Below are 57671 nucleotides of genomic sequence, written 5' to 3'. Positions count from 1 at the left end.
CGGTTTACTTTGTGCTGAATAATTACCAAGTGATTGGTAAAAGGCTTTGCTCTGCTCTGGGTTATCACTCCATACTTCTTGCCAAATCCAGCCGTTATCAGTTTGCTGAGTTTCAGGGTCACCATTTACGGTATTGATCAGTGAAAAAACAGCCCCTTGGGGGTCTTCTAATACAGCAATAGTGCCACGGCCTTTAATTTCGGTACTGCTTACTAAGACTTTACCTCCGGCTTTGATAGTTTTTTCACTAACGGCAGCGATGTCTTTACTACTGATAAGGCTCAGCCAATGGCTGGCATTTTGTTTATTATCAAGCTCTGCCATACCAGCAATTAATTTTCCATCTAATGATGCCAGCGTATAGCTGTCGTTAATGGCTTCGAATTGCCAACCAAACACGCTGCTATAAAATGCTTGAGATTGTTCCAAATTGGGTGTGATCAAATCATGCCACACAACGTGACCTGAGTTTTTTGTTCCTGAATCACTGATTGCAGGTAATTCACTTGAGGTAAGCTGGCAACCAGTCAACGAGACCGCTGTGACTGCCATTAAAATTGCAGCACGTAAGAGGGTGAGTAATTTCAAAGTTTGCTCCTTGCAAAATGGGGTCAAATAAAAGCATAGACCATTATTTGTTTGTTATTCAATCAAAAAGAGTTTGTTTAATGATCTAAAACCATTATTGAACCAGTTTTAGTTCAATAGTGTTTAATTAGGTTTAACAACTACTTTTGAATTAATTAGCGAAAAACCATCAAGTAAATCTGCACATCATTAAATCCAAGTTATTTTTGATATTAAAAGCAATGAGTTAATTATTTTCGCTTTAGTGGGAGTATCTCGGCGTTTAATTTTCATTCACTTAATCAAACTGCGAAGTCAACGGCTTAAACGCATCTAAGCAAAATTCAACAATTTTAAAATCCTAATTCACATAATCTAAAACTGTTAACGAGATAATTCATATGGAAGTGAAGTGGCTAAACGATGAAGCTATTACCGATCTTACTAGTAGTTTGTGTGGTTAATCCCTGTTTTGCATTTGATGATGTGAGTTTGACGCTAACTGGAGAGGTTAGTGCAAAGTGTGGGTTTGAAGCACAATCGACGGAACTGCAGTTTTCAGAGAGTGGCTTAGTTAACACGGTATTGGTAATCAACTGCAATACACCTATGAAGGTGTCTATACACTCTCAAAATGGTGGATTACGTCATCAGCAAAGCAATGTGATTAACAACTACAGAATGAGCTTGTCAATTGTGAATACAGCGCTAAAAAAGTCATATATGGCGGAGCAACTTCACAACAAACAAGTATTCTCAGTGAGTGATATTTTGTTTAAGCGGGTGATGGATGTTCAGTTTCAGCTTGCCGAACCACTTATATATGCGGGTGAATACAAGGATATCTTGCGCATAGAAATGACCCCAACCATTGCCTCTGGTGGTGTTTGGTAGTCGCTAATAATTTTATAAGGAATAGTGGAATGAAAAAGCTAATCGCACTATCTGCAATTGCAATGCTCTCGTCAGGCGCTGCACTTGCTGAAAACATTAATATCAGCGGTTCTGTCGCTTCGGTTTGTGAGGTAAGTAATTTAGATACATCGACTTACTTTCCAAGTATTGCTAAAGATCAAACGACGACACTGGATTTTGAATTGCAATGCAATGACTCAGATGGTGCCACACTGAAATTAACAACGTCTGAAGGGCACTTACAAAACGCTGATGACGAGGATGATGGTGTCGGTTATACCGCCGCGTTAACTGCAGCGCCATTTGCTTTTACGCTTATTGCTGATGATGGTGATAACGATGAAAGCGCTGAACAAAGTCAACCTGGTTCTGCTGCTTTGGCAGTAGGGGGTATTCCTGGCACGATTGTACTGACTATTACAGAAGACCCAATATTTTCTGGAACGTACTCAGACACTTTAATGCTAACTGTTACAGCTAACTAAGTTATTTTAGGCAGCCTATGGCTGCCTTATCATCAAAGGAGGGATGATGCACAGACTTATCTATTTATTCTCACTTCTTCTTTCATTTCACAGTGTCGCATTTCAAGTTCAGCCTATGGTTGCTGAATTAGCGCCAAGTGGCTCTAATGCACAACAAACAATTCGTGTAATGAACAATTCATCAGCTTCGCTCGCCATTGAGTTAACAGCATTTGACTTAAAAATTACACCCTCGGGTGAGGAGCAGCTGACCACAAACGATGCAGATTTTTTCATACTTCCAATGACAACCATTATTGCACCTGGAAAGTCTCAATCAATTTTAATTCGCTATGTTGGCGATCCTATTTTAGCAGCCTCTAAATCATACCGGATTGGCGTTGACCAAGTAATGATTGATACAGGTGAATCGAACCAATCGGGTGTTGGCATTGCGACTAGCTTTCGTACCTTATTTACTGTGGTACCCGAAGGGGCTACAGCAAAACTTGTAATTGAACAAAAGCAGCAACAGCAAGAAGGGCTTTGGAAAGTACGGTTAAAAAATGAAGGTAATAAATTACTGCGTTTATCTAAATCAACTTGGTTTATTGAACAGCATGATGACACTATGAACTTAGCTGGCGAAGAGTTAAGTCGTGCATTATCAGGCAAGCTTTTATTGCCACACTCTTCTCGTGAGGTCTTACTAAAAGTACCTAAGCAGTTTAAAGCCGAGCAAAGTAAGTTAAAGGTACAATTTTAATGCGTATCTTTGCTGTTTTAATTTTATTTAATTCGCTGTTCTGCACTGCTGTGGAAGTAAGCCCAATGGTACTAAGCTTGGATCCAACCAAGCCACAGCAAGTAACCTACAGTACGATACATAATGTATTTAACCGTGAAGTCGCTTTTGATATAGAAATATTTGAGGTTGATTTTTCTGGTCCAGAGCCAATGTTTCGTTATCTCGAAAATAGTCCTGTTTGGGTGTTTCCTCCAACATTGTTATTGCACCGTGGTGAAAGTCAACGAATCCAATTGCGCTGGGTAAGTGAAGCCCCGAGCCTAGATAAAACCTATCAAATAAGTTTAGTTGAGCAACCACTGTCAAACTCTGCAAATGCGTCTGAGCCACAACTGACGATGTTGCTTAATGTGAATTTAATTGTTCATGTACATCAAGAGAGCTTTTTACCTGATCTTGTTGTCGAAAAGAGCTTATGCAGTAATTACAGCTGTGAAATAACGGTAGCAAATAATGGTAAGGGCGCCGCCCGCCTGAGCGAATATGATCTTACGATATATTTGCCTCATCAAAAAACCGCTTCATTTAAAAAACAACAACTAAAAGCATCGGGTTATGACGTGTTCTTTGCGCCAGAAAGCAAACAGCAGATGCTCATCCCGTTAAAGGATAGCGTTAATGCAGAAGTTATCTCGCCAGACGTTGCGCTATCTCAGTAGTTTGCTTTTTTGCTCTGTGTGTATGTTTTTGTTTAATGCTGGTTTAGCCTATGCAAAAATAAATACCACCTCAAAAGAGCTTGAGCTCACGGTGAGCTGCTACTTAAATAAGCAACCTCAAGCAAACATTTCCTTACTGGTGACTCCAGATGACACCTTGCTATTAAAGCATTCAGAATTGATGGTGTTTTTAAGACCAATTGTAAATACCCAAACCCTTGAACACATAGAAATGCTTGTTGATGAAAAAGGCTTGGTAAACATTGAAGAGCTTCAAACATTGGGCATTGGTACTGTGTTCGAAATGCTTGATTTTAGCTTAAACATAACCTTGCCACTGAGCATGATCAAAGAAAAAAGTATTGCTGCAGTGTCAAAACGAAAGCAGCAGCAAGCAATTAAAAGCGCAAACTACAGTGGCTACATTAATGTGTATTCCAGCTATGTGTATCAATCGAATCAAGCCCAAGATATAAAGCAAAAGCAGTTAACGATTAGGCCTGAAGCGGTATTAAACTTAAAAAGTTGGGTTATAGAAAACGAAGCCCAGTTCGTAGATACACAAAGTGACAACAACTTTAAACGATTAGGTACTCGAGTAATACATGATTTACCCATTCATGGCATGCGTTTTTCATTGGGTGATAATTACAGTGCGGGTAGTTATTTTCAATCTACAATTCGCATCCTTGGGCTGTCGCTTGCCCATGATTTTACTCTTGTTTCTGACAGAACAATTCGGCCAAGTGCATCGCAGCGCTTTACGCTAGATAGCCCATCTTCTGTTGAAGTATATATTGATGATCGCTTATTTAGACGCTTGAACTTGCCTGCCGGTATTTATTCTCTGGACGATATTCCGTTAATAGAGGGTAATAACCATATTGTTTTGAAGATCACGGATAATGCGGGTGTTACAAAAGAGGTCAACTTTACACTTACCACAGGCCTCGATTTGTTCTCTGAAGGGCAGCTTGAATACGAACTTCACTTTGGTTACCCAGCAAAATTAACAGATAAATTAGCCTACGATTATGATCAGCCTTTATTTTCTGGCTTTATTAACTACGGTATCTCAACAAGTTGGACCGCTGGGTTTTCAGCTCAAGGAAATGAAGAGAGTCTGCAACTAGGGCTTAAGCAAATATTTGCGACCCCAATAGGGCAGTTAGCATTTGAAAATGCAATTAATCTCGATGATGCTAAAGGCTATGCATATCGGCTTATCTATAGCTCATTTAGGCAGCTATCTCAGTCGGGGGCTGATTTCAGTATTGGCTACGAATACAGTAACCCTGAATTTTATCAGATAGCTTTCAATAATGAATTGAGCTCGCTTGCTAGTTCTAGGCAGCACTTTATCCAAGCAAATATCAACTTTATGAGCGAAACATCAATACAAACGTCGATTTTTGCCAATGTTTCTAGGCGTCATGAGCAAACACAGTTTGAAAAATCAACGGGGGTAAATGTTTCAGGCAAAATTAACACGAATCAGTGGTATTTTTCACTCGGTGGACAATGGCAAGAGACAGAGCAACATCAGCAGTGGAGTTTTAACTTATCGTTGAGTTATCAGTTTTCGCAAAGGCAAAGATTAAAGTTATCGCACCAATCTAAATACGATAAATCCAGATTGGAGTTTACTCAAAATGAAAATCAGCGCTTTGTTGGTGCACTAAATTTACATGCAGGCTTAGAGAAAAATAACAATAACGAAGCCGTGTTTGATCTTAACAGCCAATACAATACAAATAGATTATCATTAGGTTTTGACCATGGCACTTACTACCAGCATTTAAATGGCAATCTGTTGTCTCATCAAAGTCGTGCCAGTGCTGCAGCAAGTATTGCATTTGCTGATTCTCAATGGGGGGTGGGTAAGCCTATTCAAAATAGTTTTGCTTTGATTAGTGCACACCCAAGTTTAGCGGATAAAACCATTAAGTTAGGTTTACAAGAAGAAGATTATTTAGCCACTAACTCTGATCTGCAGACCGTGTTACTCACCGATATGAATGCCTATGACAGAGCCACTATTGGGGTTGATGTTGAAGACTTAGCACCTGGTTATGACCTAGGCGCTGGTAATATCACTTTTTATCCTTCCTATAAAAGCGGCCATGATGTTGTAGTAGGTTCGCAGAACAATATCTCCATGCTGGGAACTTTAAAAAATAGTGAAAACGAACCGCTTGCATTGCAAGTCGGTGAGGCGCGTTGCATTGACGAGCAAGTAGCAGAGCCTTACTTATTTTTTACCAGTAAAACAGGGCGTTTTGCACTGACTGGGCTAAAACCTTGCCAATATCAAATTGTGCTAAAAAATGTCATCCATGAGCCCTTAATTATCGATATAGATACACAGCAACAGCTGCATAATAAAGGAGTGATTTATGTACATTAAGCGATTTCTATTTATAGTACTTTTAATTAATGCGCTATTTTATACGTCGGCGAGTTTTGGTCAGTGTTCTGCAAAGATACAAAGAATTGAGCATCTATTCGATAACTTACAGGATTACCGAACACTACAAAATCAAGATGCTGAAAAGCAGATTAAAGTAATCATAGAGGGCGACACAAGTTGTTCATACTATTTGCAAGTCTCGAGTGAAAATAACCAACAATTGCGTGGTCAGTATCAACACATCCCTTATTTCATTGGAAACTCAAGTTCGATTTTTAATAACTCATCTGTCAATAACCTTGTTATTTCTGACAATACAACAGATTTACGGTTTGTGATTGCAAAAGGTAGCATCGCACGTGCTGGTCAGTATCAAGATACAGTTAAACTAATACTTAAAAATCAATTTAATGAAGCTCTTGATGAACGAGATTACGACTTCGACGTAACAATTCCGACGCATTTAGCACTGTCTTTTTTAGGTTATAACAGTGCTAGTACAAGTATCGACTTAGGAGAGCTTATACCTCAAAAGGAATATAGCCTATTACCTAGTTTATTGGTTGTCGCAAATACAGATGTCGCAATGACTATTTGGTCAGAGAATAAAGGTAAATTGGTACATGAGCTTTACCAAAACAACTATACGATTAACTACTCACTGGCCCTTGCTGGGGATTATATTGAGCTACATCACGCAATGAAAAAAAGTTTCTTGTTTACAAAGCAGACAGATTTTTTAATCCCTTTAAAAATAAAATTAGCCGCATTTAGTAATCAAGCTGCAGGACAGTACCAAGATACAATTCGCTTCCAAATTAGCCCGCAAGTTTATTGATTTTATTCATGTTCCTTTCGCACCACTGTAAGGCTTTTTGTTTGTTTTTAACATTAATCTTCTGGTAAATCTTGTGCAAATGAACTCGCACCGTTGCTTCGCTAATAAACAAAGTATCGGCGATTTGAGGGCAAGTCGCGCCAGAAGAAAGCAAGTGCAGTACTTTAGATTCTTTAAACGTTAAGTTGTTTGATTGAATTTGATTTTTTTGCTCAGTTTCGAGCATCACTCTCATCCATTTATCGCTCACCGTTCTTGGAAACCACAAGGATCCCTTTTTAATTTCTTGCAGTCCCTGTTCAAAAATATCTGTTTTGGTGTTTTTAAAAAATAACCCTTTTAGCTTTGGCCAGTCTTTTAATGGCAACACATCCGCTCTATCAGGCATATTAAAAATCACCAGATGATGATATCCATGCGTCTTCATAAACTCACTTATTAATTCACGGTTGGTCAAAGTGTCTAAAGAGTCGTAATTAAGCAGCAGAGTTTTATCATCATTCGCAATACAGTAGGGAAGAATTGAAGCTGATGACACAGAATCAGCCGCGTTTTTATTAAAAAGAAAATCCATATTCACGCCAAAAACTATCGGTAAATGATAACAAGTAAATTGTGTTGCTGATTATTACGTGTAAAAAATGAAATTCCAACAGAGGAAAATCTTGCGCACATTTTTGTTTAGTTAGCTTTTGCTAACTTGGCTGCACTTTATTAAACATTACCTGAGCTAGGTACTCTTTTGAAGGTGAGAAATTTCTGAAATTTATTTCTACTTGATTGAAAAGTAATAAAAATAACGTTCATTTTTTGTTCATTTTAATTGTGTTATTCAGAAAGTTTACTGCGATAATACAAAACTAAACATTTATTTTTATTTACTTTTATGTAAAGAATCTAGTGGCTTATAATTCGAAAATATGGAGATAATGTGGTTTATTTATACAGTTTTTGATAAAAATCAAAATAATTATACATATTTTCACAAAACTGACATATAATACCCCTCCAGAGGAAAGATGCTTATAGCTAAGCGTCTTTTTTTATGCCTGAAATTTACGGGTAAAAATACACACACACGGTATCCTTTGGAGTTTTAATTGAAATTACGTCACCTCTCACAGTTAACTGTAGCTATTGTTGCTGCATTATCTACTTCAGCCTTTGCTGAGCAAGAAAAAACCACTGCTAAACAAGATGCTTTTGAAAAAATCGAAGTAACAGCGCGTAAGCGTACAGAAAGCATTTTTGAGTCGCCAACCGCAGTGACATCAATCGGTGAAAACCTGATTGATAAAGCGAACATGAGCAACCTAGAAGACATTGGTAAATACGTACCTAACCTAAATATCACGCGTTATGGTGTAGGTAATGCGGCCCATGCATCTGTATTTATTCGTGGTATTGGTTTACAAGACCACGTGATCACAACTGATCCGGGTGTAGGTGTTTACTTAGACGGTGTTTACCTTGGTCGCCAAATGGGCTCTAACTTATCATTACCAAATGTTGAGCGTGTAGAGGTATTACGTGGTCCACAAGGTACTTTGTACGGTCGTAACACATTAGGTGGTGCAGTAAATATTATTACTAAGCAACCTGGTGATGAAGGCATTGTGACTACAAATGCAAAAGTAGGTAGCCGTGGTCGTTTAGCCGGTGACGTTTACTTTAATAACAGCCTTACCGACACTGTAAGCATGTCTGCAAGCGTGTCTTATAAGCAACGCGATGGTGTAGGTGAAGCAATTAACCTTGCTAACCCAGAAAAAGAAATTGGTGAAGAGCAAGAGTTAAGTGGTCGTATGGCGCTTAAGTGGCAAGCAAACAGCGACTTATCTTTTGTGTTCTCTATTGATGGTGTTGATAACGAATCAGGCCAATCACCATACACAATTGAACTAACGGCACCACTTGATCCGAATGACCCATTCAATGGTGATTTCCCATTACTTACTGAAGACATGTTACCAAGCGATCCTGATGACTTAGCAACGACGGTAGCGGGTATTGAGTCGACGGCTTATTCAGGCTGGGGTACTTCATTAACAGCTGACTGGGATATCAATAATACGTATACAGCAAAGTTCATCACTAGCTACCGTAGCTCAGAATACGAAGGGGGTCTTGATGATGATGCTGTTGCCCTTAACTTATCTGAATTCCCAGAAGAAGGCGGCGCAGATCAATATTCATTCGAAATCCAGTTAAATGGTAGCTTCGATAATATGGACTTTGTGTCTGGCTTATACTTCTTTAATGAAGATGGCTTCACAAGCTCTGGCCCGTTTGTATTTAGCCCATTCAACACACCTGATGGTCTTCTGAATGATGGTACTACAGCGTCTTTTGGTGATTATGGTTACTTTGATATCAACCAAGAGACTAACTCATACGCAGCTTATATCAATGCAAGCTATGACCTAAGCGATGATTTAACTGTGGGCGGTGGTCTACGTTATTCGAAAGATAAAAAAGAAGCCGATGCCTTATTCCCAACGTTTGCAACTCGCAAATACGTAAGTGCTGATTTTGATGCGGTAACATGGGATTTAAATGCGTCGTACCAGCTTAGCAATAACATGAACGTGTATGGCCAAATCCAAAAAGGTTATCAAACAGGTGGTTTCCCACCGCGTCCATTTGGTGGTCCTGATCAATTTGTTTCTTTCGATGAAACAAAAGCAATTAACTATGAGCTTGGCCTAAAAGGTCAGGTACATGAAGATGTATCTATGATGCTTGCTGTGTTTGTTACTGATTACACAGACCTAGCATTACCATTCTCAGATCCAACTGCAGGTGGCGGTTTCGTTACTATCGTAGAAAATGCGGGTGAGTCTAAAGCACAAGGTATCGAGCTTGAGACAACAATTGCATTTACTGATGACTTTACGCTACGTAGCGCAATTGGTTACCTAGATTCAGAAATCACAGAAGTAGATGACGGTGTATTAGGTATTGGTAAAGGTGACTCACCAGCACTAACACCACGTTGGACTGTGATGGTCGCACCTTCTTATTTCATTGATTTAAGTAACGGTGGCACAGTGGCAGTTAACGCTAACTATTCATACCGTAGCGATATGCAAGGTCAATCAGTTTACAACCAAAGTGAACACATTGATTCTCGTGAATTAGTGGGTTTCAACATTTCTTACTTAAACCCGAACGGTGACTTTGAAGTGACTCTTTACGGTGAGAACGTGTTAAACGAAGTATACGATGTGGGTCGTTTACAACAATCTGGTTTTGTTGGCGTAATGCGCAGCAATGACCGTAGTGAATTTGGCTTAAAATTCAAAAAAGAATTTGAGCTTTAATCACTAACAAAAAAGGGCAAGTAAATACTTGCCCTTTCTTTTTAATTATTTTTCTCTTGCTCGCGTTTTTCGCGCGCTTCTCTTAATTCTTCAGCCAGTTCTTTTGCTTTTTGCTTGGTTTTTTCAGACAGCTCACCAGCCGCTTCTTTACTCTCAATCCATGCATCTAAGGCAATTTCTTTACCGTCGTCATACATGCTCAAGCCCATTTTCTTACTCTCTTCGAGTAACTCTTGCAGTGAGTCGTCGTTAAACTCATTGGTGGCGTCTTTTACGTCGCTCCAAGCATCATTTAGGGCTTGCTTTACTTCTTCTTTTGCTTCGCTGGCATCTTTCTTGGCTTGCTCTGCGTCATCACAACCTGTTAAGGCAATACAGCCTAATAAAACTAAGCTTGCTAATTTGTTCATATTTTTCTCTAATGGTTAATCAACTATAAAGCAGTATAAGCAATAAAAAATGAATATAGCTAGAACAGCACGATTAAGTTTTCGGTTAATGGATGAAAATGATGCCGAGCTACTTTATGAGCTAGATAACGACCCTGAGGTAATGAAACATCTCACTCGCGGCAAAGTATCCACTATGCAGGGCATTAAAGAGGTGTTTATTCCACGCTTGAATGCCTATAGAAATGAGCAAAAAGGGTGGGGGCTTTGGCAAGTAAATATCATCGAGAGCAATGAATTTATCGGTTGGGTATTAGTCAGGCCTATGGGCTTTTTTGAACAGCCTGATTTTAGTGATTTAGAAATTGGCTGGCGCTTTAAAAAAATGAGCTGGGGCAAAGGCTATGCGTCAGAGGCCGCACTTGCCATTGCCAAAGCAGTTAGCGAGCCAGAGGAAGTAAAGTCGCTCAGTGCCACAGCACTTAAAGATAACCTGGGCTCAATAAAGGTGATGGAAAAACTAGGCCTCAAGTTTGTAAAAAACTACAACCATAAAGATGAGCAAGGTGAATTACCTGCAGTACTTTATTCATGCCCTAAAGAGCAGCTTAGCTAAGTTAATCGTAACTAATTGACCTTAAGGGTTACACATGTCTAAATGGTTAAAATAACATCAAGAAAAAGGAAGTACCATGGCAAATTTAGTCAAATACGCGGCACATCTGTTGATCGTTACCGCGATATTCTTTCATCCGTCAAGTTTTGCAAAACAAGCAGCTGTCGCAATGCCTGATAGCTACAGCAGTGATACGGCACGGGCTATTTTAGAGCAAGGCGGTAACGCCGTTGATGCGGCAATTGCGGCACAGTTTGTATTAGCAGTGACTTTACCAGAAGCCGGAAATATAGGTGGTGGCGGGTTTATGCTGATCCAAAAAGATGGCAAAGGTGATTTTATTGATTACCGTGAAACAGCCCCTGCTGCAGCTCATCGCGATATGTACCTTGATGATAAAGGTGATGTTATTGATAACATGTCAGTGTACGGTATTCACGCAAGTGGAGTTCCGGGCAGTGTTGCTGGAATGTGGCTTGCCCATCAAAAGCACGGCAGCTTAGAGTGGAAGACTCTGCTAGAGCCTGCGGTTAAATTAGCCGAGCAGGGCTTTATTGTGCATCCTAAGCTAGCCGCAAGTATCGAACGTTACATTGCGCGAATGGCCAAAAAATCGGTAAACATTAACTTTGCCGATTACTTTGCTGATGCCAAAGCAAATAAGGTATTTAAACAGCCGGAACTTGCCGCCACACTAAAACGTATTCGTGATCAAGGTAAAGCTGGTTTCTACGAAGGTGAGACAGCAAAGATCATTGCGACGTTTATGAAGCAACACGGCGGTATTATCACTGAGCAAGACTTAAAAGCTTATGAAGCTAAATCGCGTACACCGATTAAAGGTAATTGGCGCGGTTACGAAGTGCTCACATCGCCACCGCCAAGTTCAGGTGGTATTGCTATTTTACAATGGTTAAAAATGTACGACTTGGCAAAGCCAAAAGGAACGCTTGAGCACAACTCGACCACCTATGTTCATATTTTGGCTGAAGTAGGTAAACGCGTATTTGCCGACAGAGCTGAATATTTAGGTGACCCAGATTTTTATGAGGTGCCAAAAACAGCTCTACTTGCAGATGATTATCTTAGCAATCGTGCAAGTACAATTCGCCCAGATGCCATTTCAACTACCGAGAACATCAAACCAGGTTTACACGAAAGTGAGCAAACAACGCATTTTTCTATTCTAGATAAGTGGGGCAATGCTGTTGCGAATACCACGACCATCAACTTAAGTTTTGGTAGCGGCGTGGTTGTATCGGGCGCAGGATTTATTTTGAATGATGAAATGGATGACTTTAGTGCCAAGCCAGGTGTGATGAATGTATTTGGTGCAATTGGTGGTAAAGCTAACGAAATTCAACCCCATAAACGCATGTTGAGCTCAATGACACCGACCATTCTACTTCAGGATAACAAAGTTAAAATGGTAACTGGCTCTCCGGGTGGTACCACGATTATTAGCTCTGTGTATGAGTCAATTTTAAATGCGGTTGAATTTGATATGACAGCAGAGCAAGTGGTAGACAGCCCACGCTTTCATCACCAGTTATGGCCTAAAAATGTGATTAGATACCACACAGGTCTTGAACCAAAGGTTGTTAAAGCGCTTGAGAAGATGGGTTATACACTTGATGAACGCCATTTTGGTGATATGCATGTGATCATCAATAAAGACGGTAAATTAGATGCAGCCTCTGAAGCATCTGGCCGTGGTAAGGCGATGGTGTTTTAATTAAATCTTAAATCAGACACAAAAAAAGCACCTTCGGGTGCTTTTTTTGATGAGCTGTTTAACCAATCGCTGGAATAAGCCCCGCCATTTGTAAACCTTGAGCACTAATAATAAGCACACCAAACAGGGCGGCCAGTGCTAAGCCAATATTACCGCCTTTAACTTGGTAACCCGCATCAGGTTTGCTGCTTCGTTGCTTATAGACCATAGCTACAGGTAAAAACACCGCTAAAATAACCAGCGCAATGGCGGCGTAGCCAAGTGCCATAATAAACCCTTGTGGATAGAATAGCGCAAAGCCTAGCGGTGGAATAAAGGTGATCAAGGCTGTTTTGATACGATCTTTACTACCATCACCTTTTTTAAATGCATCAGCAAAAAAGTCGAACAAACCTAAACTCACCCCTAAGAAAGACGTGGCCAGCGCTAAATCAGCAAAAATGTTCACAGCGGTGGCAACGTGTGGGCTGTGAGCAATGCTAGCAACACTGCTTACAAAACCGGGTAACCCTTGGCTTTGTAGCAAGTCGCTTTGACTCATCATGCCTTGGCTAAGTAATTGCCAAAAAATGTAAATTACTAAAGGCAATGCGGCACCTGCCACCATTACTTTACGAAGTGTTTTGATATCTAAACCCACGTATTTCACAATCGATGGAATAGAGCCATGAAAACCAAATGAGGTAAACACCACTGGAATTGCAGATAAAATCAGACCTTGTTCAATAGGCATTTCAAGTAAGTGTTGGCCATGAACATAAGGTGTCAGCATATAAAATAAGCTGGCTAGTACGCATACTTTAATAGTGAAAAGTACGCGGTTAAGTTTATCGACTTTGCTGGTACCGAGTGTCACCACAGTACCAATCACAACAGCCAGAATAACTGAGCCAACTTGCGGCGCTAAAGAAAGCGATAAACCATTGTTGAGCTTTTCTTGTAATTGCGCACCACCACCTGCGATATACGCAGCGCATAATGCGTAAAACAAAAACATCACAGAAAAGTTAGCGACCCATTGCCCACGTTTACCTAACCATGACTTAGCTAACGTATTGAGGGTTGCATCTCTGTCGGCATATTGATGCAGCTCTAGCATTAGTAATGCTGTGTAGGTCATTAAAACCCATGTAAGTAAGATAAGTGATAACGCTGTTGTGAAACCAAGCCCTGCGGAGGCGATAGGCAATGCCAGCATCCCTGCACCTATGGTGGTGCCAGCAACAATTAACATGCTACCTATTGTTTTATTTTTAAGCACTTTTTGCCCCTTAAACTTCGTGAGAGGCAAGAAAGATATAACTTGTTTAACAAAACTTAAATAGTTTTGTTATAAATCAAAGAAATTAAATGTAACCTATGATTTACATGTGCAAACAGGCTGTTGAAATCAGCAAAAAACTTTTTGCCAAATAGCATGAGTATTCATGTTGACAAAATAATCATTTAGGCGGATTCTTAAGCTTCTTCAACTTACTTTATTAAATACCATGATGCAGCTAAACCAACGACCAACAAACAATTGTATGCGCCTGACCTCATTAGTCGTATGGTCTGTTATTTGCTGCGGTTAATTAAGTAAGTTTTACTAACCGCGTTCTAAGCGGTTGGTTATTTCCCTTTTAAATTTTCTTCCGCTTTTTTCGCCTTTTTAAAGGAATAAGCTAGTGCCTGTTAAAGCCTCATATTTTTTAATGGTGGTGATTTGGTCAACAACACCACTGGGTATTGTTTGGAGTAGTGAAACGGTAGCACCAACCCTGGCTGTGTTTTTACGCATGCTGGTGGGGCTGGTGTTGGCTTCGTTTGTCGTTGTTGTTGCCAATATCCGAGTGCCCTGGCATCGCCGTGCTTTATTCCTTTATGGCTATTCAAGCATAGGTATTTTTGGGGGCATGTTATTAAGTTACATGGCCGCTAAAACAGTGCCTTCTGGGTTAATATCATTAATGTTTGGCCTTGCACCAATTTTATCGGGCTTACTTGCGCAAAAAATCTTGAACGAGCCTAAGTTTAGCGCCATTAAGCTTGGCGCACTTGGCTGTGCCTTAATTGGTTTATTTTTAGTAAGCCAACGCCATATTCAAGGGGGAGTAGAGCAGCTTAGTGGCCTGTTATATGTATTTATGGCAGTGTGCTTTTTTAGTTTGAGCGGTGTGATGATCAAACGGGTAAGAATTGCTATTCATCCAATGGCTACCACATTTGGCGCGTTGGTTTTTGTAACACCTCTGTTTTTTATTACTTGGTTGCTGGTAGATGGCCAACTTAATAGCCAGATGTGGAGTGCAAAATCACTGTACTCAATTGTTTACTTAGGCGTGTTTGGCTCACTAATTGGTGCGCTGGCGTATTTTCATGTATTGCAGAAGTTGAACGCAAGCACGGTCGCATTAACAACCTTGATCACACCAAGTTTTGCAATCGCGATTGGTGGTTTACTTAATAATGAGCCTATTGACCAAGCACTGATTGTTGGTGCGACCATCATTATGATTAGCCTCGCATTTTTTCAATTTGGCGATAAGTGGTTAAAGCGCTTTAAGCGCGTGAAGTCGGTAGAAATGAGTTAAAGCTAGTAGCCGCTTCAGCGGCTACATTTTTGCAATTTGAATGACTAAACGACGGTTTTTATTTCTGTCTAAAATGTTGTCGTTGCTAGCAACATGGCGCTTTTCACCGTAACCATCGGTATCTACTTTGCTTTCATCGACCCCTAAGCTAACAATGTAATCCTTAATCGCTTTAGCGCGTTTTTTTGATAATTCGAGGTTGTTCCAGCGACCACCGTAGCTGTCGGTGTAAGAAGATATTGAAATAGATTCGATGTTGGTGTCGTACTTTAAGTATTCGCCAATTTTATCTAAGCGTTTTTGTGATGATTTAGTCAGCTTGCTGGTATTAGGCTCATAGTTCATCACTGTGAACGAAATATCTTCAAAGCTGTAAGGCAGCATTGCATCTCGGCACTGTAAAAACGCCCAATAAGCTTGCTTAAAGTTGACACTCGATAAACCAACGGCAATTTTATCGGCACTGTTTTGCCAGTCTTGGTAATAAAATGTCGGTTGGTAACCTTTTTCAAGTTCGGTGAGCATTTCCCAAGCAGTTTTGTTGCCAAGCTCGCCGTCAAACTTACGTAATAGCTTCATATTTGCTAAGTCGCGAGCAGGCATACCTGCACGCCAGCTAGGTGGTACGGCTTTTAGGCCAGCAATACTGTAATTGTCTGGGCGTACGACCATATCAAGGTTAAAGTTTACGTCTTTATTTTTACTGGCAGTGGTGCTGAAAATTGCTTCACCATAGTAAGGAACTTCATGATTTAATTGGCATTCTAAGCGAGAAGTTTTAACCATTTGCCAGTTCGACATATCAGCATTAGCGGTATACTCACGCATGGCTGCATGCGCATTTATACTTGCAACTGAGGTTAATAGGCCTAGGCTTAAAGGAAGTAATGAAAGCTTCATCACGGTAATTCTCCAACAAATCATCAATGCCAAATAATTGGCAATTTTTGTGTTTAATTGCTTCAGCATACTAAACACAGGGCTAGCTGATTAATATAAAGCAAGTAATGTGCCTAAAAACTCAGTAAGAATCTGCGATTTCACACTATTTACTCTAGCAGAGTAGCCGTGGTTTTTGACATAATAGCCAGCTTACACTGGCAAACCAAGAAGACTATGGAAAATACTGAACAAACTCTTTTCGCAAAACGCTTTCGTGGCTTTTTTCCTGTTGTGATTGATGTTGAAACCGCAGGTTTTAATAAAGAAACCGATGCGTTATTAGAAATTGCTGCATCTGTACTGAAAATGGATGACGACGGCGTGTTAAGTATTGATCATACTGTGCATTTTCATGTTGAGCCATTTGAAGGCGCGAATATTGAACAAGCGGCCATTGAGTTTAATGGTATTGATCCTTTTTCTGCGCTGCGTGGAGCGGTGCCTGAAGAAGAAGCGATTAAAGAAATCTGTAAAGTTGTGCGCAAGGCACAAAAAGCAGCGGGTTGTCAGCGTTCAGTGGTAGTAGCACATAATGCAGCGTTTGATCACGGCTTTTTAAATGCCGCCATTGAGCGTTGTAAAATTAAGCGCACGCCATTTCATCCATTTGTTAGTTTTGATACCACATCATTGGCAGGTCTTGCACTGGGGCAAACAGTATTAGCTAAAGCGTGTAGGGCGGCAGGTATTGAGTTTGATAATAAACAAGCTCACTCAGCACTTTATGATACCGAACGCACAGCAGAACTGTTTTGTTTAATCGTTAATCGCTGGCAACAACTCGGCGGTTGGCCATTGCCTGAAATCGAAGCAAATGAAGAAGAGCAAGACTCAGCCGTTAAAACGACTGAGTGATCTTACCTTCAAAAAAACGCACCATGTTAGGAGGGTAAATACGTGAAAACTGTTTACTCTCTTGCGCTATCTTAAGCTCCACCCCTGGATGCATTAATTCATTCACTTTTAAGCGACTTGTTGCTAATAAGCGCGCGATCTTAATTTTCACTAAGTGTTTCTTTTTCTTGGTGTTGGCTGTTTTAATTTTAATCTGCTGCTCGCTGGCAGTGATCTTTTTAATATAATGCGCCCGTTGAGCTGGGTCGGGTATTTTATTGGCCTTTTTGCGTGCTTGCTGTAAGGCAGCTGCTTTTGTCGCTAATAACTTTTCAAAGTCATTAATTTGCTGCTGCTTTTGGCGTAAATCATGCCAATACTGAGCAATGAAAACCCGTGTTTTAGTGCCTGATGGCGCACCAAGCTCGCCGGTTTCTATTCGCATCGCATCTAAAATATTGCCACCAATAATTTTGCCTCGCGGGTTATTGGCTTTGCCAACTCGAATAAGGCGGCGAGCACTTAAATCACAATGCAAAGCCTGGCGTTCAATGAATAAATCTTGCTCTGTTTTTATATGACAGTACTGAGCATAACCCACTGAGATAGTGCGCGAAGCCGTGATGTTGCAGGTAAAGTTTTCAACGTTTTCACGCTTTCTGCCAACAGCCCCAAGCATCACGGTGACTTCACTTTTACTTTCAATTGTGGCTGATTCAACAAAGCCTAATACCGTCACATCACCCGTGGCTTTGACGCGCATACCATCTTTTACATCACCGCTGATAATGACACTACCATCAAATTCGACATGGCCCGTACTTACATCAACATGATGAAAGCACAATACGTCGTCCACGCGCATACCGCGGGGTAGGGCAACAGGCACGCCCTTAGCATCGGCAATCAACATATCGCTATTGTTTGGATCGATGCGCGTTCCTTCGAATGGCTCAAGAGGTAAGTCTTTACCAGGTTTTGCAGGCATTACATCACCAAACACAGTAAAGCCATCTTCACCGGGTGTTGCAGGAACTCGCTGCATTAATGGTGTACCCGGCTTAACGGTAATAATGGCACCTAAATTACGCATGTCGACTTTACCGCCAGAGGTCGCTTGCGGGCTAAGAACGCGGTCTTGTGCTGTAGAGCATAAGCGTACGAATTTAGCATCGGTGCCTTCTTTAGGCATTCTGCCATGGGCAACAATTGCGGTGTAATGGGCGCCGGGTGGTTGCTTAAATTGTTGGCCTAAAAAGGTATCAAGGGCACGTAAACTAATGCCTTTAATCACTCCCGCCTCTGCAAGCACCTCTTGCGCCATATCCATGCTAACAATTTTACCGCCACGGGCTGTTGTTAAGCTTGCTTCAACCACCATGTTTTTAGCATCGACTTTTACTTCAAGGTGAGCATCAACGGCTTTAGCAACCACTAAAGATTGGTTTTGATATTGGCTGCTAGGTATAAACAACTTGCCTATATTGGCATCAATATATTCGTAGCTGGCATAAGGAGACTGCTCAAGTAATTCAATTAATTGAGAACTCGTAGTAGGAAAACCCGCATCTCGAGGATGCTCACACAAAGTGACATAGCCGCTTTGTTCATCGAATGAAAACATCGACATCTGAAAAGCCCTGTAAAAAACTGCCTGTTATTATAGTTATGTGTTGTTACAGGTTATTTTGAAGAAGGGTAACAACGTTTCCTATTTCAGCACAACTTTTGTACTATGTTAAGAATTTGTATGATTAAAATGTGAAAATATGTATAAAAACTGATTTTTCCTGCCTGAAAATTCAGCATTCAAAGGCACTTAGCAAAAATTTCCCGATTAATGCCTTGAGTCTGAATAGGCTACTCAGTTATACTGCACGAACACTCTGAATGAGATACCAAATTCAGGGGCTGATTAGGATTCGACGGAATTCAAGACGCCCGAGGTGCATGTCGAGGTGCGGTTGGCCTCGTAAAAAAGCCGCAATTTAAAGTAATCGCAAACGACGATAACTACGCTCTAGCGGCATAATAGCCCGCTAGCACTTCTCCGGTGTATGTCTGTGGACCCGGTTCTGAAGTGTCACCCTACACGGACTCGCTACGGAAACCCTGGCCGGGGTTGAAGGGCTAAAACTAAGCGGCCTCGCCTTTGCAGATCGTGTTCGTCCGAGCTGTATAAGGTTAACTAAAAGACGATACTAAACATGTAGTACCAAAGGTCGAGGCTTTTCGGACGGGGGTTCAAATCCCCCCAGCTCCACCAATACAGTGTTCGGTTACCACCGAAGACGACCTGAAACCCCTTAAATCTTCTAGGTTTGAGGGGTTTTTTGTATCTATACTGTTCGACGTTGTTTTGCACTTTTCGGGTAACGATGTACCATAGAGTGGCCCACCAAATTGATAGGCCAAAAGCCATGGGCCATAAATTCAAAGTGACCACATTCAGCAGGTGCAGACAATGCCTAAAGTAGCGACTCGATTAAATGATACTCAAATAAAAAGAGCTAAAGCATCAGATAAAAATTATGAGTTATCAGATGGCGAAGGTTTAATTTTAAGAGTTCTTACATCAGGAACTAAATCTTGGATCTTTCGATATAGTCCTCCCTATACCAAAAAAAGAACAAATATTAGCTTTGGTACTTACCCACTAATTACTTTAAAAGAAGCTAGGCAATTAAGAGAAGAAGCTCGCACATTACTCGCAAAAAACATTGATCCAAAAGAGCATAAAAAACAGGCTGAGGCATTTGAAATAAGCGAAGCTCAAAACACTTTTAGGCTGGTGGCTCAAAAGTGGTTCGAAATAAAAAAGACTACTGTGACAGAAGGCTATGCTGAGGATTTATGGAGCTCGTTAGAAAACCACTTATTTCCTAGGCTAGGAGATAGAGCAATAAGAGACTTAACAGCGCCTTTGGTTATTGAAGTGATGCAACCCTTAGCAGCGCGAGGAGTGTATGAGCAAATAAGACGTCTTTGCCAGCGTGTAAATGAGATCATGACGTATGCCGTTAATACGGGAATTATCCATGCTAATCCATTAGCTGGAATTAAGAGTGCCTTTCAGTCTCCTAAACGTAATCACATGAATACCATTGAGCCAGAAAGGTTACCTGAATTATTAGAGAGATTAAATCGTGCAAGTATAAAATATACAACGCGTTGCCTCATTGAGTGGCAACTACACACATTATGCAGGCCATCAGAAGCAGCTTGTGCTAAATGGTCTGAAATAGATTTTGAAAATGAAATTTGGACTATTCCTGCCGAAAGAATGAAAGCAAGGAAAGAGCATAAAATTCCTTTAACTAAGCAGTCGCTACACTTACTTGAGCTTATGAAACCGATAAGTGCACATTTAGAATATATCTTTCCTGCGGACCGAAATCCTAGAACTCATACCAATCCACAAACGGCAAATGCAGCATTAAAAAGAATGGGCTTTCAAAACATTCTAGTAGCTCATGGCTTAAGAGCTTTAGGGAGTACAATTCTAAATGAAAAGGGTTTCGACCCTGATTTAATTGAAAGCGCACTGGCCCACACTGATAAAAATGAGGTTAGACGAGCATATAACCGAGCTCAATATCTAGCTCGTAGACGGGAGATGATGGAGTGGTGGAGTGAGCATTTAACAGAATCTTTATGATTCAAACTAATTTATTTAAGTATGCGTTTAAAATTAAATTAATGGATAATCAAATCCTTATATAGGATATTATTCAGGCAAACTCGTAACTTTAACCTCACTACAACCTAAAGCATTTGGGGATTTAAAAATGAGTAATAAAACAAAACGTAAACAAAGATCTAAAATTAAGGCAAAACAGGCTAGGTGTTTAAAGCAAAAAAACTCTCAAGGGTTGAAGAAAATGTTGTAAGTATCTCTGATGAATATATATCTAAATTTGAAACTATACCTGAAGATATGCCAATTGAGTTAATCATTGAAACTCTAATTGAATTAGAGGGAGATAGAGTAACTAAAAACCCTCTAGATCCTAAAGCAGCTTTAGCCGCAGTGCTCGTTATGTATACACACTGGAAAGTGTCCGAAAGATATATTCCTTTTTCAGTATTTGAATTTGAATGTTCATCCGTATTAGATTCTGAAAAATTTAATATAATAGTCGATAAACACTTAGCATAACTTGTATCTAAGATGAATTTTCAGCAGGAGTTTAATTAAGGCGTTTAAATTAAATTTGTTGCAATAACTTATCCCATTCATTACGTGGCGCTCAATTAGCGAGCGCCCTCCTCATTAGACTTACCAAGTCCTTTCATCAATACGTCAAACATCAACCCAGCAAAGCCTTTTGCGATTGCTTCATTCGACAGAAGTTTCATCGCCATGTCGTTATGCACATCCATACTTTCGATGATGGCGTTGTTGATTGACTCTGGGAATTGACCGAGCATCGCTTGTTCTTTGGTGTTGCTACGAAGCTGGTCCATAACGACTTCGTTTTCCGAAATTTTGCCTGCAATGGTATTGGCATAATTGAGCATGTCGTTTTCAGATAAGCCATCTTCGATAAACAAATCGTTCATTCGTTGAATGATCTCATTAAGAAGTTCAGTTTTAGGGTCTTTCGGAACCGCACCAGAACCTTCTTTTGCATCAGGCAAATACGACTTTGGTTCTTCACCAATTTTGACACCGAGTTGCAAGTCAGCCTCTCGCTGCTCGTGTAAACGGTAGTGCGTCATTACCACATCAGATAAATCAATCTCGTCCTCCACCACATCAAGGCGAAGTAGTGGGTAAAGATGTTTGGCGAAAATACTTAGCTTCTCTAGCTCAAGATCATCAAAATTGACGATTTGAGACGTAAACTCGTAGAAGCGATAGAACGACATTAGATCTTTCTTGAACACTTCCAGAATATCTCTTGCTTCCTTTGCGTGTTTAACGCTGTTTTCGGCAAATTTGATTTTCTTATCGTTCTGCTCAACCTTCGCTTTAGACAATTCAGCTTGTGCTGATTGAAGCACCTGAGTAGCTTCTTTATAACGAACGGAGAAACGGTCAACTGCGGGTTTACACAGATTCGCTAATTTGGCTTGATTCGCTTGTTTGTTATTATAAGTTTCAACAAATGCCTCAACCTCTCGCCACTGATAAATACCTACTTTATCGAGCTTCTTCATTAGCTCATAAACAATATTAGGATCAGACACACCAGCTAATTCAGCGGTTTGGAAGTAAACCTTAAACTCAGCCAAGATCTCTTCAGGGTCATTCACAAAGTCGAGCACGAAAGTTTTATCTTTACCTTTGTAGGTGCGGTTTAGCCTCGAAAGGGTTTGGATACACTCAACGCCTTTTAATGGTTTATCGACATACATCGCCACCAATTTGGGTTGGTCAAAACCTGTCTGAAACTTATTCGCAACCAGCATTACCTGATAATCTGTGGTATCAAATGCTTTACGCATATCACGGCCACGCAGACCCGGATTCATATTATTTTCTGTAAATGGGTGATCGGGTAAATCAGGATCATTCACTTCACTCGAAAAGGCGACCATAGCATTAACATTTGTATAGCCTTTTTTTTGTACGTATTTTTCAAAGGCAAGTTTGTAACGTACAGCTTCTAGCCGGCTACTGGTAACAACCATTGCTTTTGCTTCACCACCCAACAAGTGTTTAATTTTTTCATTAAAGTGCTCAATGATAGTTTCCACTTTCTGAGCAATGTTATACGGGTGCAAGCGAACCCACTTTGCCATTTTTGAAGCGGCTTTTTTGCTGTCCACTTCTCGGTCTAAATCAGGATTTTCATGGGCTAATTGATAAGCTACACGATAACTGGTGTAGTTTTGTAGAACATCCAGAATAAACCCTTCTTCAATCGCTTGGCGCATTGAGTAAACGTGGAATGGCTGTGGTTTGTTGGTGTCACTTGCTGGTTCATCAAGGTTTGGTCTGCGTCCAAAAAGCTCTAGTGTTTTCGCCTTTGGTGTAGCGGTAAAGGCAAAGTAGCTGAGTTTGTTTGACCCTTTACGGGCTTCCAGTGATAAACGCAGCATATCTTCACTGTCCAACTCTTCATCACCGTCTAACTGCTCCGCCATCAACACTTCACGCAATTTTCGAGCAGTCGTTCCTGTCTGGCTGGAGTGCGCTTCATCTGCTATTACCGCAAAGCTGCGGCTAGCTAGCGTTGAATCCTTGCGGATAGCCTCCAAAACGTGTGGGAAGGTTTGAATAGTCACAATAATGATAGATGTGCTAGCCCTTAGCTCCCCAGCTAATTGTCCTGATTTAGAGCCTTGCGCTTCTTCTCGGTTAACACGAGCAATCATCCCTTCATTATGATCGAATTGGTAAATCGTATCCTGTAACTGGCTATCCAATACTGTTCGGTCAGTGATCACTATTACAGAGTCGAAAACCTTATCCCCAGCTTGTTTGTTAAGCTCAGGGTGATCGGTGTAGTAATGCTTTGACGCCAATTGGTGAGATAGCCAGGCAATCGAGTTAGATTTGCCCGAACCTGCACTGTGCTGGATAAGGTATTTATGCCCTGTGCCTTCGCTGTCCACTGTTTTAAGGAGCTTAGAGACTACCGCCCACTGATGATAGCGAGGGAAAATCATTGTTTCTTTTTGAGTGATTGAACCATCTAAGTTTTCAACATCTTTTACTTCGAGGTGAATATAGCGGCTGAGGATAAGCAACAGGTTATCTTTTTGGAAAATCTCATTCCAAAGGTAAGACGTAGCATAGCCACCATCTTCAGGAACATCATTACCTTTACCACCTTCACTTGTGCCTTGGTCAAACGGTAGGAAAAAGGTCTTTTTGCCAGCTAAGCGAGTAGTCATGGCTACGTTATACTGACTCACAGCAAAGTGAACCAGCGCACCACGCTTAAAGGTTAATAACGGCTCTGGTTTACGAGTTTTCGGATCTTTCGGCTGCCTGTCCTTCATATACTGGACTTTGGCATTATCAACCGACTGTTTAAACTCAGATTTAAGCTCACAAGTCGCAACAGGGATACCGTTGACGAATAGCGTTAAATCTAAACGTCCATCATAGCCATTAGGGGAATAAACCAGCTCTGGCACAACTCGCAAAATGTTTTTCCCATAACGTGCGGTTGCCTTTGGATTTAAATCGTGATCAGGCTTAAAACTACAAAGGTCAAACTTCGCTCCACGATTATTGAGTTTATTTCGCAATACCCAAAGCGTACCTTCGTTTTTAAGCTCCAGCTCTAATGACTTGAGCAAAGCGTCAGCCGTTGCGTTTGGGTTACGGTCAGTGTCTGGAAAGTGCTGTGCTAGTTTTTCCCACTGTTCAGGCTGTGTTGCCTTAACAAAAGCAATCACATCGTCAGGGTAAAGAGCCAATTCTTTGTTGTATTTGTTTGACTCGCCCAACAACCAACCGTGAGACTGCATTTGATCAAGGATATCATTTTGGAATATTTTTTCTTCTGCTACGCCTGCCATAGTTAATTCCTTTTAAGCAATTTCTTCTGCTCTTTGTTTTATTTCGTTGAAAACAGTTTCTGAAAATTGCTCTGCAATGTCATCTTCTATAAGTAATTTAAGAGCTGTATCATTATGTTGTTCCTGGCTCTCAATTATCGCGTTTTGTAGCAATTCAGGATAAAGACCTTTTTTTGCCCTATCTACAGGGTTGTTTTTAACTTGTTGCAGTAAATCCTCATTACCCATCAAGCTATCAACTATTAAGGTGTGATAAAGCGGTGAGATTATATCGTCTAAAGGCACTATATCGTCTTTTGGCTGTTCTTTTATCTTGATGTCTTTTTTCAAGAATCGGGCAACATTATCAATCTCAGGGAATAATGTTGCCTCCGAGATAGACAGCGTTGAAAGCTCTTTAAGCAGGCCATCTTTGGACGATTTGGGAATTGAAATATGCTTGATATCTGGGCGAAAAGCCTCAGGTATGCGAATCGGGTCTGTCTTCTTTTCGCCCATACCAAACAAGAAGAATGCGCCACTTTGTTTAACAATTCTTCGGTTATCTAGTTTTGGTTTTACACATATTACAGAGTGAAGGTGTTCTTCTTTGATATGTGGTTTGAAGTATGGCTTTTCTGCTTGTATTGAGTGTAAAAAGCGTTCGTTATCTCTAGCAAAATCAAAATCTGCATTAGCGCGGGCTAAATTGCTTACTACGGACACTGTATCGCTATTGAAATACTTAATATCTTCATTTGGTACTTGATAAATCAGCACCTGTCCATTTTTTGCCGAGCTATCCCTCGATGATTCAGGAATTAATGAACAACAAGCAAAATAAAGAGCAACCAAAGGATTACTTGTGATATCAAGCAACCTTGTGGGCAGCCCGTAGTGCTGCATTTTCACTAAAAAATCGAATGTTGAAACGCAATCCTTAAATTCTTCAGGGCATTGAGTCACTAAGTTGTGAAATAATTCACCTTCGTTTTCAACATAACGGCTTTTCTTTGGGTCGTCATTTTGGTTTCTAAAAATAGTCGGCAATGGAGTAAACGCATCCGAAGCGTGACCTCTGTAGAATAATGTATGATCATCTTTTACCTGAATTTCCGAGCATGCTGCGATAAAGTGTGCCAGCGATTTGATGTTTTTTACTGCCACTACTTAAGCTCCTCATCACGAACATCAATCTTGCCAGTTACTGCTGCTGAGATAAGAGCTGTTTTCCGTTCTTTTAGTAAGTTAACTTTTAGAAGAGCCTTATGCGTTAACTTATCAAAATATTGATCTTTTTCGATAAGATAGTCGCTAATAGCCTTTCGCTCACATTCTGGAGGAATTGGGACTTCCATACTTGCAAGATTCCCAATTGTTAGTTGATTGATAGTTGACGTTAAAAATGAACCAGATTGGTATTCAAATAATGGGGAGTTTAATACCCAATATAAATAAGGGTTTAGCTTACTTCTAAAAACAACCATAAATGCACCAAAAGCCATATCAACGGCTTCTTTAGTAATTAGGGCATTTTTGCCGATAAGTTGTCTGCTGCCGTTCCTTGAACAAATTAGCAAATCATTTTCTTTGGTTCTAATACGAGTAGGGATATCCATGTTGACGTAGACATTATCGGAAAAACTTAATCTCGCATCCTGGATATTTGAAGATCTTAAAACTAAAATCCCTTCCTCTTGGGTGACAACATCATCGGGCGAATAAGTAAGCCCGTTTCTTGCTTCACCAATATACTTCAGTCTTTTCATATCCCAATGCGCAGGCACTTCACCCAACCATTCCACGCCGGAATCTTTCATTGGTGCATCTGGGTTGAGTCCTTTAGTCACTGCGTGAGAAATCACTGCTTGGCGCTTTTCTTTTAACAGCTCAATCAGTTTTTCTTGCTTGGCGATTAAGGTGTCGATCTTGGCTGTTTCGTGATCGAGGAACTTGGCGATTTTTTGTTGTTCTTCGATTGTTGGTAAATGTGATTTTACTGTTTTGACCAAGTCACAGTTTAGATGTGGATGAAGAGCACCAGTTTGTATAGATTTTAAAGAGTGGAAACCATAACTTGAATTAAGCAACCAAGACAAGTAAAAACCATTCAGATCTTTTGTCGTTGAAATTATGATTAAAGCGTGACAATTACACCCTTCAAACTCCTTCGTTACCGCAGCTACCTGACCAATATCACCAGTCTGAACAACTAATACATCGCCTTCATTTAAGATGGATTTTGCTTTTGCATCACTCCACTCTTTACTTACATAGTATGGAGTGTGAAAGTTGATACGGTTTTGTTTGATGTGTAGCGATTGAAGATATCTCACTCCAGAATCAAAAAATATGTCTCTTGTTGGACCTACATAGCCATTGGTAATCTTTGTGCTGTATGAAGATATAGCCGCCACCTCCCAATGTTCTGGAATATCACCAACCCACTCAATCCCTGAATTCTTATACTCAGGATATGCTTTATATCGACCTGTCATTATGAATGCACCTCTTGCAGCAACTGCATAATATCAGCCGATACCGCATCTAAATCTGCATCAATTTCTTCTAATGCTCTTGGTGGTTCGTATACATAGAAATGGCGGTTGAACGGGATTTCATAGCCGACAATACCTACTTCACCATCTTTAGGGTCGGTCTTGCTTTCATCAATCCATGCATCAGGTACATGAGGTAGCACTTCACGAGCAAAGTAATCGGCAACCGTTTCAGTTAGTGGCACGTTCTCGTTATCACGTAAGTCTGGATTGGCGTCAATCTGGCCTTTTGATTTGCATACTTCCGCTTCGTCATCGTGTTCGCCAAGATGTTTGACGATCAGTTTTAGTTGAACTGCGCTGAGTTTAACTGCTTTTTCTGCGCTTTCTCGCTCCAGTTTGGCTTTGAGTTGTTTGAGGAACTTATCACGAGATAAGTATTTCTCTTGCTCAAAGGAAGAGAGCGCATCCAAAATAGTTTGCTGGGTAGTTTCATCCATTTTTCCCCAAGCATTGTCGGCTTGCAGGGCTTCAAGGCGTAGTTCGTCTTTGGGATAAATTGCTAATTGCAGCGGGCGCTCAATTGTAATTCGGCGGTAGCCAAATTCTTTATAGTCAAAGATTTTACTAAAGTCGTTTGCGGCAAACTGACCGTAGGTTTGCACGATTGTATTAATCGCTTCAGGTGTGAGTTCTTTACGCTTACTGCCGAGTGATTTACGCATTGCTGCATAGAATACGTTCTCATCATTGCCTTCTACTTCACCGCCGCCACTGCGACCACGACCGCCTGCCTTAGCACGTTCTTTTGAGGCATTGATAAGTTGAACCTTACCTTTGCGATTGGCAGGTTTATGGCTGGATAACACCCAGACATAGGTGGCAATACCTGTGTTGTAAAACATATCCGTTGGTAAAGCCACAATGGCTTCTAGCAGATCACTTTCGAGAATGTAGCGTCTAATTTCACTTTCACCGCTACCTGCACCACCGGTAAAGAGTGGTGAACCGTTTAAGATGATGCCAATACGTGAACCGCCTTCGTTTTCTGGGCGCATTTTGCTAATCAGATGCATCAAAAAGAGCAATGAGCCGTCAGAGACTCGTGGTAAACCAGGCCCGAATCGGCCTTCGAAGCCTTTGTCTTTATGCTCGTCATTGATGTGTTTCTGGATTTTCTTCCAATCAACCCCAAACGGTGGGTTTGACAGCATATAGTCAAACTTTTCATTACGAAGCTGATCGTTTGATAACGTATTTCCCAGCTTGATGTTATCGACCTTCTGTCCCTTGATTAGCATATCCGCTTTACAGATGGCGTAGGACTCAGGGTTTAGCTCTTGGCCAAACGCTGATAACGAGGCTTTTTCATTAAGGTTATGAACATACTCCATACCCGTTGATAAGAAGCCACCTGTCCCAGCGGTAGGATCATAAATTGAGCGCACTAAGCCCGAACTGGTTAAGTCGTCTTCATTAGTGAATAGTAAAGAGGTTGTTAGCTCAACGATGTCTCTTGGGGTGAAGTGTTCCCCGGCGGTTTCATTAGAGCTTTCTGCAAAACGCCTGATCAGCTCTTCAAACACCAAACCCATGCCATAGTTGCTAATGGCATTTGGGTGTAGGTCTTCTTTTCTAAAATGTTTTACAACGTTATAAAGCAGGTCTGCTTCTTGAAGTTTGTCGATAGTATTGAAAAAGTCGAAGTGCTCGAAAATCTCACGAGCGTTTGGACTGAACGATTGAATATAGCTCTCTAGGTTACTTGCCACGCCTGTTTCACCCAGGCGGTTTAAATCCATTTTAGAGGTATTATAAAAACTTAGTCCTGCCGCATGCGTGAGAAGCTTGTCTTGGGCTTCGAGAGGCATCGCCTTTACTGATTCATACTTTGCAAGAACAGCTGGTTTGGTTGCTTCTAGCACACACTCTAAGCGTCTTAGTAGTGTGAAAGGAAGGATGATGCGCCCGTATTGAGATTGCTTGAAATCGCCACGGAGAAGATCGGCAACCGACCATAAAAATGCAGCTGTTGAAGAGAAGTTGTTGTTAGTCATTGTCTATTTTTGCTCTTTTAATTTGTTATTAGTCTGAAATTTTTTCTTAACGAGTTTACATAGCGTTAGCCTGTCAACTTTGTCAATAAGCTAGAAAGCTTTTTGCTCTACTCTTAATTTATTTTTTGATTATATGGGACAAGTCTGAAGCTGAAATGCAAGCTAGCATTCTAAATTCCTTTTTATCATTAGTGATACACTATACTGGCTTATCGATTTTTGAGTGTTGTTTTCTAGTCACAGTATCCTTCTAAAGCAAGAATTTTAAAGGATTTTTGATTTCTTTGTGTACAATAACATACACTTTTCTTTAGTAGAGCATAGTTAAAACAGTTATTGCTCTTGAAACTTAAATTATTACTGTAAAAATTCTATGAATTAATAAAGCCCACATAATTAAATTGAACTTCTAAAATGCTAATAAGCAAGTTTTTGCTACTGTAATTTTTTTAACATAGCCACACCATCATTGTAGAGGTTTAGCTCTTTGATTTGAATTAATTTTTATTAATTAGTAGATTTCTGTTTTAAAATCTAAGAGTAATAATAAATTGACGTTTCACGTACAAAACGCATGCTGTAATTGATAGTCTATTACTTAAGCAATTACATCTGAGCTATTTGAAAGCTTAAGCTGAAGTTTATGAAGCTTTACGGATAGAAACATTGATATTTCATTAGATATTCTCTGAAACATGACTTAAGAAAAGGAATTTTATGCCAACCTATAACAAGTACAACTTTGATGGAAAACAGCTAGGGAAATCAAGACTTATCCTAGCTATCATGAAAAAGTTCGTAAGAGAAAATAACCCTAATTATGAACAGCTTAAGCAGAACTTCTCTGAAATAGAAAAGGATAGAAGGTCACTGTTTATAACACCTCTTGAACTAGCAAAAAAGAAAGAAGGAAGTAAAGATTCAAGGAAACGTTTTTTCGAAGCGGATGATGAAGCTCTAACGCTTTCTGATATTTCAAAAGTATATGTTAGTAATCAATGGAGTAAAGCGGGTACTGAAAAAGTTATTCGCTTTGTTAACTCTAAGTTTGATTACGGTATTTCTGATGTTATACAGCAACAATCTATCAATGACTTATACATTGATTACCTTAAAGAACCTGATAAAGAGTGGATTACTGCTTATCAACAATTTACTGAAGAGGTGAAAAACAATTTAGGTGTTGCTGAAACTGACCTTGCCACAAATTTTATAAATAAGCTATGGAAGCCTGAATCTAATGGAATTGCGAGTGCTAAACCAGGCACTTTAAGTAACGAAGAATATCAAAAACTGATAGACGATTTACCAAAGATCACAGCCTTAATTTTTAAGGAACCTAGCTCAAATACATTAGAGAAAGTTTATGAATGGGCTGATGAAGCTAAAACGGAAGGAAAGTTTAACACTGTTAAGCGTGGTGTAATTCACAGGGTTTTTGCTGCTGCTGACCCAAAAAAATACAATACGATTTTGAATATTCATGCTTTAAGAGCTTTTACGAAATACTTAAATGATGCTTTTGATCTTGGAATTAATGTTAGTTGGAATTGGGCTGAGTTAAATCAGGTTGTTACAGAAAAAATTAAAAGTAAGGTAGAGGAACCTGAAAATGAGCTAGTTTTTAATACATTCATTTGGTGGCTTTTTGAAAAGCTAAAACAAGAAAGTGACGATGAAAGTTTATATATTGACGAAGATGAAAGGGATCTTTCAATGTCTACTAAACGAAACCAAGCACAACAAAAAGCAGTAAACCTTATTTACTACGGTCCACCTGGTACTGGTAAAACTTATACCCTTCAAAAGATTTTAAAAGAACAATATACAGAAACAGGAACTTCTGAAGAGCCTGAAGTTTGGCTTAATAATAAATTGAGTGAATTAAGTTGGTTTGAAATCATTACTCTTATTTTGCTTGACATAGATAAAGAAGTTTCAGTTACAGAAATTGTGAACCATGAGTATTTTACAAAGAAGTTAGCGCTTAATGGTAGAACTGCCAACATACGTCAGACAGCGTGGGCAGCCTTGCAAACTCATGCAATTCAAGACTCAAATACTGTTAAGTATGCCAAGCGCATTGAACCACTAATTTTTGACAAAGATACAGATAGTAAGTGGATTATTGTTGATAAAGAAAATGAATTGATTGTTGGTTATAGAGAACAACTTAATGAGCTTAAAGCGGGCCCTCCTGTCGAAAAAGAAATAAAGCGCTTTGAGTTTGTGACTTTTCATCAATCTTATGGATATGAAGAGTTTATTGAAGGTTTAAGGCCAGTAACTAACGACGATGGTGATATCAGCTACATTGTGAAACCTGGTATTTTAAAACGCCTGTGTAAGCGTGCTGAAGCAGACCCTAAGCATCAATATGCGTTAGTGATAGATGAAATTAACCGAGGTAATATTAGTAAAATATTTGGTGAGTTAATAACTCTTATTGAAATAGATAAACGTGCTGGTGAAGAGCACGAACTTTCAGTTACTTTGCCTTACTCAAACTTATCTTTTTCGGTACCTAGCAACCTAGATATTATTGGCACAATGAATACGGCTGACCGTTCTTTAACTCATATAGATATAGCGTTAAGACGCCGATTTGAATTTAAAGAGCTGAGAACTGACTATTCTTTATTAAGCGATAATGTTGATGGTATTAATTTAAGAAAGCTTTTATTCACGATTAACAAACGAATAGAGCTTTTATTAGATAGAGAGCACATTATTGGCCATGCTTTATTAATGAATGTAAGTAATTTGGCAGGTCTTAAACAAGTCTTTATCTCTAACATCATGCCGTTACTGGAAGAATACTTTTTTGAAGATTGGGATAAAATTAAGCAAGTATTTAACGGTAACGGATTTGTTTCAGAGCTTAAAGATGCTCATACAACTTGGCTTGGTGACGCAAATGAGTATGCAGCAAAGTCTTACTTTGTAGATCCTAAAGCTTTTGACGAGATTGAGAACTATACAGCTGTTTATCAAGGTATTGATGGCAAAAATTTTGCCGCGCTTTTTTCTGGACAAGAGCAAAACTAAGGAAGGTTTATGCGTACATGGTCTGTTTATGAGTTTTCTCGCTTGTATAAAAGTAATATTACTAAATGTGAGGGTGATAACTTAAATCTAGAGCACTTTCAATTTGAAGCGCTCAAACAACTGTTAACTTGCAGTGAGGCAGACCACGATAAGTTATTTAGGTATGGCTTTGAAAAGCGACAAGAGGTATTAGTTTGCCAAAACTACGTTGGTGTAATTTGCTTACCTTGTGGAGACCAAATTGAAATATTGCCTAAAACGCATCGGAAAAGCATACATGCTGAGAGTGATGAAAGTATTAGCAGGAATCGCTCCAACCTCATAAAAATGTTAAAGGCAACACAGTATTTACCTGGTAAAGTTGCTGACAATGCATCGTTAGATATGGCTAAAATGCCGTTACTTGACGTATTCATACAATTGTTTTTGCAAGAGGTAAGCTTATTAATTAAACGTGGTGTGGCAAGGCAGTATGAAACGCACGAGAGTAATGAGCCTTTTATTAAAGGTAGAATACTAGTTAGCCAGCAAATCAGGCATAACTTAGTTAATAAACATCATCACTTTATAGCCTTTGATGAGTTGACAACTAATCGCCCTGAAAACCGATTAATTAAAAGTGCTTTGCTCTGGTCGCTTAAGCGTGTGACAGCAAAAACGCAACACCTTTGCAGGGAGTTACTATTTCACTTTGAAGAAGTAACAAGCTCAAAAGCTATTTGGCAGGATCTCAATGCTTGGCAACGGGGTAGGCATTTGTCTCACTATGAAGCGATTAGGCCGTGGATAGAGATGATTTTTAAAGATCAAAGCCCTACATCGGTAAATGGTTCTAAAAGTATGTTGTCTATATTATTTCCTATGGAACGTGTATTTGAGGATTACGTACCAATTTGTCTGAAGGAACAATTCAAAAAATATGACATTAAAAAACACCCCCCCAGAGAATATTTAATCAGCCATGAGCCTAGCGACAATAAAAAGCGCACCAATGGTAAGCTTTTCCAATTAATACCCGACTTACATATCAAGGCACCAGGTAAATTAATTATTGGTGATACGAAGTGGAAGGTGATTGATGAAAACTTCCCGAACAAAAAGTATGGAATAAGTGAAAGTGACATATACCAGATGCTGGCCTATAACCAAACTTATCAAAAGGGTGAATCAAAACCCCCAGTGATTTGGTTGATTTACCCTATGACCCCACAGTTTTTAAGTCCGTTGCCTGATTTTATTTTTGATAACGGTCTTACACTCAAAGTACTACCTTTTGATATTGATAAGTCAGAGTTAGTCGACAACACGGCTGATAATTAATGGATTATATTTACTGAATAGTAAAGGTTGCTGAATTTAAGCTTAAAGCTTGGTCATATAACCTGCTTTTTTAGTTGTTTGTCATCATTTTTTTGCTTATCACAGCTGGTTTATATAATATCCCGGTACGACTAAAGTTTTGATTTATTTTAGTTGTGGATGGCGAAAGGGAACTAAAAGATTTTATGGATAAAAGCTGAGCAATACTGCCATATCCCCACTATTTATTTTGTATCTCTTTATAATTTCGCCATTCTTGCGTGTTTTCTGCTTTGAGGTTTCAAAGTGGTTGTTAATTAAATTAAGAAGTACAAAAGATAAATCAGATGAATATACTAGAAAGTTTACTGCGCGGTTTTGATACAAACGTTGTTAGTGGTGTTGTTTTAATTTTAATGCTTTTTGTTTTTGGCTTAGGTTTGTTTTATACCAAAAAAGCTAAACAAATTGAGTTTGTTCAGTTTGTTCCAACACTATTAACTACTATGGGTATATTCGGTACTTTTTTAGGTATAGTTCTTGGTTTATTAGAATTTAACCAAAGTGACATAGAAGCCAGTATTCCGTTGTTGCTAGCTGGCTTGAAAACTGCATTTATTACAAGTCTAGCAGGTATATTTTTATCTTTAGTGTTTAAAACACTGTCTACGTTTTCGTTCTTAAAACCTAAAAAACTAGAAGAAATTATTTCACACGCAACACCTGAGGCGATATTAGGTGCTATGCAAGCACAGGTTGCAGAAACAAAAGTTTTAAAAGAGGCGATTGTTGGTAATGAAGAGTCGACACTGTTTGGTCAATTAAAAATATTACGTGGTGATATTAATGACAATGCAAAAACATCGATAAAAATTGCCCAAGAACAAGCAGTAAAACAACAAGAGAACTTTGAGGCGTTTAGTGAAAAGCTATGGCTTAAACTACAAGACTTTGCAGATACTTTATCAAAGTCAGCTACAGAGCAGGTTATTGAAGCGCTAAAACAGGTGATTAGTGATTTTAATAACAACTTAACAGAACAGTTTGGTGATAACTTTAAACAATTAAATGAAGCGGTAATTAAGTTAGTTGAATGGCAAGAAAACTATAAAGTTCAGCTTAAAGAAATGAGTGACCAATACGCTCATGGCGTTGCTTCTATCTCTGCTACTGAATCATCTGTTGCTCACATTAGTGAGCAAAGCCAAATAATTCCTCAATCGATGGGTGAATTAAAAGGTGTTATGGAAGTTAATCAACATCAATTAGCTGAGCTTGAGCGCCATCTAGAGGCCTTTAAAGATATGCGCGATAGAGCTGTTGAAGCCGTCCCGCAAATTCAAAAGCAAGTCGAAGCTACAGTAAGCGATATATCGGCTGCTGTAACAACAGCGAGTGACCATTATAAAACCCTTCTTACGCAATCAGACGATTACATAAAAACTCATGTTCAGACATCTAATGATTTATTAGACAAGTTTGCTCATGAAACAGAGAAAGGCATTAATAGTGTTGGTGAGCGTTTGATTGAAAGCTCAGACAAGATTGGTAAAGAAATTCAAACTGCAGGTAATGAGTTTACAGATAATACAGCTCGAACCAACGAAAGCTTAAAGACAACATCTGATCATTTACAGTCGCAAACTGAAGTAATTAAGCAGCACTTACAAGATACGGTGACTGACTTAAATAACAATATGCGAGACATGATTGAAAAACTAGTCGATGATGCTAAAGATATTACTTCAACTATGAAGCAAGCTAATCAAAACCTTGTGACAGATACAGAGCAGGTGCGTGACACTGTAGTTAAGTCTGCAGAAAAACTTCAGCAACGCCTGAATGAAGTGATTGATGACGCTGCGACACAGCAAATTAATCAAGCTAAACGTACCTTTGATGCAATGGAGAATGAGGTTAAAAAGCAGGTTGGTATGACTGGTGAAGCCGTAGACTCACAACTAAAACTTATTGATACTGCGATGCAGCAAGAAATAAACCGTGTAATGAATGAAATGGGTAAAGCTCTTGCACAGGTAAGCGGTAAATTTGTTGATGATTATATTAAGCTAACTAAAGCGATGAATGAAGTTGTAAGTCAGCGAGTAATGTAATGGAAAAGATATTTGGCTCTCAAAACTCTTCACAAGATAGTGGTGATCATTGGTTAACTGTATCAGATTTGATGGCTGGTTTAATGGTTGTATTCTTGTTTATAGCTATTGTTTTTATGATGATAACTCAAAAAGAAAACGACAAGATTAAAGATGTTGCGGTTGCTTACCAACAGAACCAAGTTGCTATATATGAAGCTCTAGAAAGCGAATTTGAAAAAGACCTTGATAAGTGGGGAGCAACAATAGACAAAGAAACGTTAGCGTTCAATTTTCAATCTCCTGATGTTTTATTTGCTAATAATGAAACTAGACTAAGTGACGCATATAAAGAAATATTAAACGACTTTTTCCCTCGATATATCAACGTGCTTGCCCCGTTTAGAGACTCTTTAGATGAAATTCGTATTGAGGGTCATACTTCAAGTGTTGGTTTAAGAGGTTCTACAGAAGCGCAGGCATATTTTTACAATATGCGATTATCTCAGGGACGAACACGTTCTGTATTAGAGTATGGTTATGCTCTTATGCCTAATGAATCTGATTGGATTAAAGCTAATATCGCAGCAGTTGGTTTTTCATCTTCACGCTTGATTAAAGAGAATGGAGTAGAAGATGCTGCAAGGTCAAGGCGTGTATCTTTTAGGGCTATTACTAATGCTGATATTCAAATAAAACGGATACTGGAGGCGCAGTAATGAAGCTAACCGTTGACTTCAGTGCATTACATAGAGCTGTTGCACCCTTAGGGCAAGTGGTTACAGACTTTTCAATTGTCAGTGATGCTTCTGAACTCGAAAGCATTGGCAGCCATCTAAATCAAGGTATGATTTTAGGTAAAGATATACAGTTAGATGAAATTGATGGGTCAAATGGTGTATTAAACTATGATGGCCATCAAGTTATGCTTTACATACCTGATCAAGGCGATGACATTGAAGCTGTATTGTCTAATGGTAAATTAGGGCGGCGTATCCATGTAGCAGAGTGCTCTACTCTTGAGTTGATGCGAGAAACAGGTAGGTTTAAACGTTACGATGTAATTAATCGCGTTGATGGTTTCTTTCCTGTATTTGGCTCAAGCTACAGAGGAGGGCATAATACAGAGGGAGAGGCTGATTTAGGTGTATGTAAAAACTGCTTAAAAATTCTTAACTACAAGGGGTATTCTACCCAAAGTCAACAGGTTAAGAACCAAGTATTTAATAATTTTTCGTTCGAACAATTTTTCGAAGTTTATAGTTCTTACTTCAAAAGTTTGCCAGTAAACAGTAAAAAAAATACAGCTGATTATACCCCCGATTGGCCATCAATCTCAGCTAAGTTAAGAAGTGATTTAAATTACACGTGTGAGCAATGCGGCGTTGACCTTAAATCTGAGAAAAGACTTTTGCATACTCATCATATCAATGGAATTAAAGCTGATAATGAACGAGAAAATTTAAGGGTACTTTGTGCCGATTGTCATAAAAAACAACCACACCATGATCATATATATGTAAGTAACACAGATATTCTGAAAATTAACCAGTTAAGACGAGAGCAACATAAGTTTGATGTGTTTGATTACGACAACTTACGAAAATGTGCTGATTCAGCTTTGGATGGCCTTCTTCAAAAATGCCAGTCAACTAGGTTACCTGGTGCTGAGTTAGGGATTGTTATACAGGATAAAGAAGAATTTGTGTCAATCGATCTATGCTGGCCAAGACGTAAAGTAGCAGTACTTATTAATATGAATAATTCAAATATCTTAAGAAAACATGGTTGGAGTGTTTTCACAGCATTTGATGCCTTAAACAATTTTGAAAATTTTCAGAGGAAAATCAGATGATTGGTTCTAGTTTTAATACACAGTGTAAACTATTATTTTTAAGGTCATTTCTTTAAAAACAGTTTTTACTAAACATAGTCAAGGATGAAAATGAAGTCATTTCTAAATGCAGTTGATATTTTACTCGGGCATTTTGCCCGTGGTTTTACAGTTGTTTTTCTTTATATAGTTTTTAGCCTCATTGCAATTATTAGCTTACTGTCAATACCGCTGTCTTTCTTTGAATATGACGCAGGTTTATCTGATTTAGACTTGGTAGAGTTAGGTCTTTTTATATTCTTAATAGCAGTGGTTTGGCGTTTTTATAATCGCTGCACTAATTTGAAATGGTCAAAATGGGCAGCTATAAAACGCTTTGTGTTTGTTGTCGCTTTTGCAAAGCTTTTGTATATGTTCTTTTATGCAATCTATTTGATTTTAGAATTAGCAGAACAAGGTGTACTGGGAGTTGAAGTTCTAGATAGGCATGCTGATTTTGAGTCGTTTTTATCGGTGTTGGTTATAATTTCGGCAATCTATGCAGGAACTCCACTGCCTCCTTTTTATCTAAAAAAGGACAAACTACCAAAAGAGGAAGCAGAAGATGCTTTTAGTGCAGGAACACCTGAAAAATCCGAATCAGCAAGCGTAGTGGGATAGATTAACAGGGAAGTTTTTAGTATGAGAAAATTAGTTCAAAGTGTAGTTATTACAAGCTGTTTGTTTATTTGTAATAACATAGTTGCAAAAGAGCAGCTATTTCAGCCAGAAGATACTGCCTTTTTACAGTCATCATGTAGAGAGGTGATTGAAATTTTCAATAAAAAGCAAGAAACAGGTAAATACGCAGCTTTACATACTTCAATGTCTGAAGCTATGAGGGCGGGTTATTGTATAGGTGTTTTACAGCAATATATTAAGACTCCACCCAAATGTAAAAACAAGTATGGCAATTATAGAACTCTTAATTGGTTCGATTTAGCACAAATAATAGTTGGTTTATCATTGAGTGCTGAGCAATTAGAGCATGTTAAAGCAAGTAGCTTGCTAAAAGAAGCTTTTTGCAATGGCTAGTGGTTTAACTATCCCCGATGCAATTCGTCATTTATTTGGAATTGAAGTCGCCAAAGAAAGTACATACTTAAAAGATAAAGCCAATTCTTTAGTGCGAAATAAGCTTGTCAAAGTTAATACTGAAAAAGTAGTTCAAAGATCTAAGCAATATCTAGCTGAAGGGCAGTTAGATGTTTTGTTTAATGCGTTACTACTGAATGCTATTTTTACCGATCCTAAAGACGTAAAAAAGATTTTCGAAGACAGGCTCTTTAGAGCTGAATCAGCAAAAACGGTTAAACTGCTTTTTACTGAAAATAATTCTTTAATGGGAGTTGCTCTTAGTAATCAAAACGCAGTTAAATTTATTGATGACTTGGCAAGTGAGATGGATCTTTACTCTAATAGGCTTCCAAATCCCTTTGCTACTCTCCCACAACTTGCGTTAGGTAAAAACCTGAGTTTACTTCATGCTCTGCTTACCCAATCCGCACTTATTAGCCCTACAGATAACTTACTATTGGCTTATCTAAATAATGATATGGATAAGGCATTAGCGTTATCAAACCAAATTAAGGCCAATAATAGTAACGTTAAACAACTCATTGAACATATACATGCCCAGCACAAAGAGGCTGAGGAATTTGATGATTTGTTAAATTATTTTCAAAAAATGTGATTATTTTAAAATAATGCTTTTTAGTGCATTGCACTAGGTGAATCTGTGTTTGTCAGCAACAAATGGAGGTTTATATGACAAACATTAAAGAGTTCACTATTAGCTGTAACATGACTGAAAGCTACAATTTTAGTTGTGGGACTAGTGATTCTAAGAAACAGTGTTATACGTCAATAAACAAAGTTACTCTTTTAGGGCTTTGTATATGAAAAAGTATAGCAGTGACAAAGATATAAATATGCTAGTGCGCGCTTTGTTGAAGAAAAAAGGGTGGTCTATTAGGCAAGGCAAGCATCCAAAGTTAATAACACCTTCGGGTTTTAAAGTAACTGTACCAAGTACTCCAAGTGATTTTAGAGCGTTTAAAAATTTTAAAAATGATATTCGACGATTGAAGGAGCTTTAGCAATCGCTGAAGTTCCTAAAATCGAATTTTCTTTTTTAACCTTTAAAGGAGACTCTTATGTCTAACAATAATCACAAAGCTAATCAAAATAACGGTAATAAAGGTACTTCAGGTAATAATCCTGCGTATCAAAAAGCCCAGGATAATCGGGCTAATCAATTAAACCCTAACAACCCAAATTACCAAGGTAAAAAATAAATTTACAGTGAGAAGTTTAAGCGCAGTTTAACTGCGCTTTTTTCTATTTAAAGAAACTGGATCATGCCAAGCCCATTTTTACTGTTTTCACTTAAAACCAAGCATGACGACAAGGTTATGACATTTTCTTTTAATGTCGCACATATGTCATATGTTCCACGGAAGCGGTTAATTTTAAGTTGTTGTTTTATATGCTTTTAAAGTTTGGTGGGCGAGGTTTTGAATATTTTTAGATATTTAAAACCGTTATGAAAAATGCCTCAATTGATGACGCCAAAATAGGTTTTTGTCATACTTTTATTGCTTGTTAAGTGAGCAGTTTTGGTTGAAATCAGTTAATTAAGAAAATGTCTTTACCTATTATTTTCTCAAATAGCAGCTAAGCCCTTTAAATATACACTATTGGTAAGTCATGAGTTTTCTTCTGGTCTATCGAGAATCTAGCAAAATTTAAAATTGAATTTTTATCAATTTTGTTAAGGCTTAGACTTATTTATATAGTTCTTTAAAGAGGAAAAGAGCTGTCTGCTCCTAACTAACACTTGTTAATATCGAAGGAATTATGATTAGTTTTTTGATGAGAATGGTCTCTTCATTATAAGTAGTTGTGAAATAGGCTTTCAGATATAAAAGTGCTAGTTTGATAATGAGCTTAAGTCTGTTTTTCTAATTTAAACTAAGGTTGGTCAATTGTGACTCAATGGAGTGGGGATATAAAATGTTAAAAAATGCTTTTTTATTAGCGCTATTCGCTACCTTAGTTGCTTGCGGAGGAGGGGGCGGTGATAATACTTCAACTGCAGAACCAACCAATCTGCCACCAACCAACACACTTCCCTCAGTGAATGCAGGTGAAGATCAAACGGTTGTGGAAGGAAGTGAAGTTAGCCTAGAAGGTGAAGCAACAGATAGTGATGGGAGTATAGTTTCTTACTCTTGGATCCAACTTGCAGGTGAAAGTGTCTCACTCACTGACTCAGATAAAATTAGAGCGTCATTTGATGCGCCTGATGTTGAGGAAAGGGTAGAACTCAGTTTTCAGCTAACTGTAACAGATAATGATGAGGCTCAAAGTAGTGACACAATCAGTATATTTGTTGAACCAACCAATCCGCCACCAACCAACTCACTTCCTTCAGTGAATGCAGGTGAAGATCAAACGGTTGTGGAAGGAAGTGAAGTTAGCCTAGAAGGTGAAGCAACAGATAGTGATGGGAGTATAGTTTCTTACTCTTGGATCCAACTTGCAGGTGAAAGTGTCTCCCTCACTGACTCAGATAAAATTAGAGCGTCATTTGATGCGCCAGAAGTTACTTATGAGCATGAACTAATTTTAGAGCTCACAGTTACAGATAATAATGGTCTTGATAACAGTGATACCATTGCAGTGTTTGTAATCCCAACTCCAGCTGATATTCCTACAAAACTAATGTGGCCGATAGAATGTGAACCAGGGATAGATTGTACTGTCGGCTATGCAGATGTTGATGGGGATGGAGTTGCATTTAACTGCGAGAATCCCAGCTACCAAGGACATGAGGGTATTGATATAAATTTAAATGACGGACTTAATACTACCAAATGGGAGCAGATGGACAAAGGTGTAAATGTATTAGCGGCTCAATCAGGAGTGGTGTTATGGGCTTTTGATGATGAAACTGCTTTTGATAAATGCACAGAAAATACTGATATCGCTGAGTGTAATGCTCCTACTGAACAAAATGGCCCCAATGTATCAAGCGGGTATAGAGTATGTACAGACTTAGGAAGCTATTGTGCCGGTGGAGCTGGACTTTGCTATTGGTGTTTTGACGGAAAAAATGTTGTCGTAATTAAACACGAAGGAGAGGTGTTTGCTACTCGCTATGACCACTTAAAGAGTGGTTCTGTTTTGGTAGAAAAAGGAGATACAGTTTTTAGAGGGCAAAAAATAGCTGAAGTGGGGAGTGCTGGTCGCTCTACAGGGCCGCACCTGCACTTTGAGGTATGGAAAACTGATTATTACTCACTGGGTGAACCGTTTGCTGGTAAGTGTGGACCTAACTTTGAAAACTCTCTATGGAATCTAAATAAGTTCCCTTGGTTTGTTAAATAGTATTTTTCTGAGATTAGACGTTAATACATCTAAGAGTATTGGCTGTAAAGAATCGCCATGATGACTTTAAGCTAGGAGTTGAGGTTAGTTCATTCTTTAAATCGGATTTGAACAGCTTCTTGTCATGTGATTTTATCATTTTTAGTTAATTAAGTTCTCGGATATAGCTTAATTTAAACAATTGTAATTCCTTGTAGCTATGTGTAACTTATTAACTTTTAAAATCGTATCTTGATAAATTTGTCAATTGATACATCGATTGTTAACAGAAATTTTTGATAATTCGTTGTTATCTTCTTAAGGAAAAATTATGGCTGTTGGAGAAATAGATTTAGTAAAGTTAATAGAGGCTTTAGCCAAGATACTTTGGCCGCTTATTTTTGTTTATCTACTTTACTCTTTCAGAGATGCTATTAAATCAGTCATAAGTTCAGCTACTTCGAGGAAATTTACTCTTAAGGTTGCTGGAAATGAGCTCACTATGGAAGAAGTCACAGAGCAGCAGAGACACCTAATTTCTGATATGCAAAGTGAAATAGGTGATATTCAAAAAGCTATTGAGAATTTACTATCTGATGATTCTTCAATGCAGGTTATGAACGAATCTCATCAGGCAGGTACCGAAAGTGTATCGAGTATCCTGTGGGTTGATGATCGCCCCAAAAATAATGCGTTTTTAATTGCCAATATAGAAGAAATGGGTGTTTCAGTGAAAACGGTTAAATCTTCGGAAGAAGCCTTAAATATCTTCCGCCCAGGAAGATATGACAGAATTATCTCTGACATGGGGCGCCCTGAAGGTGATTATGCAGGAATTGAGCTTGTGAAAGAAATAAGAGCCATAGATGATAACGTACCATTTCATATATTTTGCGGAGGTTGGGCTGCCAAACACCTTAAAACGGAGGCTTTGAATGCAGGCGCCAATAGCATTACATCTTCAGGTACAACTTTACTCAAATCACTCGATCTGGGTCTGCATGGCTAACAAGTAATAGCAGCTGAGTGAGACGTAAGCCAGCAACAAAAATATGAACGATTTTGATAATAAATGAAATAGAAAGAAGACAACAGTTTTTAATGCGAGCAGCGTTGTAGACATTTCCATTGACACAAAAACGTCCTTAGCCTATAACGCTTTTATGCCCACACTTTGTGAACTTAAAAAACTGTCAGGTTTAATTAGATCATGAAATCAAACCTGACTGATGAAGTTAAACTTATAGAATTAGCTAACCATCATACTAAGCGGCAAACTCGGTTGAAATCTTTTTGCTGGTCTCATCGTTTTTTGTATTATCTCTTTTTCTGTCAACGTCTGTTTTGCAAACAATAGGGTAGGGCCATACTGTTTACTTAGATTTTCTAGACCCCTATCCCTAACTGCATTACATCGCGTTTTTATCTCTCTTGCTATAGATCTTGCCTCAACGCCTTTAAGCATACATCGATAAACTTTTGGGTATGCATTTAAAAAATAACTATCAGGACATGTGAGGACATCACCAGGGATAATTATATTCTTGTTACCTCTTAGTCTCAGTTCATGCCTTGTCCATGATTGATACTCTTGTGAATCTTTTGGCAGCTGTAATTGTTTACCCTTCTCGTATATGACCATCTGTTTGCTGGCATTTTTTGAGCCAATATAGATAGTTCGTCCTGTTGATGAGCTAATGTTTTCTCTGGTTGGCTTTGGCCCAGAGGAAGGTGAAAAGCCACCAGAAGAATACTTTTTTTGTATAAAGCGGATATTGTAACGGCTTGAGAAGTCATCTAAAGCTATATCAACTCGTTTAATTTCAAAGCGGTTTCTTTCCATCAATTCTAAAAGCGGAAAGAAATAGCATTGACTAATATTAATCAATTCACACGCATAGCCTGTGAGTTCAACAATTATGAATTGCTTATCAGCATTCCATTTTATAGCCCCGCAATAGTGAACTTTTACATCAGTACTTTCTAGCAGGATGCCGTCGTCAAAGTACTTTCTATTAAATTTATCTTTAGACACCTTAATTCTGAGGGTAGTTAACCATTGTTTGATTAAATAGATAGTTGACTCGAATTGTGCATCACTAGTTGTAAATAGTTTTAGAGTTAAATAATCAATTCGAGTTTTGAAATTATTATCTTCTAGAAAAGGACTATCTGTACTTTTTAACGGCATTAACTTCTCGTTGTGTAACTTACTGTTTTTTAATTCATTACTACTATGTGTTGTCTCACGTAATGGCTTAGTTATGATCTTAGGCTGCATTAATACGCTCCTCCATCCAGTTTTGAATGTCAGAAAGTCTCCATGCAACGGTTCGTGTATTCAGCTTTATACGTTTTGGAAATTTGTCTTCTTGCTCCATTTCATAACGAGTTGTTCTAGAGAGACCAGTTAAGTGTTTACATTCTGCTTCACGCACAAAGCGATCAATTTGTGAATTGGTAGTATTCATCACGGATACCTTCCTATTATCATGGGCGATCGATATTGTTCGCCCTTGTCTGAGGTGTATTTAACTGGAAATTTAAGAGTCTGAGAATCGTACCTAGCAGCTAGGCTCAGACTTTTTTAATTGCTGAGAATAATAGAAGTTTTTCACTGCTTGTGGGGTTTTGGGTTTCCATTCGTTATTTTTAATGAAGTGTGAGTAGTTAGAAATCCATTTTAAAATAGCTTCAGATTCTTCTGAAAACTCTGGTACTACGCTTCTTAGATCGGCTCTTGATTTAATGAAATTGTTAACCTTATTTTTAATTATTTTCGCTATGTGGCTGCGGCTTAAATTGCTTGTGCTGTAATTTGATACATATTCATTTAATGCGCAGTTAACAATACCTTGATTCTTTTCAGCTTTAATCCGACCACCACTACGACCATTTTTACGAGCTTTGTCTTTTACTGCTTCTTCTTTTTGTACTTCTCCTTGAAGCTTTTCAATTTTAACTGTTAGTAAAGGTTTTATTTCTTGTTTTAATTGTCTAAATAAAACTTCATTCGCGATATCATGTAGTCCTAGGTTTGTGAGTAACTGAGGCAACATGCCGTAAAAATCAGAGTCCTCTAAGTCTTCGATTTTTTCTTTATTTGCTTCAGTCATTCTATTTGACTCTTTGACAACGCGTTTTAATTCATCGCTATTAGGTAGAGTTGTTTTTGGAATTGATGGATTCTCAAAGTATTTATTTCTCATCCATTTTAGAAAATCTTTTTGTTCTTCTTCTAAAATTTTAAGAGCTTTCTTTTTAGAGCCGGTAATTTGAATCTGTTCTGAAATAAAATTGTTGGTTATTTCATGCGCGTTAGTTGTTATTTCGTTTAGATGCATTTTGCCCTCACGGATTAATTTTAAAACTGAGGCATCCCTGCTATATTAAGTACTCATCGTACAATTTCGAACTTATCAGACAAAATACGATGCTGAAAGCATTAAAAAAGGGAAAATTTCAAAATTTTTTCATCCCTGTTTTTGAGCAAAGTTGAACCCGGGGGTCAGAGATAGTTTGAGGCCCATGGTGTGGCCCATGGGTTATTTATGTTTTTAAATTTTTATTTTAAATCAGATGGTTGGTTGTTTGGTTTGACTCACCCCAGCTCCACCAAATATGAAAAAGGCTGCTCTCAGAGCGGCCTTTTTTATTGCGCAATTTTCAAAGCATCAATTTTACTTTGCCTTATGCAATTATTAAATCTTTATTAGAAGCCGCTTTTGCTCTGTCAAAATTCCAATTTTTTCTAGCAGCATTTATTACGACTCTAATTACAAACTTTATTGCTACATATTCAGCAGCTTCGGGAATGTAAGGAATATTTATTTTTTCGTTTGCTAAAATAGATAACCTATTAATCAGTCGTGTGGCTTCTTCATCTTCAATACCATTTTCTGAGCTTCTGACTAAATCGTAAATTTCATTTGGCAGGTTGTCATATAAAAATGTATCAACCCTTAAAATGACTTTAATCAGTATTTTTTCTTCCCTTGTTTCGCTAATTAATGGAATATTTACTTTATCATTCAATTTGCTTGCTAAGTCTTTGACTTCAGCTTCTGTAAGTTTGTTTCGCGCTTTTGGTGGCGCGTAATATTCTTCTAAGAGATTTACAAATTGTGCTTCAGTTAAATCTTCTATAGTTGGCATAATGTGTTCCTTCTATTCATTCATGTTCCCAGTAATGCTAAAAGTCAAAGCAATTTAGCATTGCTTGTAAGTCAGTATTGCGATGGTAAGTCATTAGATACAGTTGTTTGAAAAGTACATCTTTGTGACTAGAAATGTATTCTTCAAAATTTTCGTCAACACTATTACCGCGAAGTCTTTCCAGTAACTTGGTGATTTTTATTACATCTTCATGCCTATTCTTGAAAAGTGTGCAATCGAGGGGGATTAGCCCTTTGCCAGTATCTTTGTAATTATCAACCCCAAAAACTAAACTGATGGCAATCGATATATCATCTTTTATTCTAGGGTCGTATCTTCTAATTTCGTAACCTTGTGAAGTTTGGAGGACTAAACCATCTGCCACTAATTCAGAGATTGCCCCCAAATATCCATCAGTTATGACTTGCTCAAGCTTCATTGGGGTCGCAGAGTTGCTCAGCTGTTTTAATATTACTAATTTAGTTTCTTCAAGTGATTGCCTTGAAAGCTCGCTATTTAGCGTCCATAAGACAGCCACTATGGCGATTAAACTAACCCAGTTAGGCAAATTTTCTGGCTGTAATATTTTTCTAATGTAGCTTTGCATAGTCAAAACTCTTACTGGATTCTTTTAACGTTAATAGTTATAAAACCAACGTTATTGGCCATTCTTGACTTAATGTCGTTAGCAAAAAAAGTAAGCTCACCATCTTTACTGGCTTTAAACTCGCCATTGCAGCCTATTGCTTTTGCTTGATTATCACCTCGTCCAACAGAACAGCATAAAGTAAACCAGTCAGCTGATTTAACTCGCTTTAACCTGCGAGAAAGCTTGATTGTTAGTTCCACTAAACCAAGCTGGACAGTGTCGGTATTCCAACCATCTGCATTGCATTTAATACTGCCATCGCTCCATACATCGTCTGCTTGAGTGGTAATTGAATAGACTTCACCTGTTTCTACTAAAATACCTGAGTGGTTAAATAGTTTTGCAGAATCAACTTCTATCTCAATTGATTCACCAACCTCCAATGCAAACCATACAGGTCTTGGGTTATTGCAGTAAGCTTTAACTCCGTAGCCGTTTATTGGCTCATGTTTAAAGGCAAAAAATACATTGTGCGAGACATTTGCTAAAGACTTAGGGCGGTAATCCTTGTCGAATGCAATTCGTTCGGTAATTGAGTTATGAATAACTGGTTTATGCTTACTCGACAGCTTATCTTTATCTATTACACAACAGACGCGATCCTCAAGAGTGAGCCAGTCAACAATTGGCCAGCGATCTTGTTGATGGTTTTTACCCAGAGCAGTAGCTTCTCTTTGGAGATCATCAAGTCCAATCATGTTTTTTAACCTTAATGGTAACGCCTTTTGAAGCGCTTTCTCTGAAGGCATTTTTAATTCAGGATCTAGCAGGTCAAACATTTTAACTTGGTAAGCAATCCAATTGATCAGATAAGAAAGCGTTAAATCTGATAAGCCATCACGATAATAACCCCCGCCTACATCACTATGAGCACCTGCAAACCATAACTCTGTGATTCGGCTTTCTTCATAGTTCATCAGTGTTGGTTGAAATGCTTTACGTTTGTCATCTAAGCTGACAAGGTGGGTGGCTTGTTTGATTATTTTTGAAATAGTATGCCCATCTTCAAAAACAACTTCATAGTCAGGGCGTTCTGCTTTACTTAAGTTTGGCAGGCCGATGCTAGCCACGGTGTCAAACGCTGCTAAATAAATAAAAGGCGTTGTTTGTTTATTTAATAAGGGGGATTTCTCAATAATCTTTGAACAAAAGCGACGGGCAAGGGCTGCCCCTCTTGAAAAACCAGTAACAATAACTTGATCGCCTTTTTGATAAACCCGATTAAAGTCATTAATCGCTTTTATCAAAATTGTTCTGACGTCTTTTTTTTCAGGCGATATACCCTGATTAATTAACCGAGACCACCAGTTGCCATAGGTTCCAACACCTTGGTAATAGAAGCTGTTATCGACATTACAGTGTGTTGATAGGCCTTTATTCTCATCATCATGAAGATTACCACCTGCCATGAAATGAAACTTCAAAATGTTTGTAATATTATCGTCTTCTTTTTTGCCTTTTTTGACGATTTGTAGGGCGTCTTCTGGCTCGTTGCCTGTGCCATCAAAGTTAAAAATATGAAGTGCCATAACTCCTCCTTGAGTAAATGAAACTAGCTAACAGCTTCGATACTTCATGAATAGCTATGGGTTGTATATTCAATTAGAAGTTTAGAATTAACGACTATTTATGTAACTCAGAAATTTCTTATTATGTTTTTTAGGTGTCTAATTCTTTGAAAAATTAACTTTTATTTTTTATTTCATTATAAGGCTGAGAGCTGGTGAGGGCATTGGTTAAACCCCTCCAAACTTTGAAGGGGAGGTGGATTTCTATTTTCTCTGGTATCAAACAACCAACTGAACGGCATCAATAATCGGTTTGTTTTCAATATCGATGGTGTCGATGATGTGTTTGTGTAGGCGCTTTTTATGCTCGGCGAAAATCGCGCGTTTTTTATCGAACTGGCTGGCAAATTCGAGGGCGGTATTAAATAAAGCTTCGCTGTTTGGGCAGGCTTGTTCAATAACATGATCCGTGGCAAGTTCGCCTGCGGTAACGCGACGGCCAGTTAGCATCATTTCGTTAAAACGATAGTCTGGAATGGCTTTTTTAATGAAAGCGAGCATGCCCGGTAAAAACGGGATTGATAAGTCAACTTCTGGAAAGCAGAAGAAACCACGATCGCTTTGCATAAATCTAAAATCACAAGCGCACGATAAAATGGCGCCATTACCAAAAGCGTGGCCATTAATTGCTGCAATTACTGGCATTGGGAAGAGTAATAGGCGTTTAAATACCGCATCCATCGAGTGCATAAAGCCACTTACTTCAGCAAATTTTTGTGCTTTTAATGCAGGCATAAGCCAATCGGTATCTATGCCCAAGCTCCATGATTTTTCGCTGCTTGAAGTGATCACCAGTGCTTTGTGTTCAGGGTTACGTTCGATTTCGTCAAGGCAATTTAAAAAAGCCTCTGCAAAAGCAGGGTTATGGCGATTTTCAGCTGTTGTCATAGTTAAGATAGCAACAGATCCTTGTGTACTTACATTCATCAGTGTCATGCTGTGCCTTTAATTTTATTGTGTTGTGGGCATAGTTATAACCCATAGGTTTAACAAAATAAACCACAAGTCTGACCAGTTGTGAATTTAGGGGCACTTCTCTTTTGGTTGATATGGTCTTTTAGTCGAAACTATTTTCCAATATATCGCTAATAGTGGTGAGTCATGATAGCGTTAGCTCAAACACACTATTTAAAGCGTAACAATGGATTTGATCAGTTGGCAGTTTTTGGGTGGAGATTTATTAAGTCCGATCAGCACAATAATGCTCATTGTGGTTGCGGGCTTTACTTCAATGATTTCAGCGGCTTTTGGTGCGGGTGGCGGCTTAATGCTGCTGGTGATCATGGCATCTATGCTTCCTATGAGTGTGGTTATCCCTGTCCATGGCTTAGTGCAGTTAGGCTCTAACGCAAACCGCTTTTTGTTCACGTTTAAACATATTGATGGTGCTATGTTTATGTACTTCTCTTTAGGGGGAGTCATAGGTGCGCTGGTAGCCTCAACGATTGTCACATCAATTCCCCTTGAATTAATGAAAATAGTGGTCGCTGCCTTTGTGCTCTATTTACTCTGGGGTGTGACGCCAAAGCTTAGAGAAACCTCAAAGTTATGGCGTGTTCTCGCTGGGCTTTGGACCACGTTTATCTCGATGTTTGTGGGAGCAAGTGGGCCTTTGGTTGGCAGCTGCTTATATGTGAATAATTATAATAAGCTTAAATTTACCGCCACTTTTTCAAGCTGCATGACAGTGCAACATACCTTAAAAGCGATTTTATATGGGGCTGTGGGGTTTGCATTTTGGCAGTGGTTGCCGCTGGTTATGCTCATGATATTGAGCGGTGCTTTAGGCACTTGGCTTGGCCTTAAGTTATTGCACCGCATCTCGTCAGATAAATTTAAAAAGATTTTTCGTTTAGTGTTAACGGTGCTTTCCCTGCAACTTGCGTGGCAGGGAATTATGGCTTTTAGTATTTAAACAAACCCAGTTTGGCAACGATGCCGCGTTCTAATTCATTGAGTTGGCCTATGGTGTTATCGAGGTGCTGAGCTTCTTGCGATAGGCTCTTAGCGCCTTGGTTAATAAGCTGCATGGTATTTAAGATATCAGCGGTCACACTGGTTTGCTCTTCAGAACTTGCCGCCACGCTTTCGTTCATTTGATTAATGGTATTGATTTGTTTAGCAATATCTTTAAACACCGCTTGGCTTTTTTGATTCGCTTGGCTCACTTTATCGCTGAGCGACTTACTTTGCTCCGTTGCAGTTACACAATCAGAGGTATTGTTGTGTAGCGATACAATAATCGACTCAATTTCAGACGTTGAATCATAGGTTTTACTAGCAAGCGCTCTTACTTCATCGGCCACCACAGCAAAGCCACGACCAGATTCCCCCGCACGAGCCGCTTCAATAGCAGCATTTAGAGCCAGTAAATTGGTTTGCTCGGCAATACTTTTTATAACATCGAGCACTTGGCTAATTTCATTACTGCTGGCGTTTAGTTGTTTAACTACGTTTGATGTATGGTCGAGTTGTGCAGCTAATTCGTCAACCATGTTGCCATTGGCATTCATATTTTGTTCGCCTTGTTGGCATAAGCGATGTACGTCGGTTGTTTGCTGTGCAGTTTGATTAGCCCCTTGTGCAATCTCTTTGGTTGCTTCACTTAACTGACTAAGCGCATTGGTTGCTGAATCAGTGCGATTATATTCAAGCTCTGCTTCGTTTTTAGAGCGCACAGATGCTTCGTTTACTGTGCTGGCTATCATTTCAAGCTCACTGGCTGTACTGCCTAGCTCAGTGATGATTTCTTGTACTTGCGCTATAAATCGATTGAAACCATCGACCAAATAGCCTATTTCATCATTAGATTGATAGCTAATACGTTTTGTAAGGTCGCCTTCGCCTTTGACAATTTCATCAACAAGGCTATTTACGCTATCGATTGGTTTTATCACTAATAGCCGCACGATATAAATAATCACCGCACCCAAGGCGATAAAAGAGACCAGCAAGGTAATAAACATGGTGCGTGTCGACTCAGCAATGGTGCTATGCAGTGCTTGTTGTGAGTAACCAATTTTTATGTGACCAATTAAATTATCTAAATAGTGCAAATCAATAGTTTTGCTAACCGATGCGCTATTGCTTTGTTTAGTGATAGAAGCAAGTGGCTTATTGCGATGATCTGTCACTGAAATGATATGTACATGTTTGTTTTGCGAAAAGGCTTTAATAATCTGATTGATTAACGGCTCATCATAAGAGAATACCGGCTCGGCTAAAATAACCTGCATTTGCTCATTGAGAGCTGTGATGTCGTCTTGCCATTGTTGTGTTTGACTCGACTTTGCGAGCAGATAGTTTGCACTGATCACGAAGATCACGCTCAGTAAAAGGCACAAAGACAGTGCCAAGGTCATTTTATATTTTAATGATTTCATTGTGCGCTCATTGAAATGGGTTAAACCACAAAGGGCTATTTTTATTAGGTGTGTTCGACGATAACGTTGGGTTATCTAGCTCAATAACGCGACGCGAGGTTAAGTTGGCTTTTGATAAAACCGTTTGTACTTGGCTGTCTGCCAAAAACATGGCGTTAAATGTGCCATCAGCAATCATCTCGTTTAGCGCATCATTTAGCTGTTTATGAAGTGTGTGGTTGTTTTTGTTGACGAAAAAGTAAAGTGGTGCGGTGTACTTAATCACCAAATGCGGCTCTACAGTGAGGTTAAGCTCTGAGTGATTGGCAATTTCATCCCAAGGTTCATTCACCCCACGTGGGAAGTAATCAAAGCGTTCGCCTTCAAGCATTGGGAACAAGTTAGGGTATTTTAATGTGGTAACAACGGGTAGTTGATTTGCTTTTAATATTTTCGTATCTGGCCAGGTTTTACCTTGTCCAGCGGTGAAACGTTTTAAATCTTGTAAGCTAGTTACCGAGCTAAACAGTTCGCGGTTTTGTGCTTTCACTATTGCTACTCGCATGCCAAGTAAGCCACGAAACAAGGGAATATAAACGGCTTGATAATCTTGCTCTAACTGAGTGGATGTCATGCTCCACATCACATCCAGCTGGTTGTTTTTTACATCGTTTAAGATACGTGCGTTAGAGATATCTTTATTGGTTTCGTAAGGGTGAACATACTCTAAATCAGCCCGTTCAATGGCGCTGATCAATAATTTGTGGGGAAGGGAGGTATCGCCACTGTAACTTTGAACTTTTACCGGTGCGGCAAAACAAGCCGACGTAAAAGCAAAGCAAAAAAGAAAAGCAAAATGACGCATAAAGCACCTTTGTTATTATTATGTAAACAATAAACTAAAGTGCTTTACGCGCTTTCTCAATCTTATTTCTTATGCATACGTATTCATACCTAATCAATCGCGTAGTAGGCTGCCGATTGACTTATCACCATTAAACAATTCAAACACTTGCGGTTTTTTAGGTGTACGTTCAGCAAGGTATAGCAGGGTATCTGCCACATCTTCACGGTTGATCACCGCATCTTGGCGCGTTGCAGGGCGCGTGGTGGTTAATAATCCCGTTGCTGCATCATTTAACAGCGTGCCAGGTCTGACTATGCTGTAATTTAATTCGCTATTGATTAAATGCTGGTCAGCCATGTGCTTAGCAACTAAATACGGTTTTATACTGCTTTCAATGTTGTCTGGGGCATCAGCGCCAATTGAGCTGACCATAATAAAGTGCTTAACCTTGGCATCTACCGCATAATTAATCGCTTTGACTGCGGCCCATAAATCAATCAGTAAGGTTTTATCTGCACCCGTAGCGCCGCCAGAACCCGCGCTAAAAATCACTTGATCAACACCCTCGAAGGCACGACTAAAATCGTTTTCGAGGTCTTGCTCTACAATCGTTAAATTATTACTTTCAAGCGCACTCAGCTTGCTTTTGTTTCGAACTAAAGCTACTACATCATGACCGCTTGCCAGCATTTTTTCGGTGGTCATTTTACCTATTTGACCTGTTGCGCCAATGATTAAGGTCTTCATATCAAACTCCTTCTAATTGCTGTGTAAGTAAAGACCTTGGGGTGTGGATTTATTTTTAAAGGGGTACAAGCAAACTTTGAATAAAAAAGTATTATTTGGCATAGTACCGAATTGGGTACAAAATCAATTAAAAGGACTTAAAGTGAAAATATATTTTAATCTTTTGGTGGTGATAACATTAGCATTTTGCAATGCGGTATCTGCCAATCAATGGCTATCGCCTTATCCAAATAGTGAGGTTGAAAAGTCGGTTAAACTCAGTGGCGAACAGACACAATTAATGAGCCAGTTTGATGACAGTAAAAAGTCGTCAGAGCGATTTAGTTACACAGACTTTATTGGCGATGTAAACCACACATTGTACGAAATAAACAATGTTGCCACTCTCAAAGTATTTGAAAACTATAAACACGCGTTACTCAGTGATGGTTTTAATATTGTTTATTCTTGCCAGCTAGATGCTTGCGGTGACAGCAGTGATTTTGCAGAGGAAGTCGGTTACTTTCAGCTCTATAATTATCATCGTAAGCCATATTATCTGCTTGCCACTAAAGGTGAAAAGCCTGAGTTTGCAGTGTCGTTATTTGTTGGCCAGTACAACAGTAAAACGCGTGTTATGAGTAGCTCAATTGCGATTAAAGAGCTTGAAACGGGTCTGATAAAAGCCAATACAGCTGCTTTTGCAAAACAGCAATTAAATCCAGTTACCAAAGCACCTAAAGACGATATTAGAGGCTCAAGCGATCATCCATTACTTAGCCGTTATCCTGGTAGTTTTATTGAAGACTACGAGCAAATTGATTACGAGGAATTTTCACTACCAACAGGAATATTTAACCGTAAAAACAAAGCGCTACCTGCTGAAGATGTGACAGGCGATATCACTCGTATTACTTATGAAATTAGAAAAGTATCAACCCTTAAGGTTTTTCATAACTATGTGTCTGCCTTAACAAAAGAAGGCTTTGAAACGGTATTTAGTTGCGAACGTCAAGCATGTGGTGACGACCGTAAGGCAATACAAGCACTTGGTGATCACTTGTCGGTAAAACAAGTTTATAACTATTATCGTCAGCCGCGTTATCAGTTAATGAAAAACACCATAGAAAATCAAACAACCTATGTCGCATTTTTTGTTGGGAATTACCAAGGCACTACGCGAGTGCAGCTTGTTATAATTCGAACAGAGCCTTTACAAGGAGATTTAGTTAAAACCAATCCGGACCAAGTGTTAAAGCAGCTAGAGCAAAAAGGTAAAGCAGCCATTTATGGCATTTACTTTGACCATGATAAATCAGACATTAAGCCAGAGTCAGCAGAGTCATTAAAAGTGATTGCGGATGTTTTAAATAAAAATAACAGCTTAAATTTGTACGTTGTTGGTCATACAGATGATAAAGGAAGCCCAGAATATAATTTAGGGCTGTCATCTAAGCGAGCTAAAGCAGTTGTTAAAGCGCTCGTGAGTCAATACGGCATTAAAGAGTCGCGTTTAATTGGTTATGGTGTAGGCCCTTATGCGCCAGCTGCCAATAATAAAAATGATTTGGGTCGTCAGCTAAACAGACGCGTAGAGCTAGTTGAGCGATTAAGTAATTAACAATCAAAAGGGGCTTTTTAGCCCCTTTAAATTTTATTACGAATTAGGTCGCGAACAATAAAGCGGGCGGGGTGAATAGCCTGACTCACACGTTCGCTAAATGGCCTTGGTTCATTGTTTAAACAAGCAATTAAATGTTCAGCACATAAAGGGGCACTGCACAGGCCTCTTGCACCAAAGCCTGTGAGTACATGCAAGCCTTGCTGAGGTTTCGTTAACGTTTGGTACTGATAACGCTTACCTAAGCGTAGATTAGCAAACGCGCTTACATAATCACTTTGTTCAGCCCATTCACCTGCCATAGGTAGATGGTCGATAAAGGTGCACCTTACAGCTGCTTTTGCCGCTGTTATCTCACCTAAGGTCGTTGCAAACTCGCTGTTTGTGTAAAAACTTAATAGTTGTTCGCGATTGGTGTGGTTGTCTTGCTCTTTAACTTCACGGCTTTTTGAGTTTTTTTCAAAAGTCGCGCCCATGCAATGATGGCCCTGATATTCAGGAGTAAAATAGCCCTTATGGCAAAGCACGGTCTTTAGGCGTTTTGACTGCTCGCTTGCTTGCACATGCGAGACTTGGCCGCGCACACCAACAATAGGTAGCGCTTGAGTTTGGCTAAACTGGTCACTGTGTTCACCTGCACAATTAATCACATCGCTAAATGGCCCGAAAGTTTGCTCTTTGCTGTGTAGTAACCAGCCATCAGCGGTTTTTTCGAGCTTTTCAATATGGCAATTAAAGTGACTGTCCATTTTATTATTGGTAGTGGCAGTTAACGAATTTGCCGCATTAAATAGTGCTGTAACCAGGGCTGGTGGATTTACCCAGCCGCCTTTTGCAAAGAATACACCTGAGTAGCCTGTTTCTACACCGGCAATTTCGTCACCTTCTTCGGCGCTTACATTACGCATTAATTCAACTGGCCAAAGTTCTTTATCGGCAAGGTTTTGATGTTTATCAGCTAGGCCTTGTTTAACCGCATGCTGTAATACACCACACCACTGGTGAGGGTAGTCAAAACCATCATCAAGTAATTGTTGGTACAGACGCATCGCATATAAAAAACTATGGGCGAACATTTCACTGTGTGGTGAATTTTTCGCTTGTAAATGCGGATACACAGCCCCTTGTACATTGTGAGAAGCGCCCATGGCAAGCGCTTCGTCTTGGCAAAAAAGCGTGGCTTTTAGGCCTCTTTTTGCCAGTGAATACAGTACACTGCTACTGGCAATACCACCGCCAATAACAGCCACATTACTCAGTTCACTTTGCTGATGAGTAAAATAGGCAGGCCCTGATTGTTGATCATTAGGCTCAGTGAGCTCGCCAATCAGCATTTCGCGTTTTTTACCATAGCCTTTTGCTTTACTCATGCTGAAGCCTGCTTCGATTAGCCCTCTTCTTACAAAGCCTGCGGCAGTGAAAGTGGCGAGTGTGGCATTTGCTCTTGAGATAGCACGCATCTTGTTGAACAAACTCTGTTGCCACATATCTGGGTTTTTACTTGGTGCAAAGCCGTCTAAATACCACGCATCAACAACCCCTTCGCTTGGGTAGCTCATAGCGTCAATGCTGTCTTGCACGTCACCAAAGTAAAGGTCGAGTATTAGTTTGCCGCCTGCAAATTCAAGGCGATGACAGCCGGCCAAATTAATTGGGTATTGGGTAATTAGTTGCTCACTATACTTGCTTAAACTAGGCCAGGCTTTGAGTGCTTGAGCAAGGTCATCACGCTTAATAGGAAATTTTTCAAAAGAGATAAAGTGCAAGCGGGTAACACTTTTTTTACCACTATGGTCGGGTTGATTTTGAACTTCTTGCTCTGCATGCTGCCTATCAAGGTGAGCAGCAAAGTGTTGCCATGTATTTAAAAAGTTAAGCCCCGTACCAAAGCCTGTTTCAGCAATTGCAAAGTGGTTACGGTCATGATTTTGTAATCGTTGCGGGATATGGTTTTGTTGATAAAACACATAATGTGATTCGGCTAAGCCATCGTCATTAGAGAAATAAACATCGTCAAACTGATCGGCGACAGGGGTACCAAGGTGATTAAAATGAATATGTGCGTTTTTGATCATGGTTTAACTAATTAACTACAAACTTTTTTCATTATTTTACGTGTTTTCTTTGAAATAGTCTGGCGTTATTTATAAGCTAGACATTCAGAGTACATGTGTACGCTAGAAAGCTGACCACTTCGAAAGTAATTTCAGCGTAAAATAGAACACAATTTAGTATAGAGCTAAGGTAATTACCCATGAGAAGAGCCGTTATTACGGGCATCGGTGTTGTTTCAAGCATCGGTAACAACAAAGAAGAAGTATTAGAATCATTAAAACAAGGCCGTAGTGGTATCGCGTTCAACCAAGAGTTTGCTGACTACAACCTACGTAGTAACGTATCTGGCAAAATCGATATTGATGTTAAAGAGTTTGTTGATCGTAAAGCAATGCGCTTTATGGGCGATGCTGCTGCATATGCTTATATCTCAATGTCACAAGCGATTGCAGATGCTGGCCTTAGTGAAGATCAAGTTTCAAACGAGCGCACTGGTTTATTAGTGGGTTCAGGTGGTGGTTCATCTAAATGGCAAGTTGAAGCGGCTGACATTTTACGTGAAAAAGGCGTAAAACGTGTTGGTCCTTACATGGTACCACGTACTATGGCGAGTACGACTTCGGCGTGTCTTGCAACACCATTTAAAATTAAAGGTGTTAACTACTCACTAAGTTCTGCATGTGCGACATCTGCACACTGTATCGGTCACGCGGTTGAGCAAATTCAACTAGGCAAGCAAGACGTAATTTTTGCAGGTGGTGGTGAAGAGCTTCACTGGACGCTAGCAATGGAATTCGATGCAATGGGTGCATTGTCTACTAAGTACAATGAAACACCAGAGAAAGCATCACGTACATACGATGCAAACCGTGACGGTTTCGTTATCTCTGGTGGTGGCGGTATCGTTGTTGTTGAAGA

General features: G+C 39.2%; 49 protein-coding genes and 1 other RNA gene (2 of these 50 running past the window's edge). 29 read left to right on the top strand and 21 right to left on the bottom strand.

The window, feature by feature from the left end:
- A protein-coding gene (locus HUS61_RS04295; RefSeq protein WP_258535969.1) for a VOC family protein crosses the window boundary here: on the bottom strand, window positions 1–588 show its 5' portion. The gene continues 255 nt to the left of window position 1, outside the view; only the first 588 of its 843 coding nucleotides appear in the window; it begins with the start codon at window positions 586–588; the stop codon falls past the left edge of the window.
- Window positions 589–990: 402 nt separating this feature from the next.
- Between HUS61_RS04295 and HUS61_RS04290 the strand changes: the two genes are divergently transcribed.
- Genes HUS61_RS04290 through HUS61_RS04265 form a run of 6 tightly spaced genes read left to right on the top strand, consistent with a single transcriptional unit; the run spans window position 991 to window position 6661 of the window.
- The gene (locus HUS61_RS04290; protein WP_175082078.1) at window positions 991–1461 is read left to right on the top strand and encodes a hypothetical protein; all 471 of its coding nucleotides are present in this window, start codon (window positions 991–993) and stop codon (window positions 1459–1461) included.
- A 29-nt stretch (window positions 1462–1490) separates the two neighbouring features.
- Complete coding sequence (locus HUS61_RS04285) at window positions 1491–1967, top strand: hypothetical protein (RefSeq protein ID WP_175082079.1); 477 nt, start codon at window positions 1491–1493, stop codon at window positions 1965–1967.
- A gap of 43 nt (window positions 1968–2010) precedes the next feature.
- A complete protein-coding gene (locus HUS61_RS04280; protein WP_258536469.1) occupies window positions 2011–2712 on the top strand; it encodes a molecular chaperone in 702 nt (233 codons plus the stop codon).
- Window positions 2712–3413, top strand: a complete 702-nt coding sequence (locus HUS61_RS04275; protein WP_175082081.1) for a hypothetical protein — start codon at window positions 2712–2714, stop codon at window positions 3411–3413. The genes HUS61_RS04280 and HUS61_RS04275 overlap by 1 nt, the downstream gene beginning before the upstream one ends.
- Complete coding sequence (locus tag HUS61_RS04270; RefSeq protein ID WP_258535970.1) at window positions 3373–5820, top strand: fimbria/pilus outer membrane usher protein; 2448 nt, start codon at window positions 3373–3375, stop codon at window positions 5818–5820. The genes HUS61_RS04275 and HUS61_RS04270 overlap by 41 nt, the downstream gene beginning before the upstream one ends.
- A complete protein-coding gene (locus tag HUS61_RS04265) occupies window positions 5810–6661 on the top strand; it encodes a hypothetical protein (RefSeq protein WP_175082082.1) in 852 nt (283 codons plus the stop codon). The genes HUS61_RS04270 and HUS61_RS04265 overlap by 11 nt, the downstream gene beginning before the upstream one ends.
- Here the strand turns inward: HUS61_RS04265 and HUS61_RS04260 are convergent.
- Window positions 6642–7235, bottom strand: coding sequence for a LuxR C-terminal-related transcriptional regulator (locus HUS61_RS04260; protein ID WP_201024587.1), 594 nt, complete (start codon window positions 7233–7235; stop codon window positions 6642–6644). The two genes, HUS61_RS04265 and HUS61_RS04260, sit on opposite strands and share 20 nt — an antisense overlap.
- Before the next feature lie 526 nt (window positions 7236–7761).
- Between HUS61_RS04260 and HUS61_RS04255 the strand changes: the two genes are divergently transcribed.
- On the top strand, window positions 7762–9984 hold the full coding sequence (locus HUS61_RS04255) for a TonB-dependent receptor (protein WP_055196989.1): 2223 nt from the start codon (window positions 7762–7764) through the stop codon (window positions 9982–9984).
- A gap of 41 nt (window positions 9985–10025) precedes the next feature.
- Here HUS61_RS04255 and HUS61_RS04250 read toward each other — a convergent pair whose 3' ends face one another.
- A complete protein-coding gene (locus HUS61_RS04250; protein WP_054551695.1) occupies window positions 10026–10394 on the bottom strand; it encodes a hypothetical protein in 369 nt (122 codons plus the stop codon).
- A 49-nt stretch (window positions 10395–10443) separates the two neighbouring features.
- Here HUS61_RS04250 and HUS61_RS04245 point away from each other — a divergent pair, with 49 nt between their 5' ends.
- Both HUS61_RS04245 and ggt read left to right on the top strand, forming a co-directional pair.
- A complete protein-coding gene (locus HUS61_RS04245; RefSeq protein ID WP_175082083.1) occupies window positions 10444–10989 on the top strand; it encodes a GNAT family N-acetyltransferase in 546 nt (181 codons plus the stop codon).
- A 76-nt stretch (window positions 10990–11065) separates the two neighbouring features.
- Complete coding sequence (ggt, locus tag HUS61_RS04240) at window positions 11066–12724, top strand: gamma-glutamyltransferase (protein WP_175082084.1); 1659 nt, start codon at window positions 11066–11068, stop codon at window positions 12722–12724.
- A 58-nt stretch (window positions 12725–12782) separates the two neighbouring features.
- Here ggt and HUS61_RS04235 read toward each other — a convergent pair whose 3' ends face one another.
- On the bottom strand, window positions 12783–13985 hold the full coding sequence (locus HUS61_RS04235; RefSeq protein WP_082389182.1) for an aromatic amino acid transport family protein: 1203 nt from the start codon (window positions 13983–13985) through the stop codon (window positions 12783–12785).
- Window positions 13986–14391: 406 nt separating this feature from the next.
- Between HUS61_RS04235 and HUS61_RS04230 the strand changes: the two genes are divergently transcribed.
- The gene (locus HUS61_RS04230; RefSeq protein WP_175082085.1) at window positions 14392–15297 is read left to right on the top strand and encodes a DMT family transporter; all 906 of its coding nucleotides are present in this window, start codon (window positions 14392–14394) and stop codon (window positions 15295–15297) included.
- A gap of 21 nt (window positions 15298–15318) precedes the next feature.
- Here HUS61_RS04230 and HUS61_RS04225 read toward each other — a convergent pair whose 3' ends face one another.
- Window positions 15319–16197, bottom strand: coding sequence for an OmpA family protein (locus HUS61_RS04225; RefSeq protein ID WP_054561850.1), 879 nt, complete (start codon window positions 16195–16197; stop codon window positions 15319–15321).
- 216 nt (window positions 16198–16413) lie between these two features.
- Here HUS61_RS04225 and rnt point away from each other — a divergent pair, with 216 nt between their 5' ends.
- Entirely contained in the window at window positions 16414–17094 is a 681-nt protein-coding gene (gene rnt / locus HUS61_RS04220; RefSeq protein WP_175082086.1) for a ribonuclease T, read from the top strand.
- Here rnt and HUS61_RS04215 read toward each other — a convergent pair.
- Window positions 17078–18703 (bottom strand): FapA family protein, encoded by a 1626-nt coding sequence (locus HUS61_RS04215; RefSeq protein WP_175078988.1) that lies wholly within the window; start codon window positions 18701–18703, stop codon window positions 17078–17080. The two genes, rnt and HUS61_RS04215, sit on opposite strands and share 17 nt — an antisense overlap.
- Before the next feature lie 277 nt (window positions 18704–18980).
- Here HUS61_RS04215 and ssrA point away from each other — a divergent pair.
- The 3 genes from ssrA to HUS61_RS04200 all read left to right on the top strand — a co-directional run bounded on the left by ssrA (window position 18981) and on the right by HUS61_RS04200 (window position 21232).
- Window positions 18981–19339: a transfer-messenger RNA gene (gene ssrA / locus HUS61_RS04210) on the top strand.
- Window positions 19340–19537: 198 nt separating this feature from the next.
- Window positions 19538–20731 (top strand): integrase domain-containing protein, encoded by a 1194-nt coding sequence (locus HUS61_RS04205; RefSeq protein WP_175082087.1) that lies wholly within the window; start codon window positions 19538–19540, stop codon window positions 20729–20731.
- A gap of 186 nt (window positions 20732–20917) precedes the next feature.
- On the top strand, window positions 20918–21232 hold the full coding sequence (locus tag HUS61_RS04200) for a hypothetical protein (RefSeq protein WP_175082088.1): 315 nt from the start codon (window positions 20918–20920) through the stop codon (window positions 21230–21232).
- 95 nt (window positions 21233–21327) lie between these two features.
- Here the strand turns inward: HUS61_RS04200 and HUS61_RS04195 are convergent, their stop codons facing one another.
- The 4 genes from HUS61_RS04195 to HUS61_RS04180 are packed head-to-tail and all read right to left on the bottom strand — an operon-like array spanning window position 21328 to window position 29086.
- The gene (locus HUS61_RS04195) at window positions 21328–24552 is read right to left on the bottom strand and encodes a type I restriction endonuclease subunit R (protein WP_175082089.1); all 3225 of its coding nucleotides are present in this window, start codon (window positions 24550–24552) and stop codon (window positions 21328–21330) included.
- Between the two features lie 12 nt (window positions 24553–24564).
- Window positions 24565–25698 carry an FRG domain-containing protein gene (locus tag HUS61_RS04190; protein WP_175082090.1) on the bottom strand — a complete coding sequence of 378 codons (1134 nt, stop codon included), beginning with the start codon at window positions 25696–25698 and terminating at the stop codon, window positions 24565–24567.
- Complete coding sequence (locus HUS61_RS04185; RefSeq protein WP_175082091.1) at window positions 25698–27029, bottom strand: restriction endonuclease subunit S; 1332 nt, start codon at window positions 27027–27029, stop codon at window positions 25698–25700. Before HUS61_RS04185 ends, HUS61_RS04190 begins: the two co-directional genes overlap by 1 nt.
- Entirely contained in the window at window positions 27029–29086 is a 2058-nt protein-coding gene (locus HUS61_RS04180; RefSeq protein WP_175082092.1) for a class I SAM-dependent DNA methyltransferase, read from the bottom strand. Before HUS61_RS04180 ends, HUS61_RS04185 begins: the two co-directional genes overlap by 1 nt.
- Before the next feature lie 717 nt (window positions 29087–29803).
- Here HUS61_RS04180 and HUS61_RS21600 point away from each other — a divergent pair.
- From HUS61_RS21600 to HUS61_RS04120, 12 genes are all read left to right on the top strand, one after another.
- Window positions 29804–32134 carry an McrB family protein gene (locus tag HUS61_RS21600; protein WP_175082093.1) on the top strand — a complete coding sequence of 777 codons (2331 nt, stop codon included), beginning with the start codon at window positions 29804–29806 and terminating at the stop codon, window positions 32132–32134.
- A 9-nt stretch (window positions 32135–32143) separates the two neighbouring features.
- Window positions 32144–33454: an McrC family protein gene (locus HUS61_RS04170; protein WP_175082094.1), complete on the top strand. Its 1311-nt coding sequence runs from the start codon at window positions 32144–32146 to the stop codon at window positions 33452–33454.
- A 326-nt stretch (window positions 33455–33780) separates the two neighbouring features.
- Entirely contained in the window at window positions 33781–35547 is a 1767-nt protein-coding gene (locus HUS61_RS04165) for a hypothetical protein (RefSeq protein ID WP_175082095.1), read from the top strand.
- The gene (locus tag HUS61_RS04160) at window positions 35547–36245 is read left to right on the top strand and encodes an OmpA family protein (RefSeq protein WP_175082096.1); all 699 of its coding nucleotides are present in this window, start codon (window positions 35547–35549) and stop codon (window positions 36243–36245) included. Before HUS61_RS04165 ends, HUS61_RS04160 begins: the two co-directional genes overlap by 1 nt.
- Window positions 36245–37381 (top strand): HNH endonuclease, encoded by a 1137-nt coding sequence (locus HUS61_RS04155; RefSeq protein WP_175082097.1) that lies wholly within the window; start codon window positions 36245–36247, stop codon window positions 37379–37381. Before HUS61_RS04160 ends, HUS61_RS04155 begins: the two co-directional genes overlap by 1 nt.
- Before the next feature lie 90 nt (window positions 37382–37471).
- Window positions 37472–38020 carry a hypothetical protein gene (locus HUS61_RS04150; RefSeq protein WP_175082098.1) on the top strand — a complete coding sequence of 183 codons (549 nt, stop codon included), beginning with the start codon at window positions 37472–37474 and terminating at the stop codon, window positions 38018–38020.
- Window positions 38021–38041: 21 nt separating this feature from the next.
- Window positions 38042–38434 carry a hypothetical protein gene (locus HUS61_RS04145; protein WP_175082099.1) on the top strand — a complete coding sequence of 131 codons (393 nt, stop codon included), beginning with the start codon at window positions 38042–38044 and terminating at the stop codon, window positions 38432–38434.
- Complete coding sequence (locus HUS61_RS04140) at window positions 38427–39092, top strand: hypothetical protein (protein WP_175082100.1); 666 nt, start codon at window positions 38427–38429, stop codon at window positions 39090–39092. The genes HUS61_RS04145 and HUS61_RS04140 overlap by 8 nt, the downstream gene beginning before the upstream one ends.
- Before the next feature lie 205 nt (window positions 39093–39297).
- Complete coding sequence (locus tag HUS61_RS04135; protein WP_175082101.1) at window positions 39298–39498, top strand: hypothetical protein; 201 nt, start codon at window positions 39298–39300, stop codon at window positions 39496–39498.
- 57 nt (window positions 39499–39555) lie between these two features.
- Window positions 39556–39696: an alpha-amylase gene (locus HUS61_RS04130; protein ID WP_175082102.1), complete on the top strand. Its 141-nt coding sequence runs from the start codon at window positions 39556–39558 to the stop codon at window positions 39694–39696.
- 718 nt (window positions 39697–40414) lie between these two features.
- Window positions 40415–41791, top strand: coding sequence for a M23 family metallopeptidase (locus HUS61_RS21480; protein WP_181448113.1), 1377 nt, complete (start codon window positions 40415–40417; stop codon window positions 41789–41791).
- A gap of 310 nt (window positions 41792–42101) precedes the next feature.
- Window positions 42102–42779, top strand: a complete 678-nt coding sequence (locus HUS61_RS04120) for a response regulator (RefSeq protein ID WP_175082103.1) — start codon at window positions 42102–42104, stop codon at window positions 42777–42779.
- Between the two features lie 240 nt (window positions 42780–43019).
- On the opposite strand, the gene HUS61_RS04115 is transcribed toward HUS61_RS04120, so the two are convergent.
- From HUS61_RS04115 to HUS61_RS04085, 7 genes are all read right to left on the bottom strand, one after another.
- Window positions 43020–44051, bottom strand: coding sequence for a replication initiation factor domain-containing protein (locus HUS61_RS04115; RefSeq protein ID WP_175082104.1), 1032 nt, complete (start codon window positions 44049–44051; stop codon window positions 43020–43022).
- On the bottom strand, window positions 44041–44241 hold the full coding sequence (locus HUS61_RS04110; RefSeq protein WP_175082105.1) for an AlpA family transcriptional regulator: 201 nt from the start codon (window positions 44239–44241) through the stop codon (window positions 44041–44043). Before HUS61_RS04110 ends, HUS61_RS04115 begins: the two co-directional genes overlap by 11 nt.
- Before the next feature lie 93 nt (window positions 44242–44334).
- Window positions 44335–45114, bottom strand: a complete 780-nt coding sequence (locus HUS61_RS04105; RefSeq protein ID WP_175082106.1) for a hypothetical protein — start codon at window positions 45112–45114, stop codon at window positions 44335–44337.
- 346 nt (window positions 45115–45460) lie between these two features.
- A complete protein-coding gene (locus tag HUS61_RS04100; protein WP_175082107.1) occupies window positions 45461–45925 on the bottom strand; it encodes a hypothetical protein in 465 nt (154 codons plus the stop codon).
- 37 nt (window positions 45926–45962) lie between these two features.
- Window positions 45963–46532: a hypothetical protein gene (locus HUS61_RS04095; protein WP_175082108.1), complete on the bottom strand. Its 570-nt coding sequence runs from the start codon at window positions 46530–46532 to the stop codon at window positions 45963–45965.
- Window positions 46533–46543: 11 nt separating this feature from the next.
- Window positions 46544–48103, bottom strand: coding sequence for a DUF2235 domain-containing protein (locus HUS61_RS04090; RefSeq protein ID WP_175082109.1), 1560 nt, complete (start codon window positions 48101–48103; stop codon window positions 46544–46546).
- Window positions 48104–48361: 258 nt separating this feature from the next.
- A complete protein-coding gene (locus HUS61_RS04085) occupies window positions 48362–49078 on the bottom strand; it encodes an enoyl-CoA hydratase/isomerase family protein (protein WP_175082110.1) in 717 nt (238 codons plus the stop codon).
- A gap of 205 nt (window positions 49079–49283) precedes the next feature.
- Here HUS61_RS04085 and HUS61_RS04080 point away from each other — a divergent pair, with 205 nt between their 5' ends.
- Window positions 49284–50057, top strand: a complete 774-nt coding sequence (locus tag HUS61_RS04080; RefSeq protein ID WP_175082111.1) for a sulfite exporter TauE/SafE family protein — start codon at window positions 49284–49286, stop codon at window positions 50055–50057.
- On the opposite strand, the gene HUS61_RS04075 is transcribed toward HUS61_RS04080, so the two are convergent.
- The 3 genes from HUS61_RS04075 to HUS61_RS04065 all read right to left on the bottom strand — a co-directional run bounded on the left by HUS61_RS04075 (window position 50047) and on the right by HUS61_RS04065 (window position 53098).
- Window positions 50047–51525, bottom strand: coding sequence for a methyl-accepting chemotaxis protein (locus tag HUS61_RS04075; protein WP_175082112.1), 1479 nt, complete (start codon window positions 51523–51525; stop codon window positions 50047–50049). The genes HUS61_RS04080 and HUS61_RS04075 overlap by 11 nt on opposite strands.
- Window positions 51526–51532: 7 nt before the next feature.
- Window positions 51533–52369, bottom strand: coding sequence for an ABC transporter substrate-binding protein (locus HUS61_RS04070; RefSeq protein WP_175082113.1), 837 nt, complete (start codon window positions 52367–52369; stop codon window positions 51533–51535).
- 93 nt (window positions 52370–52462) lie between these two features.
- Window positions 52463–53098, bottom strand: a complete 636-nt coding sequence (locus HUS61_RS04065) for an SDR family oxidoreductase (protein ID WP_175082114.1) — start codon at window positions 53096–53098, stop codon at window positions 52463–52465.
- A 142-nt stretch (window positions 53099–53240) separates the two neighbouring features.
- On the opposite strand from HUS61_RS04065, the gene HUS61_RS04060 reads away from it, so the two are divergent.
- Complete coding sequence (locus HUS61_RS04060) at window positions 53241–54698, top strand: OmpA family protein (RefSeq protein ID WP_175082115.1); 1458 nt, start codon at window positions 53241–53243, stop codon at window positions 54696–54698.
- Window positions 54699–54724: 26 nt separating this feature from the next.
- Here HUS61_RS04060 and mnmC read toward each other — a convergent pair whose 3' ends face one another.
- Window positions 54725–56773, bottom strand: a complete 2049-nt coding sequence (gene mnmC / locus HUS61_RS04055; RefSeq protein WP_175082116.1) for a bifunctional tRNA (5-methylaminomethyl-2-thiouridine)(34)-methyltransferase MnmD/FAD-dependent 5-carboxymethylaminomethyl-2-thiouridine(34) oxidoreductase MnmC — start codon at window positions 56771–56773, stop codon at window positions 54725–54727.
- A 179-nt stretch (window positions 56774–56952) separates the two neighbouring features.
- Between mnmC and fabB the strand changes: the two genes are divergently transcribed.
- Window positions 56953–57671, top strand: partial view of a beta-ketoacyl-ACP synthase I gene (gene fabB, locus HUS61_RS04050; RefSeq protein WP_054561838.1) — the 5' portion only. Its footprint extends 496 nt past the window's final position; 719 of the gene's 1215 nt are visible here — the first part of the coding sequence; its start codon is at window positions 56953–56955; its stop codon lies off the right edge, out of view.

Source organism: Pseudoalteromonas sp. 0802 (assembly GCF_013350085.1).
Taxonomy (GTDB): Bacteria; Pseudomonadota; Gammaproteobacteria; order Enterobacterales; family Alteromonadaceae; genus Pseudoalteromonas.
This window is presented reverse-complemented; position numbering and strand designations above follow the sequence as displayed.

Bases quoted from the DNA above. Each gene is read 5' to 3' on its own strand.
- HUS61_RS04290 (WP_175082078.1), top strand. From the start codon at position 991: ATGAAGCTATTACCGATCTTACTAGTAGTTTGTGTGGTTAATCCCTGT.
- HUS61_RS04285 (WP_175082079.1), top strand. From the start codon at position 1,491: ATGAAAAAGCTAATCGCACTATCTGCAATTGCAATGCTCTCGTCAGGC.
- HUS61_RS04280 (WP_258536469.1), top strand. From the start codon at position 2,011: ATGATGCACAGACTTATCTATTTATTCTCACTTCTTCTTTCATTTCAC.
- HUS61_RS04275 (WP_175082081.1), top strand. From the start codon at position 2,712: ATGCGTATCTTTGCTGTTTTAATTTTATTTAATTCGCTGTTCTGCACT.
- HUS61_RS04270 (WP_258535970.1), top strand. From the start codon at position 3,373: ATGCAGAAGTTATCTCGCCAGACGTTGCGCTATCTCAGTAGTTTGCTT.
- HUS61_RS04265 (WP_175082082.1), top strand. From the start codon at position 5,810: ATGTACATTAAGCGATTTCTATTTATAGTACTTTTAATTAATGCGCTA.
- HUS61_RS04260 (WP_201024587.1), bottom strand. From the start codon at position 7,235: ATGGATTTTCTTTTTAATAAAAACGCGGCTGATTCTGTGTCATCAGCT.
- HUS61_RS04250 (WP_054551695.1), bottom strand. From the start codon at position 10,394: ATGAACAAATTAGCAAGCTTAGTTTTATTAGGCTGTATTGCCTTAACA.
- HUS61_RS04245 (WP_175082083.1), top strand. From the start codon at position 10,444: ATGAATATAGCTAGAACAGCACGATTAAGTTTTCGGTTAATGGATGAA.
- ggt (WP_175082084.1), top strand. From the start codon at position 11,066: ATGGCAAATTTAGTCAAATACGCGGCACATCTGTTGATCGTTACCGCG.
- HUS61_RS04225 (WP_054561850.1), bottom strand. From the start codon at position 16,197: ATGAAGCTTTCATTACTTCCTTTAAGCCTAGGCCTATTAACCTCAGTT.
- rnt (WP_175082086.1), top strand. From the start codon at position 16,414: ATGGAAAATACTGAACAAACTCTTTTCGCAAAACGCTTTCGTGGCTTT.
- HUS61_RS04215 (WP_175078988.1), bottom strand. From the start codon at position 18,703: ATGTCGATGTTTTCATTCGATGAACAAAGCGGCTATGTCACTTTGTGT.
- HUS61_RS04205 (WP_175082087.1), top strand. From the start codon at position 19,538: ATGCCTAAAGTAGCGACTCGATTAAATGATACTCAAATAAAAAGAGCT.
- HUS61_RS04195 (WP_175082089.1), bottom strand. From the start codon at position 24,552: ATGGCAGGCGTAGCAGAAGAAAAAATATTCCAAAATGATATCCTTGAT.
- HUS61_RS04185 (WP_175082091.1), bottom strand. From the start codon at position 27,029: ATGACAGGTCGATATAAAGCATATCCTGAGTATAAGAATTCAGGGATT.
- HUS61_RS04180 (WP_175082092.1), bottom strand. From the start codon at position 29,086: ATGACTAACAACAACTTCTCTTCAACAGCTGCATTTTTATGGTCGGTT.
- HUS61_RS21600 (WP_175082093.1), top strand. From the start codon at position 29,804: ATGCCAACCTATAACAAGTACAACTTTGATGGAAAACAGCTAGGGAAA.
- HUS61_RS04170 (WP_175082094.1), top strand. From the start codon at position 32,144: ATGCGTACATGGTCTGTTTATGAGTTTTCTCGCTTGTATAAAAGTAAT.
- HUS61_RS04165 (WP_175082095.1), top strand. From the start codon at position 33,781: ATGAATATACTAGAAAGTTTACTGCGCGGTTTTGATACAAACGTTGTT.
- HUS61_RS04160 (WP_175082096.1), top strand. From the start codon at position 35,547: ATGGAAAAGATATTTGGCTCTCAAAACTCTTCACAAGATAGTGGTGAT.
- HUS61_RS04155 (WP_175082097.1), top strand. From the start codon at position 36,245: ATGAAGCTAACCGTTGACTTCAGTGCATTACATAGAGCTGTTGCACCC.
- HUS61_RS04150 (WP_175082098.1), top strand. From the start codon at position 37,472: ATGAAGTCATTTCTAAATGCAGTTGATATTTTACTCGGGCATTTTGCC.
- HUS61_RS04145 (WP_175082099.1), top strand. From the start codon at position 38,042: ATGAGAAAATTAGTTCAAAGTGTAGTTATTACAAGCTGTTTGTTTATT.
- HUS61_RS04140 (WP_175082100.1), top strand. From the start codon at position 38,427: ATGGCTAGTGGTTTAACTATCCCCGATGCAATTCGTCATTTATTTGGA.
- HUS61_RS04135 (WP_175082101.1), top strand. From the start codon at position 39,298: ATGAAAAAGTATAGCAGTGACAAAGATATAAATATGCTAGTGCGCGCT.
- HUS61_RS04130 (WP_175082102.1), top strand. From the start codon at position 39,556: ATGTCTAACAATAATCACAAAGCTAATCAAAATAACGGTAATAAAGGT.
- HUS61_RS21480 (WP_181448113.1), top strand. From the start codon at position 40,415: ATGTTAAAAAATGCTTTTTTATTAGCGCTATTCGCTACCTTAGTTGCT.
- HUS61_RS04120 (WP_175082103.1), top strand. From the start codon at position 42,102: ATGGCTGTTGGAGAAATAGATTTAGTAAAGTTAATAGAGGCTTTAGCC.
- HUS61_RS04115 (WP_175082104.1), bottom strand. From the start codon at position 44,051: ATGCAGCCTAAGATCATAACTAAGCCATTACGTGAGACAACACATAGT.
- HUS61_RS04110 (WP_175082105.1), bottom strand. From the start codon at position 44,241: ATGAATACTACCAATTCACAAATTGATCGCTTTGTGCGTGAAGCAGAA.
- HUS61_RS04105 (WP_175082106.1), bottom strand. From the start codon at position 45,114: ATGCATCTAAACGAAATAACAACTAACGCGCATGAAATAACCAACAAT.
- HUS61_RS04100 (WP_175082107.1), bottom strand. From the start codon at position 45,925: ATGCCAACTATAGAAGATTTAACTGAAGCACAATTTGTAAATCTCTTA.
- HUS61_RS04095 (WP_175082108.1), bottom strand. From the start codon at position 46,532: ATGCAAAGCTACATTAGAAAAATATTACAGCCAGAAAATTTGCCTAAC.
- HUS61_RS04090 (WP_175082109.1), bottom strand. From the start codon at position 48,103: ATGGCACTTCATATTTTTAACTTTGATGGCACAGGCAACGAGCCAGAA.
- HUS61_RS04085 (WP_175082110.1), bottom strand. From the start codon at position 49,078: ATGACACTGATGAATGTAAGTACACAAGGATCTGTTGCTATCTTAACT.
- HUS61_RS04080 (WP_175082111.1), top strand. From the start codon at position 49,284: ATGGATTTGATCAGTTGGCAGTTTTTGGGTGGAGATTTATTAAGTCCG.
- HUS61_RS04075 (WP_175082112.1), bottom strand. From the start codon at position 51,525: ATGAAATCATTAAAATATAAAATGACCTTGGCACTGTCTTTGTGCCTT.
- HUS61_RS04070 (WP_175082113.1), bottom strand. From the start codon at position 52,369: ATGCGTCATTTTGCTTTTCTTTTTTGCTTTGCTTTTACGTCGGCTTGT.
- HUS61_RS04065 (WP_175082114.1), bottom strand. From the start codon at position 53,098: ATGAAGACCTTAATCATTGGCGCAACAGGTCAAATAGGTAAAATGACC.
- mnmC (WP_175082116.1), bottom strand. From the start codon at position 56,773: ATGATCAAAAACGCACATATTCATTTTAATCACCTTGGTACCCCTGTC.